The 45,134-nt window shown below is 59.9% G+C and carries 38 protein-coding genes and 1 tRNA gene; 32 read left to right on the top strand and 7 right to left on the bottom strand.

Going from position 1 to position 45,134, the window contains the following annotated elements:
- The coding region (locus ACH2ED_RS19410; protein ID WP_395094363.1) for an RNA-guided endonuclease InsQ/TnpB family protein at positions 1–1,030 on the bottom strand (1,030 nt) is incomplete at its 3' end.
- A 149-nt stretch (positions 1,031–1,179) separates the two neighbouring features.
- On the opposite strand from ACH2ED_RS19410, the gene rsmH reads away from it, so the two are divergent.
- The 15 genes from rsmH (at position 1,180) to ftsZ (ending at position 17,942) form a co-directional block, all read left to right on the top strand.
- The gene (gene rsmH, locus ACH2ED_RS19405) at positions 1,180–2,079 is read left to right on the top strand and encodes a 16S rRNA (cytosine(1402)-N(4))-methyltransferase RsmH (RefSeq protein ID WP_395094362.1); all 900 of its coding nucleotides are present in this window, start codon (positions 1,180–1,182) and stop codon (positions 2,077–2,079) included.
- A 23-nt stretch (positions 2,080–2,102) separates the two neighbouring features.
- A complete protein-coding gene (locus ACH2ED_RS19400) occupies positions 2,103–2,504 on the top strand; it encodes a hypothetical protein (protein ID WP_395094361.1) in 402 nt (133 codons plus the stop codon).
- Position 2,505: 1 nt separating this feature from the next.
- Positions 2,506–4,467, top strand: coding sequence for a peptidoglycan D,D-transpeptidase FtsI family protein (locus ACH2ED_RS19395; RefSeq protein WP_395094360.1), 1,962 nt, complete (start codon positions 2,506–2,508; stop codon positions 4,465–4,467).
- Between the two features lie 42 nt (positions 4,468–4,509).
- Complete coding sequence (locus ACH2ED_RS19390) at positions 4,510–5,985, top strand: UDP-N-acetylmuramoyl-L-alanyl-D-glutamate--2,6-diaminopimelate ligase (RefSeq protein WP_395094359.1); 1,476 nt, start codon at positions 4,510–4,512, stop codon at positions 5,983–5,985.
- Positions 5,986–6,070: 85 nt separating this feature from the next.
- Complete coding sequence (gene murF / locus ACH2ED_RS19385) at positions 6,071–7,465, top strand: UDP-N-acetylmuramoyl-tripeptide--D-alanyl-D-alanine ligase (protein WP_395094358.1); 1,395 nt, start codon at positions 6,071–6,073, stop codon at positions 7,463–7,465.
- Positions 7,462–8,490 (top strand): phospho-N-acetylmuramoyl-pentapeptide-transferase, encoded by a 1,029-nt coding sequence (gene mraY, locus ACH2ED_RS19380; RefSeq protein WP_395094357.1) that lies wholly within the window; start codon positions 7,462–7,464, stop codon positions 8,488–8,490. Before murF ends, mraY begins: the two co-directional genes overlap by 4 nt.
- A complete protein-coding gene (gene murD, locus ACH2ED_RS19375) occupies positions 8,487–9,800 on the top strand; it encodes a UDP-N-acetylmuramoyl-L-alanine--D-glutamate ligase (RefSeq protein WP_395094356.1) in 1,314 nt (437 codons plus the stop codon). Before mraY ends, murD begins: the two co-directional genes overlap by 4 nt.
- Positions 9,797–11,005 carry a putative lipid II flippase FtsW gene (gene ftsW, locus ACH2ED_RS19370; protein ID WP_395094355.1) on the top strand — a complete coding sequence of 403 codons (1,209 nt, stop codon included), beginning with the start codon at positions 9,797–9,799 and terminating at the stop codon, positions 11,003–11,005. Before murD ends, ftsW begins: the two co-directional genes overlap by 4 nt.
- A 2-nt stretch (positions 11,006–11,007) precedes the next feature.
- A complete protein-coding gene (gene murC, locus ACH2ED_RS19365; RefSeq protein WP_395094354.1) occupies positions 11,008–12,348 on the top strand; it encodes a UDP-N-acetylmuramate--L-alanine ligase in 1,341 nt (446 codons plus the stop codon).
- Positions 12,345–13,349, top strand: a complete 1,005-nt coding sequence (locus ACH2ED_RS19360; protein ID WP_395094353.1) for a D-alanine--D-alanine ligase — start codon at positions 12,345–12,347, stop codon at positions 13,347–13,349. The genes murC and ACH2ED_RS19360 overlap by 4 nt, the downstream gene beginning before the upstream one ends.
- Position 13,350: 1 nt before the next feature.
- Entirely contained in the window at positions 13,351–14,178 is an 828-nt protein-coding gene (locus tag ACH2ED_RS19355; protein WP_395094352.1) for a cell division protein FtsQ/DivIB, read from the top strand.
- Positions 14,179–14,219: 41 nt separating this feature from the next.
- Positions 14,220–15,011, top strand: coding sequence for a DUF881 domain-containing protein (locus ACH2ED_RS19350; RefSeq protein ID WP_395094351.1), 792 nt, complete (start codon positions 14,220–14,222; stop codon positions 15,009–15,011).
- Positions 15,008–15,391, top strand: a complete 384-nt coding sequence (locus ACH2ED_RS19345; RefSeq protein ID WP_395094350.1) for a small basic family protein — start codon at positions 15,008–15,010, stop codon at positions 15,389–15,391. The genes ACH2ED_RS19350 and ACH2ED_RS19345 overlap by 4 nt, the downstream gene beginning before the upstream one ends.
- Complete coding sequence (gene ftsA, locus ACH2ED_RS19340) at positions 15,391–16,623, top strand: cell division protein FtsA (RefSeq protein WP_395094349.1); 1,233 nt, start codon at positions 15,391–15,393, stop codon at positions 16,621–16,623. The genes ACH2ED_RS19345 and ftsA overlap by 1 nt, the downstream gene beginning before the upstream one ends.
- A gap of 122 nt (positions 16,624–16,745) precedes the next feature.
- Positions 16,746–17,942 carry a cell division protein FtsZ gene (gene ftsZ, locus ACH2ED_RS19335; protein WP_395094348.1) on the top strand — a complete coding sequence of 399 codons (1,197 nt, stop codon included), beginning with the start codon at positions 16,746–16,748 and terminating at the stop codon, positions 17,940–17,942.
- Positions 17,943–18,073: 131 nt separating this feature from the next.
- On the opposite strand, the gene ACH2ED_RS19330 is transcribed toward ftsZ, so the two are convergent.
- Positions 18,074–20,443, bottom strand: coding sequence for a glycosyl hydrolase (locus tag ACH2ED_RS19330; RefSeq protein ID WP_395094347.1), 2,370 nt, complete (start codon positions 20,441–20,443; stop codon positions 18,074–18,076).
- A 125-nt stretch (positions 20,444–20,568) separates the two neighbouring features.
- On the opposite strand from ACH2ED_RS19330, the gene ACH2ED_RS19325 reads away from it, so the two are divergent.
- From ACH2ED_RS19325 to glgP, 6 genes are all read left to right on the top strand, one after another.
- Positions 20,569–21,654, top strand: a complete 1,086-nt coding sequence (locus tag ACH2ED_RS19325) for a hypothetical protein (RefSeq protein WP_395094346.1) — start codon at positions 20,569–20,571, stop codon at positions 21,652–21,654.
- A gap of 4 nt (positions 21,655–21,658) precedes the next feature.
- Positions 21,659–22,372 carry a TolB family protein gene (locus ACH2ED_RS19320; RefSeq protein WP_395094345.1) on the top strand — a complete coding sequence of 238 codons (714 nt, stop codon included), beginning with the start codon at positions 21,659–21,661 and terminating at the stop codon, positions 22,370–22,372.
- Positions 22,369–22,764: a YraN family protein gene (locus tag ACH2ED_RS19315; protein WP_395094344.1), complete on the top strand. Its 396-nt coding sequence runs from the start codon at positions 22,369–22,371 to the stop codon at positions 22,762–22,764. The genes ACH2ED_RS19320 and ACH2ED_RS19315 overlap by 4 nt, the downstream gene beginning before the upstream one ends.
- Positions 22,765–22,832: 68 nt before the next feature.
- Positions 22,833–22,904 (top strand) — tRNA-Val (locus tag ACH2ED_RS19310).
- Between the two features lie 112 nt (positions 22,905–23,016).
- Entirely contained in the window at positions 23,017–24,051 is a 1,035-nt protein-coding gene (locus ACH2ED_RS19305) for a fatty acid desaturase (protein WP_309690477.1), read from the top strand.
- Positions 24,052–24,126: 75 nt separating this feature from the next.
- Positions 24,127–26,619 (top strand): alpha-glucan family phosphorylase, encoded by a 2,493-nt coding sequence (gene glgP / locus ACH2ED_RS19300; RefSeq protein WP_395094343.1) that lies wholly within the window; start codon positions 24,127–24,129, stop codon positions 26,617–26,619.
- On the opposite strand, the gene ACH2ED_RS19295 is transcribed toward glgP, so the two are convergent.
- Positions 26,603–26,920 carry a DUF5665 domain-containing protein gene (locus ACH2ED_RS19295; RefSeq protein ID WP_395094342.1) on the bottom strand — a complete coding sequence of 106 codons (318 nt, stop codon included), beginning with the start codon at positions 26,918–26,920 and terminating at the stop codon, positions 26,603–26,605. The two genes, glgP and ACH2ED_RS19295, sit on opposite strands and share 17 nt — an antisense overlap.
- 86 nt (positions 26,921–27,006) lie before the next feature.
- Between ACH2ED_RS19295 and ACH2ED_RS19290 the strand changes: the two genes are divergently transcribed.
- From ACH2ED_RS19290 to ACH2ED_RS19275, 4 genes are read left to right on the top strand one after another with little or no spacing between them, the layout of a single operon-like run.
- A complete protein-coding gene (locus ACH2ED_RS19290; protein WP_395094341.1) occupies positions 27,007–28,014 on the top strand; it encodes an NAD(P)H-dependent glycerol-3-phosphate dehydrogenase in 1,008 nt (335 codons plus the stop codon).
- Between the two features lie 21 nt (positions 28,015–28,035).
- Positions 28,036–30,111 carry a polyphosphate kinase 1 gene (gene ppk1, locus ACH2ED_RS19285; RefSeq protein ID WP_395094340.1) on the top strand — a complete coding sequence of 692 codons (2,076 nt, stop codon included), beginning with the start codon at positions 28,036–28,038 and terminating at the stop codon, positions 30,109–30,111.
- 58 nt (positions 30,112–30,169) lie between these two features.
- The gene (locus ACH2ED_RS19280; protein ID WP_395094339.1) at positions 30,170–31,087 is read left to right on the top strand and encodes a hypothetical protein; all 918 of its coding nucleotides are present in this window, start codon (positions 30,170–30,172) and stop codon (positions 31,085–31,087) included.
- 6 nt (positions 31,088–31,093) lie between these two features.
- Positions 31,094–31,801, top strand: a complete 708-nt coding sequence (locus ACH2ED_RS19275) for a hypothetical protein (RefSeq protein ID WP_395094338.1) — start codon at positions 31,094–31,096, stop codon at positions 31,799–31,801.
- A 5-nt stretch (positions 31,802–31,806) separates the two neighbouring features.
- On the opposite strand, the gene ACH2ED_RS19270 is transcribed toward ACH2ED_RS19275, so the two are convergent.
- The gene (locus tag ACH2ED_RS19270) at positions 31,807–32,421 is read right to left on the bottom strand and encodes a hypothetical protein (protein ID WP_395094337.1); all 615 of its coding nucleotides are present in this window, start codon (positions 32,419–32,421) and stop codon (positions 31,807–31,809) included.
- Between the two features lie 186 nt (positions 32,422–32,607).
- Here ACH2ED_RS19270 and ACH2ED_RS19265 point away from each other — a divergent pair, with 186 nt between their 5' ends.
- The 3 genes from ACH2ED_RS19265 to ACH2ED_RS19255 all read left to right on the top strand — a co-directional run bounded on the left by ACH2ED_RS19265 (position 32,608) and on the right by ACH2ED_RS19255 (position 34,733).
- The gene (locus tag ACH2ED_RS19265) at positions 32,608–33,123 is read left to right on the top strand and encodes a hypothetical protein (RefSeq protein ID WP_395094336.1); all 516 of its coding nucleotides are present in this window, start codon (positions 32,608–32,610) and stop codon (positions 33,121–33,123) included.
- 78 nt (positions 33,124–33,201) lie between these two features.
- Positions 33,202–33,912 (top strand): PEP-CTERM sorting domain-containing protein, encoded by a 711-nt coding sequence (locus tag ACH2ED_RS19260; protein WP_395094335.1) that lies wholly within the window; start codon positions 33,202–33,204, stop codon positions 33,910–33,912.
- A 146-nt stretch (positions 33,913–34,058) separates the two neighbouring features.
- Positions 34,059–34,733, top strand: coding sequence for a hypothetical protein (locus ACH2ED_RS19255; RefSeq protein WP_395094334.1), 675 nt, complete (start codon positions 34,059–34,061; stop codon positions 34,731–34,733).
- A gap of 15 nt (positions 34,734–34,748) precedes the next feature.
- On the opposite strand, the gene ACH2ED_RS19250 is transcribed toward ACH2ED_RS19255, so the two are convergent.
- Together ACH2ED_RS19250 and ACH2ED_RS19245 are read right to left on the bottom strand one after the other, a co-directional pair.
- On the bottom strand, positions 34,749–35,489 hold the full coding sequence (locus ACH2ED_RS19250; protein ID WP_395094333.1) for a VanW family protein: 741 nt from the start codon (positions 35,487–35,489) through the stop codon (positions 34,749–34,751).
- The gene (locus ACH2ED_RS19245) at positions 35,486–36,931 is read right to left on the bottom strand and encodes a hypothetical protein (RefSeq protein ID WP_395094332.1); all 1,446 of its coding nucleotides are present in this window, start codon (positions 36,929–36,931) and stop codon (positions 35,486–35,488) included. Before ACH2ED_RS19245 ends, ACH2ED_RS19250 begins: the two co-directional genes overlap by 4 nt.
- A gap of 55 nt (positions 36,932–36,986) precedes the next feature.
- On the opposite strand from ACH2ED_RS19245, the gene ACH2ED_RS19240 reads away from it, so the two are divergent.
- Positions 36,987–39,605, top strand: a complete 2,619-nt coding sequence (locus tag ACH2ED_RS19240; RefSeq protein ID WP_395094331.1) for an alkaline phosphatase family protein — start codon at positions 36,987–36,989, stop codon at positions 39,603–39,605.
- A 13-nt stretch (positions 39,606–39,618) separates the two neighbouring features.
- Here ACH2ED_RS19240 and ACH2ED_RS19235 read toward each other — a convergent pair whose 3' ends face one another.
- Positions 39,619–42,069: a tetratricopeptide repeat protein gene (locus tag ACH2ED_RS19235; protein WP_395094330.1), complete on the bottom strand. Its 2,451-nt coding sequence runs from the start codon at positions 42,067–42,069 to the stop codon at positions 39,619–39,621.
- A 102-nt stretch (positions 42,070–42,171) separates the two neighbouring features.
- On the opposite strand from ACH2ED_RS19235, the gene ACH2ED_RS19230 reads away from it, so the two are divergent.
- The 3 genes from ACH2ED_RS19230 to ACH2ED_RS19220 are packed head-to-tail and all read left to right on the top strand — an operon-like array spanning position 42,172 to position 44,860.
- Complete coding sequence (locus ACH2ED_RS19230) at positions 42,172–43,077, top strand: diacylglycerol/lipid kinase family protein (protein WP_395094329.1); 906 nt, start codon at positions 42,172–42,174, stop codon at positions 43,075–43,077.
- A complete protein-coding gene (locus ACH2ED_RS19225) occupies positions 43,074–43,823 on the top strand; it encodes a molybdenum cofactor guanylyltransferase (protein WP_395094328.1) in 750 nt (249 codons plus the stop codon). Before ACH2ED_RS19230 ends, ACH2ED_RS19225 begins: the two co-directional genes overlap by 4 nt.
- Entirely contained in the window at positions 43,820–44,860 is a 1,041-nt protein-coding gene (locus tag ACH2ED_RS19220) for a phosphatidate cytidylyltransferase (protein ID WP_395094327.1), read from the top strand. Before ACH2ED_RS19225 ends, ACH2ED_RS19220 begins: the two co-directional genes overlap by 4 nt.
- Positions 44,861–45,134 lie beyond the last annotated feature (274 nt).

The raw sequence follows: 45,134 nt of genomic DNA, 5'->3' as shown, positions 1-45,134 counted from the left end.
TCAGAGCTGCATTGCAGTCTGCATTGAGTTCCAGGCCACAGCTTAGACACTGGAATTGAGATTGAGATTTTCGATTATGCTTATCGCAATAACCACAGGTAGAACACGTCCGGGAAGTGTAGGCGGGATCAACCAGCACTACAGGCAAACCCGCACGCCTCGCCTTGTACTCAATCCTCTGAAGCAACTGAAAGAAGCTCCAGTTTCCAAGTTCAAAACGCATTTCTCGGCTAAAACCGTTTCCTCGATCTCTAATACCACTGAGGTTTTCAAGAGCAAGTGCCTTCCCGAGCTTCGCCGCAGATTCGACAAGCCTGCGACTTATATTGTGGTTCACCCATTTGGTGAACCGACTTTGCCTTCGTCCGAGCTTTTGAAGGTGGCGCTTGGCGGATTTAGAACCACACTGCTGAAGTCCTGCACGAAGCCGTCTCATGCGGCGGCGAAGGGTTCGCACTTCAAGCCCGCTGTACTGATTTCCTTCGCTATCCGTAGCAATCTCAACAATGCCAAGGTCTACGCCAAGGAATCCATTGACTTCACGAAGCGGAGGGTCTTCAATGTCGCAGACAGCCATCAGGTAGAACTCCCCATCAACAAGGCAAAGCTCCGATTCTCCTCGTTGTCCTTCAAGAAGCCTTGTTTGATAGTCGCCACAGACAAACGGGATTTTCTCCCGTCCATTGACCGTCCAGATGCTCACCATCTTCTTGTCAAGCATATACCGGAGTATTCTGGAATCGTAAGCGATAGCCCCATGAGGGCGAAAAGATCGCTTCGTGAGCTTGTCGAGTTTGTAGGCATCGGCGACTTTGGCAAAGAGCAGAATAGCGACCTGTGCAGTCAGCCCCGTGTTCCGGCGAATGCTGTCATACCAAAGTTTTTGCAAATCAAAACGCTTGAATACCTTCGAGGCAAACGCACCTTCAGAGACAATGTTAGCCGCTTGATTAGCAGTCTCCAGAGTCTTGTTGAGATATTCGCGTTGCTTCTGCGTGGGCAAGAGCTTGACTTGTGCGACGAGTTTCACTACCTACATACTGTTACTACAGTGACGAAATCGGAAAGGCAAGGCAAAACTAAATTTAAGAGTCAAAGAGGGATACCTCTATGCGGTTCCCAATTCCTCCCCCGGCTAAACGCCCAAAGGGCACCCGGAGCCTCCTTGGAGGTTTCTCTGTGAGTGTCTACCACACACCCGTTTTACTCGCGGAGCTTCTAGAGTGGCTGAACCCACAGCTCGGGAAGTTTTTTCTCGATGGCACTGCGGGCGGCGGCGGTCACACGCGGGCGTTTGCCGAGCGCGGGGCGCACGTGATCGCCGTGGATCAGGATCCAGAGGCGCTCGCCGAGTGCGAGAAGTCTTGTGCCGAGCTGCCGGTAACACTCTGGCGAGGAAATTTTGCGCAGCTAGAGCTTGCTGCAACCGTGCCGCTGGATGCGATCCTGCTAGATCTTGGGGTCTCGTCGCACCAGCTCGACACGCCTGAGCGGGGCTTCGCACTACGCTACTGCGGGCCGCTGGACATGCGCATGGACACGGATTCTGAGCGGGAGACCGCCGCCGAGCTGCTCAACCGCCTGCCTGAGAAAGAGATCGCGCGAATTTTATTTGAGTACGGTGAGGAGAGCCGCTCCCGGCGGATCGCCATCGAGATTGTCAAAGGCCGCCCCCTCCAGACCACCGACGATCTGGTGGCCTGTATCCGCCGCGCCATGCCCTTTCGAACGCGGCCCGGTGAGATCCATCCGGCGACGAAGACCTTTCAGGGCATCCGTATTGCCGTGAATGCGGAGCTAGGCGTGCTGGAGCAAGTGCTCCCGGCCGCGGTTCGCTGCTTGAAACCCGGCGGACGGCTTGCGGTGATCAGCTACCACTCCTTGGAAGATCGGCTTGTCAAAACCGCCTTCAATCAGCTCTCCGGCAAGCGTGAGAACTCCGACCTGCCCCACCCCGGCCCGGAGCCCCCGGTGGTGCTGGAGGTGCTCACCAAGAAACCGATCACGCCAGGCGACGATGAGCTACGGCGCAACCCACGCTCACGGAGCGCAAAGCTTCGTGTGGGTCAGAAAATCTAAGGGAGGAACGAAAGACAGTGGCAGTGAAGCAAAGAGTGCGCGAGCGGCAAAAACGCCGTGTCCGACACCCACAGATAGTTGTCCAGGTGCCCACGGCGGCACTAGGCAGACAACACCCCCAGCACTGGCAGCAGCGCCGTCAGGAGCTTCTGCGCCGTGAGCGTGCGATGGCCGCACTCTTTGGGGTGATCTCTCTGGTGGGAACTCTCGCAATGCTCTACGTCGCTGCCCAGGCCGCTGCAACCGATGAAGGCTACCAGCGCATGGATCTGCGCCGGGCGATTAAAGCTCTTAATGCGGAGAACGTCGGGATTCAGCGTGAGATTCGTGGGCTGGAAAATGGCAATGCCATCGGCCAGCTCGCCGGGCAGCGTAACCTCGTACGCTCACCGGAAGGCATCCACTACTTTGGAGAAAAACACTGAGATGGTTACTCCCACACACACAAAACGTCGCAGTCATCGCGAGACGCACGCGGAGTTCGAGCGCTGTACATCGTCGCGACTAAACAAAGTGGCGCTGGTACTCGCCGCGGCCCATGTTTTTCTTCTGGGGCGACTTGCCTTTATCCAGGTCGGGCGCACGAAAGAGCTCACGGCGGAGTCGCTCACGCGCTGGCGTGCTCCCCGCACCCTCCCCCCCGCGCGCGGGCTAATCTACGATCGCACGGGAGCACTCCTGGTGCAGAATGAGCCCGGCTTCGCGGTCGTGGTGGATCCCAACCGCTGGTTTGTCGGCAATAGTACCAACCCCAAAGCAAAAGACCTTCCCGAAGACCGTCGAGCGCACGCCCTCCGTGTGCTGGGGCGCTTCTTCCCCGCCGAGAAGCTTACCTGGATCAGCCAGCTAGACATGAGTCACCGCGAGCACGGCAAGCGTCTTCCGACGCGCGAGGTGGTTCGCTGGGTCCCGGAAGCGACCATCGAGCAGCTTCGCCAAGTGACTGTGAACCTGGCTCCACCGATACCCGCATCTGAGAAAAAGAGAAAAGGGGCGCTGGCAATGCCACAGGCCGAGCTGCCTGGTGTCAGCTACCCCGCCTCAACCCGGCGGCGCGCACTCAACGGTGAGCTTGCCGCGCATGTATTGGGCTTCACCGAGGAGAGCGGTGAGCATGCCTGGCGCGGTGTCGAGCTAAGCCAGCAGAACACGCTGAAAGGGCAGACGGGGAAAGTCAGCTATGCATTTGACCGGATGGGAATGATTCCGGGCACCGAGAATATCCGTCAAAAACTTATCCCCGGCTCCCATCTCTATCTCACCCTGGATGCGGATCTCCAGCACGATGTCGAGCAGGCACTCGGGGCGGCGGTGCATCAGCACGCGGCGGAGGCGGGTGTCGCTATTGTGCTGGATGTTCACAACGGCGATGTACTGGCGATGGCGAGCGCCCCAAACTACAATATCAATACCGCGCGCACGCCCGATCCCACTCAGAAGGCCGACATAAACACACGCAATAACTGGGCCGTGCAGAGCATCTACGAGCCGGGCTCCACCCTGAAATCACTCACTCTGGCCGCTGCCCTTGAGGAACATGAAGTCACGCTAAACAGCCTGTTCTACTGCAGCGGCTCGCGAAAGATCGCCAAAGACACCATTCACTGTGCCGCCCACAGGGAGTTCCAGCACGGCCATGGCACCCAGAGCCTGATCGGGGTTCTTAGCCACTCCTGCAACCTGGCCACCGCCGAGTGTGGCGCACGGCTCGGCGACAAAAAGCTCCACCAGTACCTGCAAGACTTTGGAATCGGGGAGAAGACAAAAGTGGGCCTGCCCAGTGAGGCGTCTGGAGCGCTCCATGACCCCAACCGTAAGCCCTGGAGTCAAATCTCACTGGCGAACGTCAGTTTCGGGCAAGGCGTCTCCGTGACACCGCTCCAGCTCGCCGCTGCCTACACCGTCTTTGCCGATGGCCGCTATCATGCCCCTCGCCTCGTCCGCGCGGTGCGCGATGCCGAGACCGATGTCATTAAAGAGGCACCTATTCGGCCAACCCGGCGGGTTCTCTCCGAGGAGACAGCCGCTAAAGTGCGGCAGATGCTCGGAAGCGCGGTCGAGGAGGGCACCGGGCAGCCTGCTCAGGTCAATGGCTACACGGCGGGTGGCAAGACAGGCACGGCACAGATGGCAAAAGACGGCTACCGTGGCTACAGCAAGCGCTTTGTGGCCTCGTTTGTGGGCCTGGTGCCGCTCAAAGACCCGCAATTTGTGATCCTCACAATGATCCGTGACCCTAAGAAAGGTGACCACTTCGGTGGCTCCGTGGCGGGGCCGATCTTCAAGGAGATTGCCGAGCGGGCGCTGCTGCTGCGACGAGTCCCGCGAGATAGCCCCCTCACTCCCAAAAATAAGAAACGGGGCAAGGTCAGCACAGCGGAAGGCTAGCGGAGAAGAAAAATAGAGAAGAAAAGTTTAGCTAAGATTGACATGACGACACTAACACAACTGGCGCACGCACGCACTCTCTCAGGCGCACAACGACATGGTGAGGCCACTCTTACGGCACTGGAGTACGACTCACGGGCAGTCGCGCCCGGAGCGCTTTTTGTCGCCGTGGTCGGGGAGCGCTTCGATGCGCACGACTTTCTGCCCGATGTCGCGGCAAGAGGCGCGGCGGCAGTGGTAGTGGAGCGAGCCGATGCCGTCCCGGCGGGGCTACCGTATCTCCTGGTGGAAAACTGCCGTGAGGCGCTCGCGCCACTCGCCTGCGCCTTCTGGGACAACCCCACCCAGATGCTCTGCCTCGCGGGAGTGACGGGAACCAACGGCAAGACCAGCACGATGCGGCTAATAGATGCCATCGCGCGCGCCTCGGGCGAGGTCACGGGCTCGATTGGAACCCTCGGAGCCACGGTGGGCGATGTGGCGCTGCCCCACGACCGAACCACCCCTGAGTCCGCCGATCTCCAGCGCCTCTTTGCCCAGATGCTCGCCGCGGGAGCACGCTCCGCCGCAATGGAGGTGGCCTCGCACGCACTCGTTATGCGCCGCACCGCAGGCTGCGTCTTTGATGTCGCCGTTTTTACCAACCTGACGCAGGACCACCTGGATTTCCATAAGACCATGGAGGCCTACGAAGCCGCCAAAGCACTGCTCTTTACGGAGTATCAGCCCCGTGTCGCCGTGCTGAACACCGACGATGCCGCAGGTGCGCGCTACGCCAATAGCACCACGGCACGCCAGACACTCACCTACTCACCATCGGGAAAGACGTCTGCCGATATGACGCCGGAAGACATTCAGTTGGCCGTTGACTCGCTAAAGTTCACCGCAAAAACCCCGATCGGTGACGTGCAGGTCCGGCTCGGCTTTGGCGGGACGTTTCAGATCGGCAACGTGCTGGCCGCCATTGGCTACGGCGTGGCGCGGGGCTTCTCGCCAGCGACAATCGCCGCCGGGCTCGCCGCCTGCCCGCCCGTGCCGGGGCGTTTTCACCCCGTCCAAGCCGGACAAGACTTCGCGGTTCTCGTGGACTACGCCCATACCCCCGATGGCGTCGAGAATGTGCTCAAAGCCGCGCGGCCTCTAACAACAGGCCGCCTCATCACCGTCTTTGGCTGCGGCGGCGATCGCGATAAGACCAAGCGTCCCCTAATGGGCCAGCTCGCAAAAACCCTCTCGGATATCGCCATCGCCACAAGCGATAATCCACGCACCGAGGACCCAGAAAAGATTCTCGATGATATTCTGGCTCCCCCGTTATCAGGGGTGGGGGGGGAAACCCGTGTCTTTCGGGAAGCAGACCGGCGCAAGGCCATCGCACTTGCTGTGGGCATGGCTAAAAAAGGCGACACGATTGTGATTGCGGGCAAGGGCCACGAAGACTATCAAATCATCGGACGCGAGAAGTTCCCCTTCGCCGACCAGGATGTGGCACGCGAGGAGATCGAAAAATGCCTGTGATGCCCCCCACCCCCCGTCCAACGGGGGAGATACAAGGTTCCCTTCCACATTGTCCCCCCGCCCAGCGGGGGTTAGGGGGTAGGTCATGCCTTTCGCACTAACGCTCCGTGAGGCTGCGGCGGCAGTTGGAGCGGCTCCTCCGTCAGAGGATTTGCCTCTGACGAGCCTCTCCACCGACACGCGAACCCTTCAGCCGGGTGCTCTCTTTGTGGCGCTCAAGGGCGAGAAATTCGATGGCCATGACTACGTGGTGCAGGCCATCGGGGCGGGTGCCGTTGCGATTGTCGCCGACTATAATGTCGCCGCGTTCGTGCCGGTTCTGGTGGCGAAGAACACTACCGCAGCGCTGGGCAATCTGGCGCAGGCGGTGCGCCAGACGTTCAGCGGGCCGGTCATCGGGATCACGGGGAGCATCGGCAAGACAACCACAAAAGAGCTGACAGCGACACTCTTAGAGACGATGTTCTCAGTGACGAAGTCCGGCGCGAACTTTAATAACGAGATCGGAGTACCGCAGACGATATTCGGCGCTTCTGAGACGTCTACGGCGTGGATTTTAGAGATGGGAATGCGCGGCGGCGGGCAGATCGCGGAGCTGGCAAGAATTTCGCAGCCGACGGTGGGAATTATCACGGGCATCGGGCTCTCGCACATCGAGCTTCTCGGGAGCCGCCAGGCAATTGCCAACGCCAAAGCCGAACTTTTTGAGGCGCTACCCAGCGACGGTATCTCGATCTTTCCGGCTGACGACGACTTCGCGCAGACACTGGAAACGAAATCACGTGGACGTGTGCTCAGGGTCGGCTTAGATACCAAAGCGGAGGTACAGGCGACGGATATTAGCCGCCAGGAGAATGGCTGGCGCTTCACGATACACTCGCCGTGGGGCACGCAAAAAGCGTTTTTACCGTCTGCCGGGCGCTTCAATATTCAAAATGCCCTGCTGGGAATCGCGGCAGGCGGAGCGCTGGGCATTCCGCTCGACTCGCTCGCAAAGGCCCTCCTACGCTTCGAGCCGCCCGCGATGCGCCTGGAGACCCTCACGGCTACTTGCGGGGCGACCATTATCGCGGACTGCTACAACGCCGCGCCAGACTCCATGGTGGGTGCGCTCCAGACGCTCTCCGAGACACCGATCAGCGGCACCGGCAAGCGCATCGCCGTGCTGGGTGAGATGAAGGAGCTGGGGCGCTTCGCCGAGGAGGCGCACCGCATGGTTGGCCGCGTCGCCGCCAAGCTCAAGCTCGATCTCTTGGTTCTGGTCGGGGAGCAGACCACGTTTCTCTCCGCCGCAGCCGTCGCCGAGGGCTTTGACCGTAACAATGTCTTTTACTTTGAGAAAACGCAGCAAGCCGCGGAGGCAATCGCCTTTATCGCGCAAAACGGCGATGTGATTCTGGCGAAAGGCTCGCGAGCGCTAGAGCTAGAGCGTGTCGTCAAAGCGCTTCAGCCGGACTGGACGGGGGGAAAGCACGAATGAGCCTGCCTGGAATCCCTTTTCTCATCGCCTTTGTGCTGGTTCTGGCACTAGGGCCGCGCATTATTGCCAGGCTACGCGCCGCTAAGAAAGTCCAGCCGATCAGTGAGGACGCTCCCGAGGCACATAAGCTCAAGCACGGAACCCCGACAATGGGAGGCCTGCTGATTCTCCTTGCCACGGGCGTCGCCACCCTAGGCTGGCTGGTCTGGGAGCGCACCAGCGCCAGCGAGAACGGCTCGGGGCTGCTCACCCCGACGCGGCGCTGGCACTTGATCGCAACCCTGCTGGTCTTTGTGTGCGGCGGCATGATCGGTGTTCTCGATGATGTGGGCAAGGCGCGTAAAAAGCAAAATAAAGCGGGCCTCTCGGAGCGTGCGAAGTTGGTCCTGCAAGCGGCTGTCGCGCTGGGCTTTGCGCTCTATCTCTACTTCGACAAGCACAACACGATGGTACTCGGGGTGAACTTAGGATTTACCTACTACGTGCTCGCGGCACTGTGCATTATTGGCTTTGGCAATGCCGTGAACTTCACCGACGGCCTCGATGGGCTGGCAAGTGGCACGACCCTCATTGCCGCATCCGCACTGGGCTATGTCGCCTTTAACCTTAGCCCCGACCCTGAGATGGCCGTTTTCTACGGGGCGCTGGCCGGGGCGTGTGCAGGTTTTCTGTGCTTCAATGCCTACCCCGCGCGGGTGTTCATGGGCGATACCGGCTCGCTGGCGCTGGGAATGGGCCTCGCGGCGGCGGCAGTTGTTTCTCAGCAGGAGATTCTTCTCTTTGTGGTCGGTGCGCTCTATCTGGCCGAGATCGCCTCGATGATGCTCCAGCGCTATGTCTTTAAGTACCGGCGGATCAAGCACGGGCTGGAGTACGCGCAGAGCCACCGGGTCTTCAGGCGCGCCCCGCTCCACCACCACTTTGAGGAGCTGGGCTGGCACGAGGTACAGGTCGTGGTGCGTTTCTGGATGGTAGCACTGGCGGCGGCGCTGGTCGGGATTCTCTGTGTGGGAGGAATGCGATGAGAGTTGCGGTTCTCGGTCTGGCGGCAACGGGCCTCGCGACGGCGCGTGCGCTGGTGGCGGAGGGTGCGGAGGTGGTTCTCTGTGATGCCAGGCCAGAGGAGCAGCTCTCTTTTGAGCGCGTGGCCGAGGCGCGGGCGCTTCCGGGTGTCACGCTCTGGCTGGGCACCACGGAGCTACCAGACAATCTGGTGCTGGTCGTCCCCTCGCCGGGTGTCCCTCCCACCGCCCTGCCCCTGCTTGCCGCCCAGGCACGTGGCATTGAAATCTCCAGCGAGATCGAGATCGCGTACCGGCTGGCAAGCGCTCCGATTCTAGCGATCACGGGCACTAACGGCAAGACAACAACCGCCGCCATGCTCGGGGCGATCTGTCAGGCGGCGGGAAAGAAGACCTATCTTGCGGGCAATATCGCCGAGGACCACGGCAAGCGCCTGCCCTTGATCGAGGCCGCCACCCAAGCCCCCAAAGATGCCGTGATTATCGCGGAGATTTCGTCGTTTCAGTTGGAGTGGGTAAGCTCGTTTCGTCCCCGGATCGCGGCATGGCTCAACCTCTCCACGGACCACCTGGATCGCTACGCCACGATGTCTGAGTACGGACAGACCAAGGCGCGGATTTTTGCCGCACAGCAGCACAGCGACTTTGCCGTTGTGAATGCCGATGACCGCTATGTTCGCTGCCTGAGTGGTGGGAGCGGCAAGGGCATGCGGCTCCCCTTCCATGGGGAGACTCCCACCCTAGCTCCCGCGCTGCAGCTGTCTCCCGAGGAGCTCCTCGTCCCTGGGAAACACAACCTCGCCAACGCCGTCGCGGCCTCGGCGATGGGGCTTGCTTTTGGCCTGAACCCCCTGAAAATTGCGGAAGGTCTGCGTGGCTTCCGTGGAGTGGCGCATCGAATGGAGCTGGTCGGAGAGAAGCACGGCGTGCGCTTTATCAATAACTCCATGTGCACCAACCCCGCCGCTGTCGCCGCCTCGCTCTCCGCTCTCTCCGGAGGCGTGATTGCCATCGCGGGGGGACGGCACAAAGGCGTAGACCTCCAGCCTATGGTGGAGGCTCTGGCGCACCATGCGCGCCACGTCGTACTGATCGGAGAGCACGGCCCTCTTTTGGGGGATGCGCTCGCGGAAAGTGGTTTTACGAACACGCAGCAGGCGCACTCACTCGCCGATGCTGTACAGCGTGCGGCGGCGCAGGCACGTTCTGGTGAGAGCGTGCTACTAGTGCCTGGCTTTGCAAGCTTTGACATGTTCACCGGGTTTGAGCAGCGTGGTCAGGCCTTTCGAGATGCTGTAGGTGACTTACTATGAATGAGAATCAACGACGGCTCGCACCCGACTGGTGGCTTTTTGCCATTATCTTGCTCCTGCTGATGTTTGGCATCGTAATGGTGTATGATTCGTCGTACTGCATCGCACTGGCCTACGATGACTACAACCACGACCCCTTCTACTTCGCCCGTAAGCAGTTGACCTATGGCTTGCTGGGCCTGGGCGGCCTACTGATCTGCTCCAGGATTCCCTACTGGTGGTGGAAGCGGCTGGCTGTTCCCGGTCTGCTGATCTCCATCGCCTTGCTACTCATCGTCTGGCGCAGTGGACACTCGTCGCTGGGTGCCCGCCGCTGGATTGGCTTTGGTCCGATTGTTATCCAACCCTCTGAAGTTGCCAAGCTTGCCGTAGTTCTCTTTTTGTCCTGGGTATTAACGCAGAAACGGCCCCTGATCCAGACAGGCAGGGGCGTTTTCTGGCTCTCCGTGGCGGTGGGAATTCCGATTGTGCTAACGGAGCGCCAGCCCGACCTAGGAACCGCAGCAACGATCTTTGTGATCTATCTGATTATGCTCACAGCGGCAGGCGTCCAGCGAAAGCACCTCGCCATTCTCCTGGGAGTCAGTGCACTTCTTGCCGTGGGAACCCTCTACTTGCCGAGCAAGAGCCACCCAGATGAGCCTAACTACCGGATGCGCCGGATGCTGACCTTCATCCACCCTGAGGCGGACAAAGAAAAAGATGGCTACCAGGTCTGGCGCGGGCTGGTGGCACTGGGCAGTGGCGGCACCTCGGGAGTGGGTCTGGGCAATAGCCACGAGAAGCGCCCGGGTGGCCTGCCCGCACAGCGCACGGACTTTATCTTCACCGTGATCGGTGAGGAGTTCGGGCTCCTGGGCACCTCGCTCGTCTTATTGGGATTTTTCGGGCTGGCCTGCCGTGGCCTGAGTATCGCGCTACGCACCAAAGACCCGTTCGGGCGTTTTCTGGCAACGGGGCTGACGGTGATGGTCTCTGGGCAAGCGCTGATCAATATGGCGGTCGTGACCGCCTGCGCTCCAACAACCGGCATCCCGCTGCCCCTGATCTCCTACGGTGGCTCATCGCTCATCCCGACGCTTTGCGGCCTGGGAATTCTTCTGAGCATCTCGTGCCGTCCGTTCTTCCGGGACAACCAGGGCAAGAAATCCCCGATCAAGGAGCGCCACAGCGAGCGCTTTTTCCGAAAGGCCGGGATCAAGTAGTGATGCCCATTGCGCGCCCAACCTCGCCCGCCGAGGTCCGTCCACTCCCGGACGGGCCGGTGCATTTTGTGGGCATCGGGGGCGCGGGTCAGAGCGCGATTGCGTTTGTGCTCGCCCAGCGCGGGCGCGTCGTGCGCGGCTCGGATTCCGGCATCTCCGCCACTGCCAAAGCCCGCCTGGAGTCTGTCGGCTGCGAAGTCTCCACGCAGCACGCCGCCGAAAATGTAAAGCCAGACACTGCCGCCGTGATCGCCACGGACGCCGTGAATGAACAAAACCCCGAGATCGCCGAAGCACTCTCTCGAAATCTGCCCGTCTTCCGCCGCCCCGAAGCCCTCGCCAGCTTAGTGAACTCCGCTAAAACGTCTATCTGCGTGGCAGGGACGCACGGAAAAACCACCACGACGGCGATGATCGCCAGCATCTTAATCCACGCGGGCCTCAACCCAACTGTCCTCATCGGCGGCGACCTGCCTCTGATTAACGGAAACTCCCAAAACGGCGACCCGGACTTGGTTATTGCCGAAGCCTGCGAAGCCTACGGCGGCCTCGACTGCCTCTCTCCCACGATCGCCGTCATCACCAACTGCGAACCCGACCACCTAGATTTCCACGGCACCGAAGAGAACTTCTACGCGGCGTTCGAGAGGTTCGTCAACACCACGGAAATGCTCATTGCTTGCAGCGAAGATGAGGGATCATATAAGCTCGGTGAAAAGCGGAAGTTCTCTACTGGAGATCGTTTTGACCAACGTGTTCGATTGTATGGTAACGATAAATCTGCAAGTGTATTTTCAGCAATCAAACTTCAAGTACCAGGCAACCATAATGCCTTAAATGCCGCAGCAGCATTTTGTGTGAGTGACCTTTTATCCATTCCAAAGCATCTTATAAGTTCTGGTCTGGAGTCCTTCACAGGGACGGGACGGAGGTTTGAGCGATTAGGCGAAGTGAAGGATATTGCGGTTGTGGACGACTACGCGCATCATCCGACCGAGATAAAGGCGACACTTCAGGCGGCGCGGCAGGCATTTCCTGAGCGCTGGATTGTCGCGATCTACCAGCCGCATCTGCCAAGCCGCACTCGCGATTTCCTGGAGAACTTCGCCGAGGCTTTAAGCGGCGCCGATGCGATCTATCTCACGGATATTTATCTTGCCCGTGAACCGGAACAGCCGGGGCTGATCGAGACGCTGGCGGAGAAATCCGGCGCGACTCTCGTCAAAGACCGCCACACCCTCCCCGAACATCTACACAGGGAACTAAAACCCGGCGATGTGGCTCTCTTTATGGGCGCGGGCAATATCCGCGAGCAGGCCGAAGAATTTCTAAAAATACTATGACAGATAAGTTAAAAATAGCAGTTTTGATGGGCGGACAGTCCGCCGAACGCGGTGTGTCGCTGGCAACGGGCACGCAGGTTTTGAACGCGCTGGACAGCGAGAAATACGCCCTCTACGCAATTGACACGGCGACGGGCCTCGGGTCTCTGCCTCGCCGAGCGGGGGTTGATGGGGAAGACACTGCGGTCACGGCGCTCACGCAGCTGCCGCAGCTTGAAAAAGCGGGGCGGCCCGATATTGTCTTTATTGCACTGCACGGCCCCGGCGGCGAGGACGGCACCGTTCAGGGTTTTTTAGAGACGCTGCGCATTCCCTACACCGGCAGCGGCGTGCTAGCATCGGCGCTGGCGATGGACAAGGTGCGCTTCAAGATGCTCTGCACCAGCGCGAGTATCCCCACTCCGGCGGGAATCGTGATCAAAAAGAGCGAGTCGGCGCGCCGGCGGCGTGCGGAAATAGAGATCGGGCAGCAGCTTGGGTTTCCGGTGGTCATCAAACCCAACCGTCAGGGCTCCAGCTACGGCACACGACTCGTCAAAGAGCCTGAGGATGTCGCCGAGGCGCTGAAGGACACGTTCCGTTACGACGATACCGCGCTGATTGAGGAGTGCATCCAAGGCACAGAGATCACCGTCGCTGTTTTGGGCAACGACGATTGCGTGGCGCTGCCGCCGGTCGAGATCATCCCCAAGCACGAGTTCTTCGACTTTGAGGACAAGTACAGCCTAGATGGGGCGGAAGAAATTTGCCCCGCGCGGCTCAGCGAGGAAGATACCAAGGAGGCAAAAGAGCTGGCGCTGGAGTGCCACCGCCTGCTCGGCTGTCGCGGAATGAGCCGCACCGATATGTTTGTCACTGAGGACGGCTGCATCGTGCTGGAGACCAATACAATTCCGGGGATGACACCCACCAGTTTGCTGCCCAAGGCGGCGGCGGCGGCGGGGATCTCGTTTGAGAAGCTGCTGGACTTGCTGATTGGCTACGCGCAGGAGAAAAAATAAAATGGTTCGCACCGCCGCTCGCCCTGTACCACACCGCCGCCGGGTAGCCCGTCGCAAGAGTATCAATAAGCGCAAGACCAACTGGCTGCGTCTGTCGCTTTGGGTCGCGGTCGGTGTTCTGGTGGGCGAGTGTGTCGCGGTGGCATTTCTCTCCCCTCGTTTTCGAATCAAGCAAGTGGCACTCCAGGGAACCCGACTCCTCTCTAAGAAGCAAGTGACGGCACAGTTTAGCGTCCCCCCGACTCAGAATCTTTTTCTCGCTCCCGTTCGTGAGTGGGAACGCGCCATTGAGCGTCTTCCCAAAGTGGCGCACGCCTCGATAGTCAGAAAGCTACCAGGTAACCTGCATGTGATAGTGACCGAGCGGCAGCCCTGGGCAAGTGTGCAGACACAAGATGGTCTCTGGCATGTTGTGGATGCAGATTTTGTCCCTTTTCGCACCACAAAGCACCCAGAAGCCGGGCTTTTACAAATCCTCGCATCGGATTTTTCTCCCTGGGAAGCGCTGCCGGGCATCCCTTTGCCCTCCGTGGGCCTGAAAACCGCTCGTGATTGTGCCCACTGGGCAAAAATCTATCAGAAATTTCCTCTCAACCAGATTGAAATTGATATAGATTCGAAGGTATCCTTAAACCAAGTGGGGGGAGTGCGTGTCCAGCTCGGGTCAGGTGAAAAAATCCAGGATAAGCTCACCTCGCTAGAGAAGCTACTTGCGGAAAGATCCGATCTTCTTGACTCAAATCGCATCGCCTACATCAACCTATTTGCAGCCGATGCTCCCGCAATCGGTCTAAAAATACCGACTCTAAAAAACCTTCAAAATCCATGAGTATCGTCATCACACCTTCTAGCCACCACAGACCCTGGTTAATGCAAATCAGTATACTCTCCATGATTATGGGAGGGCTTCTTTCCCTCTCTTTGAAAACGCAGGATCGGATTCGTCGAGATCTTGTAGGAAACACCAGCACCAGTGCAATGGCTGAAGCCTACACAAAACAACGGGATGAAAATGCCGATCTGAGAAAGCAGGTTTCCCAGCTACGAATTCTGAATCAGAATTATGCAGAAGAAATGGCCAAAGAGGGAGGAAATAGTACCAAGGTCATTGCTAGGGAGCTTCAGAAAGTGAATACGCTTGCGGGTCTCACTCCGGTCACCGGGCCTGGTGTAATCGTCACTCTGCGGGACTCGAAAAAGCAGCCCGAGAAGCCAGCTGGCATGAGTGATCCCGCCTGGCAGGAGCTTACGGCAGACTATCTGATTCACGATGCCAATATCCGCGATGTCGTCAATGAGCTCAAGAACGCCGGAGCGGAGGCGATCTCCATCAATGACCAGCGGGTGGTCAGCTCAACCGCGATCCGGTGTGTGGGCAACAATGTCCATGTCAATGCCGTTCCCACGGCGGGCTCACCCGTGATTATCAGAGCTATCGGTGACCCTGATTTGATTCAGTCGGGCTTACTGATGCGTGGCGGTATCAAGGATCATTTTGTGGATCAGGAGATGATCAATGTGGACAAGGCCACCCTCCTGACACTTCCTGCCTTCTCGGGGGCCACCCCCCTGCGCTTTGCCAAACCTGCTCCCGAAAAAGCCGAGCAGACACAGCGCGAGTCCGAAGCGGCGGCGAAAGCCATCCAAGGAGGGACACAGTGACCATTCGAACCGGGATTCTCTTCCCCACCGTCGGCGGTATCGTCGGTTTTGCAGGCGTCTACTTGTCGCAGTACACCATTCCCGCGGGCTTTGCTCCTTATCTTTCCCTGGCTGCACTCGCGGGCCTGGATGCAGTCTGTGGGGGGATTCGCTCGGGCGTCGAGGGCAAGTTCCAGGACAATATCCTGCTGACAGGCTTTGCGATTAACACCGTGCTCGCGGCAGCTCTCGCCTACTTGGGCGATCGGATCGGCGTGAACTTGCATCTGGCCGCCGTGGTGCTTCTGGGGGGGCGTGTCTTTACGAATCTTTCGCTGATCCGGCGCTACTGGCTCAGCCAGCGTCAAGCCCAGCTCCAAATGGAGAAATCAGGAGCCTGATGAGCGAGCTGGTTGTTGCGCTGGACATTGGCACGACTAAAGTGTGCACTCTGGTAGCGGAGGCGCAGACGGGCGGCGTTATTAACCTCCTGGGAGTTGGCAATGTCCCTTGCAGCGGCCTGCGGCGTGGCGCGGTGGTGGACATGGCGCGCACGGTCGAGGCCATTATCGCCTCCGTAGAGATGGCCAGCGCGGCGGCGGGCGTGGAGATCGCTTCGGTTCTGGTGGGGGTCACCGGCGAGCATATCGCCAGTTTGAACGCTCGGGGAGTCGCGGCAGTGCTCAGCCCGGAGCGGGAGGTGCGCCGAGCGGATGTCGAGCGCGTGCTGGAGAGCGCCCGCTTGATTGTGCTACCACCAGATCGCGAGATTGTGCACGTCCTACCGCGCTACTTCACGCTAGACGGCCAAGAGGGCATCAGGAACCCCGTCGGTATGTGCGGAACGCGGCTAGAAGTAGACACGCATATTGTCACGGGCGCGTCGGCGCTGCTGCGCAATATCGCCGTCTGTGTCGAGAAAGCGGGGCTCACTATTGAGGAGCTCATCCTAGAGCCGATGGCCTCAGGCGAGGCGGTGCTCCTGCCCGCCGAGCGTGAGCTGGGGGTTGCGCTTCTGGATATCGGCGGGGGCACAACCGATATCGCGCTCTTTCGACAGGGGGAGATCTGTCACTCCGGCGTGGTACCAATCGGTGGCACTCTGGTCACACGGGATGTGGCGGCATTTCTGCGCACCTCGCTGGAGGAAGCGGAGCGGATCAAGTGCGAGGCGGGGTGCGCGCAGCCGGAGACACTCTCGGGCGAGGCGATGATCCCCTACGCGCTTCTGGGAAGCGAGGGTGTCGGTGAGGGGCGAGCGGCACGCGGTGAGCTGGCGGAGGTAATTGAGGCACGGTGCACCGAGCAGATGCAGCTTGTCCGAAAAGAGCTACTGCGGAGTAATTTATTTGATGCACTGCCCGCGGGCATCGTGCTGTGCGGGGGCGGTGCGCTCCTGCCGGGGCTACCTGCCCTCACCGAGCGGCTCTTGGGAATGCCCGTGCGCCTGGGCTGCGTCCGCGCCGCAAGTGCTCAGGCAGCGGGTCTGACCCCCCCTAGCTTTGCCACAGCATTCGGGCTGATACAATGGGGCGCAAAGCGGGTGATGCCGGGGCAACGGCTCCGTCCGAAAGGGATTCTGGGGCGCTTGCGCTCCTGGCTCCCGCAAGGCAGACTGCTATCTTTTTTTTAATCCTGCAAACAAACGTTTCGCAGGAACATTATCACACGATAAAGAAATTTCAAACGTCAGTTTATTAATGGGTCGTCAAGGAAAATAACGAAGAGGCAATCATGGAAGGACGGAGTAGCGGGATGAGCAGTACAACACTGGATCCGTTTGCGCGTATCAAAGTCATTGGTGTGGGAGGTGGCGGTCAGAACGCTGTCAACCGCATGATCGAGGCGGGGCTCGCAGGTGTCGAGTTCTGGGTAATGAATACCGATATTCAGGTACTCAAGACTACGGCTGCGGAGAACACGATGCAGCTCGGGGTTCGCTTGACCAACGGTCTGGGAGCGGGCGGCGATCCAGAGATCGGACGCGCTAGTGCTGAGGAGAGCAAGTCCGAGATCCAGCGTGCGCTCGATGGGGCCGATATGGTCTTCATTACCGCGGGCATGGGCGGTGGCACGGGTACCGGCGCGGCGTCGGTGATCGCGGAGGTCGCCAAGGACATGGGTATCCTGACAGTCGCGGTGGTGACCAAGCCGTTTCGTTTCGAAGGGCCACGTCGTGCCCGTCTGGCGGAAGAGGGCATTGACCGGCTCAAGAACAATGTAGATACGGTGATCGTGATTCCCAACGACCGGCTGCTCAATGTCGTCGAGAAGCGCGCCACGCTGGTGGATGCCTTCAAAGAGGCCGACGAAGTTTTGCGACAGGGGGTTGCGGGTATCTCCGATATTATCACCATCCCAGGCCTGATCAATGTGGACTTCGCCGATGTCAAAACCGTCATGCGCGATGCGGGCACGGCACTGATGGGAATCGGCTTCGCCGAGGGCGACCACCGTGCGATCGAGGCAGCGCAGGCCGCTGTGAACTCACCGCTCCTGGAGACCGAGATCTCTGGAGCACGCGCCGTCTTGGTCAATATCACTGCGGGTCCCGATCTGACACTCGCCGAGGTCTACGAGGCCGCCGACCTTATCCGCGAGAAGACCGACGCCGAGGATGCGAATATTATCTTTGGTACCGTGGTGGATGCGCGCATGCAGGGAGCGGTGCGGATCACGGTGCTGGCAACGGGTTTCCAGAACAGTGGCAACACCAAAAAAACCACTGTGGCAGCGACGGCAACCAGCACAACCCCGGCACCGAGCGCCGCTCGTGTGGAGACGATCTTCTCGCGTGGCACCGAGCCCGCCAGTAGCCCGACTCCCGCACCGCCGATGGGCATCGCCTCCGATCCAGCAGAAGACAGCGGAGCGGAGCGCCAGAAAGCTCCCGTCGCCACGGCAACACAAACGGACATGTTGGACATTCCAACCTTCCTACGCCGTCGGTAACCGCACTCCGGCACTCCCCCGGCAGGCACTCCCCCGGCAGGCACTCCCCGGCAGGCACTCCCCCGGCGCTTCGCGCCACCCCCTCTCGCTTCATTTCCCACTTCGTGGGGACGAGAGGGGGTTTTCTCTTTTCAGTCCATCAGGTGCGTGAGCGTGACGGGGCCGAGGAGCCCGCAGGGTGTCACGGGCCACTGACTGGCATCGAAGTGCTTGTAGGCCAAGTTCACGAAGTTGATGTCGTAGAAGTTCTGCCAGACAACGCCGCGCCGATCCATATCCCGAATTCGATTTGCCGCCAGGCTCGCCACTTCAACCTCCAACACATTTCCCGTCGGCTTGGAGACACTCAGCTCCAGCGTCAACGGTGCTAGAATCACAGCGCCAACCTCTTCCCCATTGAGCCGCACCCGTGCGCTCTCACAAACCCTTCCCAGATCGAGTATATAGCGCCCGGGCTTCGCCTCAAAGATGGTCGTGTAGCGTGCGGTACCAGAGAACGCCTCGTACTCCGGCCCCTGCTCCGTCCATGAGCCGAGTTTCTCACAGAGGAACGGCGGCGGTAGAGTCGGCCCACCCTCAAGAAAAACCACCTCCCAGGGATTTTTGAGCACTTGCGTCGCCCCCTCTGCCCGGGCGCTGCTCTCGCCGCCATAGCCCGGCAGAATCACGGAACCGTTGGGGGGGAGCATGCGCGAGCCGCTCTTGCCCGTCAAGGGGCTGAGGCACTGACCGAGCGCACCAGGCAGTGTCACGGTTTTCGGGGTGGGATTGACCACGAAGCGCAGTGTGTTTCTTTCCACCATTCGTCGCACCACACTCAGCCCCAGCTCAGCGAGGGTTTCGCGGACGGCTCCAGCCTGGGTGAGCGCGGCTTCGAGCTGTGCACGGGGCGTGGGGCGTAGACCACGCTTGGCGGCTTCCAGTTTGGCGCGGCGCTCGGAAAGCCTTCCGAATCCAGGGACATCGGTGGGGAGTGTGTCCACGAAGAACACGGGGATGCGGAGCCTCTTGAGCCGCGCCAGTGTCTCCGGGGGGAAGTGGGTTGTTGCAGGGACGACCACGGCCTTGTAGCGCGCGGGGAGCTTCTTGGTGAGCATCCGATCCGAGACAAAGTCGAACTGCCAGCCACGGTCAAGGAGCTGTTGTGCCAGCGGGCCGAGAGTCTGTTTTTCCAGCCAGCCGCGCTGGTGCACCGTGAGTTTCTCGATCCGGCCTTTCTGGGAGTGGAGCAGGTCATGGTAGGGCCAGTAGAGCAGCACATCGCTACCCGGCTCGCCCGCCTGCAAAAACGACTGACAGCGCGAAATGTAGTCGTGGAGCGCTTTTGCGTGCCGCCAGATCGGGTTGCGCGGGTTCATTTGGGTGGAGGCGTAGAACACCCACCCCGGCCATGCCGCTTCATCGGGCGAGTAGATCGTCCCGTGCCAGAAGATATGGTTGATCCCCGAGAGAAACATCTCGTCCACCAGCACTTTCAGATTGCCCAACGTCTCGGTGAAGTGCTCCTTGAGCCACGTGCCTGTCTCCGCCGATGCGAGTTTCTTGCCCGTGACATGGGCAGCCGACGACGCGAACTTGCTGACGAGAATGCTCCGGTCATCGTGGAACATCTCAGTCTCGGGAATATCTGCCAGTGCGTAAAGATCCAGTAAATTGCCCGGCGCACCGTGCGCCTCGTAGCGGGAGATCATCCCACGCCGCTTGCCCCACGCGATCCACACGGGCTGCGCTTTCTCGACCATCAAGTCTGAGTGAATCTCCCGGTAGTCGGCCAGAACACGCTCGGCATCCCCTGCATCCCCCCGGCCTCCGCTCGTTCCTCGCTCCAGCCGACCCCCTTCGGCTGATCGGCGTTCCGCCTGCGAAGGGGGTGCAAAAACGTTGAAGTGATCTTGCAGCTTGTAGCCGTGCTTCTTCTCAAACGCCTCCAGTAGCTCGGGAGCCCAGTCATTGTTGTACTCGTAGCTATCTTGGTAGATCGCGCGGGGGAGTGGGCCTTTCCAGCCCGAGAACGCGCGGGTGAAGCGCTCCATGAAGCGTCTGTGCGCCCGCTCCGATGCGGGGTTGAGCATCCAGCCCTCGCCGCCGAGGCCCGCTCGCTTGACTTTCTGCCCGCTTGGCTTGCTGGTGATGCTGCCGTCGGGGCGGATCACGAGACTCTGATTGGCGTCTTCGTCGCGCACATTGGGCCCGCCCAGGCACCAGCCACAGCCCACGGACATGTCAATGCCCAGCCCAAGCCGCTCCGCCTCGGTGAGCGTGTATTTTAAGAGCGCCAGCCAGCGGGGGCTGAGATACGAGACAAAGCGTTTCTCAAAGCCCTTCGCGCCATAGATGGGAATGATGTGCACCCCGCCCATCCCAGCATCTCTGTAGCGCGTCAGCTCGCGGGTGAGGTTCGCCTCGTCCACCGCGCTGCCCATCCACCACCAGTACGCCCAAGGCTTTGTCTCATGGGTAACGGGCGGCCAGAGGCTCGCCTCGTTCTCGGTTGTCGTCATCGGAGTCATGGAGTCTAGGTTCGACGTGCATCAACCGGTTTCCTAAATACGAGGTAACAAGTTGCTCTCGCTTAGGGCGCTTCGCACCGGGCACTCTCCGGGTGCAAAAAGACGTACAATACCCTATGCAGAGGCGCTTGTGGAAAAAAATCGGTTGGAGTATAGGTGCCCTCGCCCTGTTTACGCTCGTCGGCCTGGCAATGGTTCGCCTCATCCCACCGCCGTTCCCTATGGCTGCCGGCGTGACGCAGCGCCTTCCCGAGCTAGACAATCGCCTGATGTGCGGCTGGCTCGGCAACGACCAGGTAGTGACGGGGGTTCGTGACAGATACTCACTCTTTTATTACGAGATGCAAGAGCCCCAGGAAATCTTTGAGCTCCGTGGCCGCACCCGCCGCCTGACTCCAATCTTGCCTAAACTTCCTGAAGAGGAAGAGGGCAGCTATTCCTCTAGGCGAAGCAGCCCCGCCCCCTCGCCCGATGGAAAGTGGCTGCTCTACGACGAATGGGGCTACCACAACCATCAATCCCTGTTCAAACGCTGGCGGCTTGTCCGCTCAGATGGCACGGCTTCTCAGCTTATCCCCTTCCCCGCTGCTGCCGAGGTTCTATTTCCCCACTGGCTCGCCGATAGTGGCGGCTGGATAGGAACAGGCTCATCAACCGGCACTACTTCCAAACCCATCGCCTACCTCAATCGGATCAACGGCACACACATCACCCAGACCCCGCTTGCGCTTTCCGAAACGGTGTGGGGTCTTAAAATCGTGGCGGGAGGTGAGCTCCTCTTTGCTCCTAACTGGCGCATCCAGCCCCAGCAAATCGTCTACAAATCGAGCTTCCTGAACACTCCTGCTCTGGTTCAGAAACACTCCCTTCGTCTTCCCTCAGGGAAACCAGACTTGTCAGAGTATGGCCACTCACCGTTCGACTTCTCCCACGATGGCCGTTTCCTGATCGTCCGCGCCTACATGCCCCGCTCGGACAATTCGTTCCTTGCATGGTTCCAGGGAGCTATTCCTAGTCGAGACTCAGGATATATCTTCTGGCGCATTCCTCGCAACGGCGACTCCCCCGAGCGCCTGCCCCTCCCAGGCGATGTCGTGGATTTTTCACTGTCACCCGATGGGGCCAAGATTCTCTACTGGCGCAATATCCCCGCCTCTGGCGCTCAGGCCTACCTGCTGACGCTCCCCGAGAGGAACCGATAGGCGCATGATTTATCCTCGTCGAAAATCCATCGCATCAAGCGTCGGTATTCTGGCGTTTTGTGTCGCGCTCGCGGCGGCTACCTGGTCAATCCGCCTGCCCTCTGGGCTCAGACCCCTTCCTGAAATCGAGGACTACTGGCAAGTACAGTGGCTGGGCTCCGATGCCCTGCTACTAACTCCCGATCCGTTTGCTGAGCGCCTGAAGGAGGGGAAACTCAAAGTCTGCCCCACACGCTTTGATCTGAAGACAGGAAAGCGCACTCCTCTGACCTTCCTCCCCAACGATGCTATTGGCCCGATTCCCTCTCCCGATGGGCACTGGTTGCTCTACAAAGAGACGCGGGGAGGGGGAACTCTGCAAAATGCCAAACCCTATAAAATCCGCTGGCGGCTGGTAGGTGTCGATGGGAGCAAGGCCCGCCTGTTTCCCTCCGATGGCAGCTTCCGCCCTACCCCTAATGAGATTGGCTACCCCACCGACGGCCACGATGCCTTCGCCATCGTCACCCTCAACAAGACGGGTCTCTCCGCCTGGTATGCCCGCCTGCTCCACCGCCCAGAGAACGACGCAGAGCTATGGCGTTTTCCGCTAGACGGCACACGCCCCACGCGCCTTGCCATCATTCCGCCCAATACCTACTCCCTCGATATCTCCCCCGATGAAAAACGCCTGCTCTTGAAAAGCTATGACGCGCAGGTCTACATGGTGCCGTTATGAGTAGCACCCGCACCGTTGGCACACTGGGAGAAGAGGCGGCTATTGCCTACTTGGAGCGCCGTGGGCTGCGGCTCATAGACAAAAATGTCCAGTTTGGACCCAAATCAGGCATCAAGGGAGAGCTGGACATCATCGCCTGGGATGGGGAGACGCTGGCCTTTATCGAGGTCAAAACCCGGCGAGGGCGACCGGGCCGGGTGGCTCCCTCGGAAAACATTACGCAGGCCAAGCGCCGTCAGCTCGCACGGCTTGCCAGCAGCTACGCCGCACGTCATGGGTTGCTCGACGAAGATATTTCGTTGCGCTTCGATGTGGTGAGTGTGTTTCTCGGCGGCGAGGACGTTGTGCTCGCTGTGCATCACACCAAAGGCGCATTTCTCGCGGGGGACTAATCCGAGCGGTGCATTTTTAATTTTTGTCTTGACGAACACCTACGGGCGCGGTAGAATACCTCCCGCACGGACGGTTGGCGCAGCGGTAGCGCGTCTCCCTGACACGGAGAAGGTCACAGGTTCGATCCCTGTACCGTCCATCCTTTAACTACCATCAATAATTTTGACAGCATGGGACGAAGGTCCTATGCTGTTGTTTATTTTTTATGGCATAATAAGGACAGTCTACACCCTCACTAGAGGTCTGCTCTTTTGTCACTATCACCTACCGTCAATAAATCTAAACGTCCGCCTCTCCCTGCCTGGTACCGCAATCTTTCTGAGTATGAAAAACCGAGCACTTACCGCGCTGTCCGTCAGCTTCTCAACACGCTGATTCCCTACGCAGGGCTCTGGGCGGTGATGGGCTGGATGCTCACCCATGGGATCTCCTATGGCTTCGTCTTCCCCATCGCGCTGCTGGCAGGTTGCCTGCTCATCCGCGTTTTTATCTTCTTCCACGACTGCGGCCACGAGTCGTTCTTTGCGTCGGCGAAGGCCAATAAGTTCTTTGGCTACTTAACCGGGATGCTCGTCTTCACCGCTTTTGAGGACTGGCGACGGCCCCATGCGCGCCACCATGCGACAGCGGGCGACCAGGACCGACGGGGAGTGGGCGATGTGTGGACGATGACCGTGGACGAGTTCAAGGCGACTACGCCCTTCAACCGGTTTCTTTATCAGGTCTACCGCACGCCGATCTTCATGTTCACCTTTGGCCCGTCGTTTATGTTTCTGATTGGCAACCGCTTCCCTCACCGGGGCGTGAGCAAGCGCGAGCAGCTTAGCACGCTCTACACCAACATTGGCCTTGTCGTGATCGGGACACTTTTAAGCCTAGCGATGGGGTTTCAGAACTATCTAATGATCCAGCTCCCCGTGATGATCACCGCTGCCACAATTGGCGTGTGGATGTTCTATGTCCAGCACCAGTTCGAGGGGACATCGTGGGCTCACCACGACGAGTGGAACCCGATTCAGGCAGCGCTCCAAGGCAGCTCCTACTACAAGCTTCCCAAGCTCGTGCAGTGGTTCACCGGCAATATCGGCCTGCATCATATCCACCACCTGCGCCCCCGCATCCCCAACTACAATCTCCAGCGTTGCTACGATGAAGTCCCGGCGATGCAAAATGTCAAGCCGCTGACGTTTTTACACAGCCTCAAGTCGCTGAACATGCACCTCTGGGACGAAGAGAACCAGAAACTCATCAGTTTCTATGAGTACCACCGCCGCGCTAAAAAATAATACAGGTATACTAAGGCCGACCCGACGATGTGTCCGATACTCTAACCTGAATCGCGACCTCGAAAGGACTTATCTGTGCCTCGAACACTTCATACCTACACCGTCACTCCCCGGCTCCCGGAGCGCCTCGCGCCTCTACGGGAGCTTGCCCATAACCTGCGCTGGGCCTGGCACCCCGATACACGTGCTCTCTTTATCGCGCTAGGTGGTGAGGCGCTCTGGAAGGCGTGTGAACACAACCCCGTCAAGCTGATCGGGCGGGTGCCGCAGTCCCAATACGATGCTCTGGCCCAGAGCACCGCGTTTCTAGCGCAGCTGGATGCCGTCTGGGCAGACTTCAGTGCCTATAAAAACGCCCCCGCCGACCCGCGCTGGCAAGGCCTGGGAACCGTCGCCTACTTCTCCGCCGAGTTTGGCCTCACGGAGAGCCTACCGATCTACTCGGGTGGCCTCGGGGTGCTGGCGGGCGATCACTTAAAAGCGGCGTCGGATATTAACTTACCACTCGTGGCTGTGGGCTTTCTCTACCAGAATGGCTACTTTCGTCAGAGCCTGAACGCCGATGGCTGGCAAGTGGAGCACTACCCCACCAACGACTTCTACACGCTGCCTATCGAGCCAACAGGTAAGAAAATCCAGGTCGGCTTTCCGGGCCGGACGGTGCATGTCGCGATCTGGAAAGCGCAAGTGGGCCGCATCCCACTCTATCTGCTGGATACCAACCTCCCCGAGAACGCCGAAGTGGATCGGCACATCGCCGGCAACCTCTACGGTGGCGATCAAGAGACACGTATTCAGCAAGAGCTCGTGCTCGGGGTCGGGGGGATCCAGGCGCTGACGGCGCTGGGTATCACCCCCAATGTCTGTCACATGAACGAGGGACACTCCGCATTTCTTTCACTGGAGCGTGCACGCCAGCTCCAGGAAAAAACGGGGCTAAACTTTGCCGAAGCGACCAACGCCACGGCGGCGGCGCATCTCTTCACGACACACACACCCGTTCCAGCGGGCTTCGATATTTTCTCAAGTGAGCTCCTCTGGAAGTACTTTGGAGAGTTTGCTCCAAAGCTGGGCATCTCTTTTGATGAGCTACTCGACCGGGGCCGTGCACCGCTGATGGAGCCGGGTAAGTTCAACATGGCCGTGCTCGCCTTTCGCCATGCCCGCTACATCAACGGCGTCTCGAAGCTCCACGGGCATGTCTCCCGCGAGATGGCACACCCGGTCTGGCAGGAGTTTCCGCTGGATGAAGTGCCTATCGGGAGCGTGACCAACGGGATTCATACCCCAAGCTTTCTGTCGCGTCAGATGGGCGAGCTTCTGGAGGCACATGACAACGATCCTCTGGCACTTCCGAGCGATGCGCTGTGGAACATTAAAAACGAGCGGCGTGCAACACTGGTTCAGTGGGCACGCACCTACCAGCGCACACACGCCGAGCAGCGCGGGGCGTCTGACAGTGAAGTGGATGAGGCCGATCATATCCTCGATCCCAGTACGCTCACGGTCGGCTTTGCGCGCCGTTTTGCCACCTACAAGCGCGGCGACTTGCTCCTGCGGGAGATAGAGCATGTGAAGCGCCTGCTCAACCATGTGGATCGCCCGGTTCAGTTTGTGTTCGCGGGTAAGGCGCACCCGCGCGATGATGGCGGCAAGGAGCTCATCCGCCGGATTGTCCAGTTCAGCCGCGACCCCGCGGTGAAGGGCAAGATCGTCTTTCTCGAAGACTACGACATGGCGATGGCGCGCCGGCTGGTGCAGGGTGTGGATGTCTGGCTCAACAACCCACGCCGACCCTACGAGGCATCGGGCACCAGCGGCATGAAGGTCGTGATGAACGGCGGCCTCAACTGCTCGATTCTCGATGGCTGGTGGGCCGAAGCCTACGCCGACCATGGAGCGAGTGTGGGCTGGGCAATCGGCCAGGGCGAGGACTACGAGGATCTGGGCTACCAGGATCATGTCGAGGCACAGGCGATCTACCACTTGCTGGAAAACGAAATCGCGCCGCTCTTCTACACCCGCGATGCACAAGGGATTCCCCAGGGCTGGGTCGCTAAAATGAAACAGTCTATGCAGAAGCTTGGCCCCACCTACGACACCCGCCGCATGGTGGCCGAGTACGCGCAGACCTACTACCTTCCCGCTGCCAAGCGCGCCGCCCACCTCGCAGAGAATGACTTCGCCCTCACCCGTGAGCTTGTCGCCTGGAAAGAGAAAGTGCTCCAGCAGTGGCCGCAGGTTCGCCTGGAAGCCGTCACCGCGGAGTCCGATCACTTAGAGGCGGGGCAACAAGCCCTAGTGCGCGCAGCGCTCTGGCTGGGGGAGACGCTCCAGCCAAGCGATGTCCGGGTGGAGCTCTACACGGGGCCGGTGGACACGGATCGCAACTTCCTGAACGCTGCGGGATACCCCCTCACCTGCTCGGGTCGCGATGGTGGCGCGTGGGTCTACATGGGACACCTGCCCACGGAGCACTCCGGCCAGCAAGGCTACTCCGTGCGAGTGCTCCCCTCGCACCCCGAGGCTATCTTGCCCCAGGAACTGGCTCTCATCGCCTGGGAGTAGGCGAAGGAGAGGGCGTCTGCACAAACCGCTGGATCGCGGAGATCATCGGCTTCAGGGGCTCAAAGTAGCCCATGCCATTGAGTGCCCACCCGATTAGCCAGAGAAGCACCGCCAGCCCAACCGTCGCTCCCAGTGCTGTCGCAATTCCGGCTATGAAGCTACGAATCAGTAGCGGGCCGGTGTTGGGATACGCACGTTCAAGTGAGGCAGAGAGCCGGTTCATGGCCACCTCGCTCGGCGGGATATCTGCCATTGGTGGCACGCCCTGCTCCTGTATAGTCTCTCCCCGCGTTGCATCCATGCCTTCCCATATGGCCTTTACTGGTTCCTCGTTCCCTAGAATATAGAGACTTCTCTTCGCTTTACAGAGTGCGGTACACTCTCTGCGTGAATTTTGAGCACTCGGAATCGTTAGAGGTAGCCGTACTGGGGGCGGGCTCGTGGGGAACCGCGCTGGCGCTCTTGCTAGCACAGAACGGGGGATGGGTGCGCCTGTGGGATCGCACACCCGGCCAGATCGCGGCGCTGCTTGACACACGAGAGAACAAGCGCTATCTTCCCGGACATCTCTTACCCGCAAATCTACACCCGATAGTGAGCTTAAACGAGGCGCTTGCGGGAGCGACTTTTGTGGTCGTCGCCGTGCCTTCAGCGGCTGTTGATGACGTGCTAGGGCGGGCCACTTTAGCTCCCGGTGCCGATATTATTCTCGCCTCCAAAGGGATAGACCCCGAGACGCTAGAGCTTCCTGCCGATGTCGCGCTGCGCTGCGCACCGGGTCATCCTGTGATTGCGCTCTCCGGCCCGAACCTCGCGCGGGAAGTGGCTGCCGGAGTGCCCACCGCTGCTGTGGCGGCCAGCGATGATGCCGAGGCGGCGCGGCGGATCGCGGATCGCTTTAATCGGCCCACTTTCCGTACCTATGTCAGCGACGACAGAACGGGAGTTGAAGTGGGCGGTGCGGTGAAGAACGTCCTGGCTATCGCAGGGGGAATCGCGGATGGGCTGGGCTACGGAGATAATACCAAAGCCGCTCTCATGACCCGAGGTCTCAGTGAGATGGCGCGCCTGGGAACGGCGCTGGGGGGCAAGCGAGAGACGTTCTATGGCCTCGCCGGGGTTGGGGATCTCATGGCCACGGCAGCATCCCGGCTCTCGCGCAACTGGCGCGTGGGCTATGGCCTGGGGCAAGGCAAGTGCTTAGAGCAAATTCTTGCGGAGCTAGGTCAAGTCGCGGAGGGTGTCCCAACCGCACAAGCCGTGGAAAAACTCGCCGTCCGCCACGATCTTTTTCTCCCGGTCTGCCTCACGGTTGCCGAGCTGCTCGACGGTCGCCTTACGCCCCACGAAGGAGTCGCCCGTCTCACGGAGAACCGCGCCGCCAAAACGGAATAGCCTGCGGTAAACTAGCGAGATATGTCTGCGGATACAGAAGCAACTATGCTTGCGCCAGCGCGCATGCCCTACATCAACCGGGAGCTCTCCTGGCTTGCCTTTAACTCGCGCGTGCTGGAGGAGGCGTGGGATGAGACCAATCCCCTACTAGAGCGCGTGAAGTTTCTCTCGATTTTTGGCAACAACCTCGATGAGTTCTTTATGATTCGTGTCTCCGGCCTCCAGGCTCAGCGCACGGCAGGCATCGCGGATCTCGTCGCCGATGGCCTGACACCGATAGAGGCACTGGACCAGATCGCCATCGAAGTGGAGAGGCTCTCCGCACTCGCACAGGACTGCTGGAAAGAGCTGCGCCGCCTGCTCAAGCGCCAGCGCGTTGAAGTCGTGGGCTACGAGGAGCTGAGCGACACTGAAAAAATCTACCTGGCTCGCTTCTTTGAGAATGAGGTTTTCCCGACACTCACGCCGCTCGCCGTTGATCATGGGCATCCGTTCCCGCACATCTCCAATCTATCTCTCAACCTTGCTATCGTGGTCAACGACCCCCAGCGGGGCCAGCGCTTCGCACGGATGAAGATCCCCGCGACTTTCCCCCGTCTTGTGCCCACGGGCCAGACGACGCGCTTTGTCTGGATCGAGGAAGTGATCGCGCACCATGTCGGGACACTCTTTCCCGGGCTAGAGGCCGTCGCAGTCTATCCGTTTCGTGTCACTCGCGATGCCGATATCGAGATCCAGGAAGATGAAACCGAGGATCTACTGCGCGCCATCGAGGCCGATATCAACAAGCGCCACTTTGGCTTCGTCACGCGCCTGGAAGTGACCGAGGCGATGCCGGAGTACATTCGCACGCTGCTTATCGGCGGGCTGGAGATGGACCCACGCAACCTCGTGGCGACGGGCGCAAGCCTAGGCGGCGAGCTGGGGTACTCATCGCTGATGGAGCTGATGAAAGTGGATCGCCCGGATCTCAAAGACAAACCCCACGTCCCCCGGCTGCCCGCCGCGCTCTCCGGCGGACAGGATATCTTTGGCGCGATCTCCGCAGGGGATATTCTCCTGCACCACCCCTACGACTCTTTTGCCCCCGTTCTCGCACTGGTCGAGGCCGCCGCGCGCGACCCCCATGTTCTGGCAATCAAGCAAACTCTCTACCGAGTGGGTGCGAACTCGCCACTGATCCCCGCGCTCATTGCCTCCCGTGATGTGGACACGCAGGTGGCGGTTCTGGTGGAGCTCAAGGCCCGTTTCGATGAGCAGAACAATATTGCCTGGGCACGCCAGCTAGAGCAAGCGGGTGTTCACGTGGTCTACGGCCTGATCGGGCTCAAGACCCACTCCAAGTGTCTGCTGATCGTCCGTAAAGAAGCAAGCGGGATCAGGCGCTACGTCCACTTTGGAACGGGCAACTACAACGCCACGACGGCGCGTTTCTACACTGACCTGGGCCTGCTCACCTGTGATCCTGAGCTCGGCGCCGATGTCACGGATCTGTTTAACTATCTTACGGGCTACTCTCGGCAGACCAAGTTCCGTAAGCTCTTAGTCGCTCCTATCAACCTTCGCCAAGAGATCGCGCGGCGCATTCAGCGTGAGGCGGAGCACGCAAGAGCGGGCCGTCCCGCGCATCTGATCTTCCAGATGAACGCGCTGGTAGACCCGGAGATGATTGCGCTTCTCTACGATGCCTCCCGCGCGGGAGTCAAGATAGAGCTGATCATTCGGGGCATCTGTTGCCTGCTGCCCGGCCTGCCCGGCTGGTCGGAGAATATCCGTGTGATCTCTATCGTAGGCCGCTTTTTAGAGCACGCGCGTATTTTCTACTTTGAGAACGGCGGCGGTGGCAACGCGGAGCTCTACGCGGGAAGTGCAGATCTGATGCAGCGCAACTTAGACAGGCGTGTGGAGGTGGTCTTTCCCATTGAGAATCCGAAGATCAAGGCGCATGTGGTCAAGAAAATTCTTGCCACGCTGCTCGCCGACAATGTCCAGACACGCGAGCTCAAGTCCGACGGCAGCTACGAGCGCCTGGGGCCACAAGACAAGAAGCGCCGTGATGCTCAGATACTCTTCCAGCGCACCGGCCAGCGCCGCTGATACAAGCGCACCAACATCTGGTCACGTTTTAGCAAGAAATGCCGTACAATAGAGTGAGATGACACCGCCACGCTACCATCTAATAGATCTTTCCGGGCCGAATCCGAGCGCAAAGTTCGGCCTGCGTGCGCGTCTGGCGATCAACGACGCCGGGACAATTGCCGGGGCGTGCGATGACCGTGCGGCGCTCTGGGAGCGGGGCAAGATTCATTTTCTTGCGGGATCGGGCACTTATGCCTGGGGCATCAATCCCAAGGGCGAGGTGGCTATCGAGGACGGCAAGTCCGGGCTCTTCTGGCGTAAGGGCCAGCTCGAAGCCCTTCCCATTCAGACCCAGCCCGGCGAGCGTGTGGTTCCCCGTGACATCGCCGAGGGGCGTACTGTGGTGGGTACGACCCAGAGCAAGGGCCTTCCGCTCGGGCAGGCGTGGGTTCTCAAAGGCACGATTTTCCGCTGGCTCGCCGATGCAGCCGAGGCGCGTGTGCTCTGCCCCGATGGGCGAGTGGCGGGCTTTGCCCACGTGGCCCACGGGGATGTGCCCGTGGTCTGGCAGAGCAACCAGATCGCCTGGCTTCCGCTACCGACGCGCTGTAAAACGGGCCGCGTCACGGCAGTCAATGCCACGGGTGTTCTGGTGGGCAGCGCGATGCTAACCGACGATGACCAGGAAGAGGGCTTCCCAACACGGGCGCTGCGCTGGAGACCGGGCGCCTCCCCGGAGATTCTCTTCTCTGGTGTCACGACGGCGATCAATGACCGTGGCTGGATCGCAGGCCATCAGACCGACACCTTCGAGGGGGTTGGGGCGGGTGGGGTACTCTGGATCGAGGGGAAGAAACACTTTGCCGATGATCTGATTGAGAGCCGGGGCCACTGGCGTGTCATTGAAGTGCACGACCTGAACAACAAGGGCCAGCTCGTCGGGCAGGCGTTCTACCGTGACGAGCTTCGCGCCGTCTTACTCGATCCGCGCTAACTCTCGATGACGGCACACGCATGGCTTGCTGCCAACCTCCCCGATGCCCGCCCGTTTCCCAAGAGCGACAGCGCCACCAGTGCCTGGCGCACGCCCGCACTCTTTATCAAGTTCTTCCCCTACGCTCTCCAAGAGCGCGCCGCCGTGGAGACAGAGATCGCCTCAGCGGGTCTGCACGAGAACATCATTCCCTCACTCCTGATGTCCGGCGTAGACGACGGCGTGATCCTGATCTACCCTTTCGTCTCCGGCGAGACGCTGGGCAGCACCGCGGCCCGCGATAAATTCTATGCCCTTCCCGAATCGGAGCGCCGCGCCGCGCTCTGCGTCCTCTTCGCCGCACTAGCCGCGATTACCTCCGCAGGCTGGACACTTGTGGACTTCTACGAAGGCAACCTGATCTACGACTACGCGAATAAAAAAGTCTGGCTCTTCGACTGGGACTTGTGCATCAAAGCCGAGAGTTTCACGCTCGCCACCCACCGCAACTGGGGTTCCTCGCGCCTGATGGCCCCTGAGGAGTTTGTCAAAGGCGCTCAAATAGACAGCCAGACCAATGTTTTCAACCTAGCACGCCTCGCCACGCTCGTGCTCGGTGACGATGCCACCGATGCCGAACGCGCTGTTCTTGCCCGTGCCACCAGTTCTGAGAAATCCCGACGACACGCCTCTGTCGCTGCCTTTGTCATGAACCTCGAGCTTGCTGCTGTGTAAGAAATCTACCAGCGCCAGCCGAGGGAGAACGAGGTGTGGCTCATCGGGAAGTGCCAGTGATACGTCTCGCCGACTCCGCTATTGTTGGTTCGGCTCGCGTCAAAATCAGGCAGAACTGTCTCCCGCAGCTCCCAGAAAATGCGCCGCGTCAGCAGGCCGCCGCCCATCAAACAGAGCCCTGGTACAAGACGCCGACGGTTTGGGAAGTTTTTGTCTATGTCGGCTGCGGCACTGACGTCATAGCCCCCCAGCCCGTACCCGAAATAGTTACGAGAACTTCGGGCAAGCGGGCTCCGGACGAGAACCGTGACGAAGTGAGCGGAAATATCGTTGGCATCAAAAAAACTGAGATGCGTCGGGACACTCCAGCTACGCACGCCCCATTCCAGCGCTAGGGCACGCTCCGTCTTGCCCGAGAAAACATATCCTAGAATAAACCCCGTACCGTTCAGTGGCGGTCTATTCTGGAAACCCGCAGTCGCTCCTGAGGCAGTGGTGACAGTGGCACCTGCACGACGCAAATTCAACAAACTTCCACTTAAATATGCCCCCTGCTGGAGCTGCGCCTGAGCACAGACTGGCACGGCGAGGGCTAAAAGAGATAACATCATTGTCTTCATGCCGCAGTATTCCTCCAAAGGCGACGAAAAACCTGCCACCTTTTGCTTGGCTGAGGCATAATGTCTGCATGATCGCCGACCCTAAAACCTATCTTGCTTCTCTCACGGACGAGCTGACCAAGACGTGGCCGAAGAGCTACAGCGCTGGTTTCCTGGTGTCGTAAGGCTATGGGGTATAGTAAGGCTATGATGAGATGCTACACTTTCCTTCTCCCTCTCGCCGCACTCGGCCTGCTGGGCTGCTCTCCCGAGAAGCCCGCCGAACCTGACACAACCGCCTTAGCGCACTCCTCGGTAGCCGCTACGCCAAAATTGGAAACGGCACCGGTCGCACCCGTGGCAGGCGGCCCGACGGCAGATGCTACCGATCCGTTTGCTCCCCTCTCCAAGACCCCGGAGCTCGACAAAAAGATCGCCGATGCCGAAAAATCCGGTGACAAGACGGCACTCGCCAATGCCTACTCGAAACGGGGCATGTTCCGCATGCGCGACGACGACAAGGCCGGACAGCGGGTGAAGTACCGTGGTGCCCTCGCCGACTTCCGCAAGGCACTGAAAACCGATCCCAAGAATGTAGAGGCGCTCGCCGCTAAGAGTGAGATCGAGAGTATCTACACTGGCATGGGCCGCCCCATTCCCTCAGAGGCCGAAGCCGAGGAAGTGAGCCGCACCGGCACCTACAAACCCCCGACAGGCAAGTAGGCACTCTGGCACAGTTCTTGCTCTACTTGTCCCTGTAATATCAAACCCCACATGGGGCACAGGGACAGGTAGACCACTTTGAAATCTCTTATTCGTGTCACGATTGCCGGACTGACTCTCGCCACCACTTTTTCGCTCGCACACGCCCAGACCGTCACCTTTGCGAACTTCCAGCAAGTTGGCGCCGATAAGTCTTTCCAGTTCCTCAATTCAGGAGCGACATCAACCTTCGTCACTAAAGATACCATCACGTCCAATACCACAATCCCAGTGAACTTCACCTTCCTCGTGGACAATGGCAGTGGTTCCATGAACACCCCCCTACCCGCGAACCTGACCATCACCTCGGTGGTGAGTGCCCCAGCGACCTTTGGTGCGACGGTCTCCCAGAAGTTGCAGAGTGTCCAGATGACCTTTGTGGGAACGGGGGCAGTAACGGGAAACCTACTGACAATCTTTGGCTCCACCGGAACCATTGGTGGCGTCCTGGGAGAAGCGACCGCAGGCCTAGAGGAGACGAACAATGGCGGCAGCCAGATCGTCAACTACTCCTCCGCTTACATTGATTTCAGCGGATCGACCCAGCGCAACTACAGTGTTGCTCTCAATAATATTGACGCTCCGGGTCTTGCAAACGGCGGTAATGGCTACCTGGCCTCTTTACAATCGAATGCAACCGGACAGTTTGCAGCAAATGGAATTGTCCCGGAACCTTCCACCGTATTTTTACTAGGGATGGGTGCCCTTGGCCTGTGTACCTGCCGTCGTAAAAAAAATCAGCACTGTTAACGTTACTGGTTTTTTGGTAGTTCCCTTCTCAAAGTATCTTTTACAGGATACAACCCTGATAAGTTAAGTATCAAGGTGGTAAGAGAAGGATGTATTTTAAGTATAAAAAAGGTGTCAGCAGTGCCCTCATACTCGGATTAGCTCTTTTGTCGGGTTCTGCGCAGGCCCAGGCTCCCAGCCTCTTTGCAACATTTAGTCAGTCGTTCCAGACTCCCTCTTTTGTCTTTTCGACAAGCGGTGGAGGCGCGTCTCTGAGTCTGCCCACCCCAATTCCAGTTAGTTTCCAGTATCAGACCGTCAATGGGCTGGGGACAGGTGTCGGTGAGAGTGTCCCCGCAAGCCTGACAATGTCGTCCCTAGACGGCGGCGCAGCCTTCATGGATACCAGCTTCCTGGTGCAGCCTCTGAAAAATATTGAGATGCGCTTCACCTCGCTTGGAGCCCCCACCGACTCCGGCGACCTCCTACGGGTCTACCTGACCACGGGCAACTTGATTGCACGGCCCGGCGGCCAGACGGCACGCCTAACCGGCACCGAAAGTGCCACGGGGAACTCCATTGTTAACTTCGACTCGGACTACCTGGACTTTTCTCAGCCCCTGGTCAACAAAAATTTTGCAGTCTCGTTTACCAGTGTTGCGCCGGATATTTCCGATGGCGGCAATGGCTTCCTCGCTCCGTTCATGGCGACCGCTACGGGGAACTTTGGCTCGGCTCCTCTGCCACCGCCGAAAAACAGGATCCCGGAGCCGGGTACGCTGGTGCTCGCGGTTCTCGGGGGGCTGGCACTGGCACACCGTCGCAAGAGTGTCTCGCCTTAATCAGGGAGCACTTCATCAATCGGGGAGCACTTCATCCAGAGTGGCGTAGGTAGTGTCGGAGAGGCGCTCGCGGTTGCCCCCTATCGTTCGGTAGGTGGCAACCCGGAGTCCTGGCATTCCTGCACGACTCCGCCTGCGCCCCGCCACGCTCCGTCGCCCAGGCTCCTGTACGGAGAGTACATGGGTTTCCAGCGCCACGGGCTGCGAGAGCTGCCACTCCCCCATCACCTCGACACTCAGCCGCTCGCCCACCACTTTTGCCCGCAAGCGCACCGGGAACGGATGGGGGTTTTTCAGCCGTAGATCCACACCCGGCCAGGCCACGGCGGCATCACGACCTGGTGGGACGTACTTCGGGGCGATGGTGTGGGGGTGCCGCTCTACCACACTCAATCCTGCCAGCAACGCCGCATTGTAGAGTGTCGTGGAGGTCTGACAGACACCGCCGCCCAGTGCGGGAACCATTGTCCCCTCCACCGAGACGGGAGCGGGGACGTACCCCGTGTCGTTGTCTTTATCGCTGACGGAGACCACGGCGTTGTAGGAGAATGTCTTTCCCACAGCGATCACCTGCCCATTGAGCGCCCGCGCTGCCAGTGTTGCGTTGCGAATCTGCGCCTTCTTACGCCCCTTCAAGCTCGTCGTGTAGCCCGCCAGTCGCTGCTCGCTCACTTGAGGCGTCACGCGCACATTGGCCCAGATCAGCCCTCCGAGGACAACAGAGGCGCTGAGCCAGAGCACGGTGGGCGCTTTCATGGCTGGCGATGCCTCTGCGCGAGCTGGGTCTGAAAGAGGCTCGGAATGGCGGTGCTCTCCACCACCCAGTTGCGCGCCGTCGGTGGGTTCTGGACAATCCTCTCAGGAGCCGTGGAGTTCCAGATCACCTGGTACGCGCCGGTCCAGCCGTGGCCCGTGCCCAGATTCCCCCGGTTGCGGATATTGATGCCCACCCCTTTAGCCCCCTTAGCAGCCGTGATATGCAGGTTGTCGTAGAGCACCCCACAGCTCCAGCGGTGGTGCGGGCCGCTGTCGGCGTGGCTGTCGGTGGCGGTGCAGTCAGAAAAAACATTGGGGCCGGGCACCGAAGAGTCTAGGGCGAAGTCGTGGCGGCCATTGCGCGCCTTGCAGCGCTGCACTAAGTTGCGCTGCCCGGTTATCTGAAACGGGTAGCGCCTGCCCCCGACAATCTGTGAGATGGGATCGAGGCAGGTGCTGTCTTCGACCGTGATATTGCGTGCGCTCCGGCCAATCGCGACGCAGGCAAAGCCGAAGTGCTCCGCCGTGACGTGACGCACCCAGCCGTTGCGCACCGCACGAAGTCCAATGGCGGTCCAGCCGTGCTTCTCGTCGGTGGGCGAGGCGAACTCACTCACGCAGCGCAGGTTCTCCACCCCGATATTCTCGATGCGCTGAGGGAAACGCAGCTTGCTGAGCGTGTGCGGCCCGAACTCTTTCTCCAGCGAGTTGGTAAGGGGCGCATCCAGCGTGAGGGTGTTGCCTGCGATACGGATAATCTGGCGCTCGAAAGCCAGGTCTTTACTTCCCGGAGCCCACTGCTGAATCTTCTTGCCATCGCTTCGTGGAGGGATCTTATCCATCCCGATAGCCGCGATCCAGCTTGCCGTGCTCGCCCGCCGGACAATCACTTCCTCACCGATCTTGAAGCCACTAGCATCCGCGACCGTGAGTGAGTCCGCGCCGCAGGGAACGTAATCGTCGGTGATTTCCTGGCGCGAGTCTTTTTCCACCTGCGCCTGACCGTCGCCACCGAGAGTGATCAGTGTGTGCTGCTTTTTCTGGGTCGCGATCAGAACCGTGCCGTCGGGCCCCTCGCCCTCGCCGCGCAAGACAACCCCAGGATTGCGCAGCGTAATACTGCCCTGGAGCCGGTACGTCCCGCGCTTGAGAAGCACCGTGCCGCTCTTGGTCTCATCCAGCGCCTTCTGGATCCGCGCATCGGCAAACACATTTTTATCCGCAAGCGGCTCGACCGTTCGTATGACCGGCAGCTCGGGAATCGGCACGTCACCGTCTTTGTAGCCGACGCGGGAGAAATCTGGAAGACGGTTGCCTTTTTCGTCGGCACGATAGATCAGCTTGCCGTCGGCACCGAGCGAGACCCAGGCTTTCTCTTCGAAGGAGGGGAAGGCATGGTTGAGAGCGAGCAAGAGTAGCACAGCGACGGCGCTTCGGTACATGATGCTAGTATACCGCTGGAATATTTTGGTATCCTGTTGGCAAGGGGCAACAAGAATGCGAAAACAGGGTGTGGGACTGGCGCTGGTTATTAGTTTAGGAGCGGTGACACTTGGGCTGACGCAGAGTGGCGGAAGTGAGCAGATTGGCGAGCAGGCCGACGGCTCAACTCTGGTGTCATCGAACCAGCGCGTGACGCCGGTGGGAAAACTTCAGACACTGCGGGCATCGCGGCCCAAGGATGTGGCTGTCTCGCCCGATGGGCTACTTGTGGCGGTGCTGGCGCAGAACCAGGTCGCGCTCTACACGAACAAGGGGGACGTGGTTTCCAGCGTGACGGGGATCGAGGCTGGACCGCTCGGGATTGCCTGGTCGCCCGATAGCCAGAGTGTCTATGCGACCCTGGCAGGTGGGAAAGTCGCGCGGATTGTCAAGACCGAGGCGGGCTGGAAGAAAGACAAAGAGCTCACGATTGACTCCGTCGGGGCGCTAGGCGACCCGGACATCGCGGCGGGAACCCAGGGCAGGGGCCGCGCAACCGGCGATCCACAGCTCACGGGGCTGGCGGTTCGCGAGAACCATCTTCTTGTGGGAATGGGCATTCGCAACGCCGTCGCGATCGTCAATCTGGCGACGGGCAAGACGGAGCATCTCTTGCCGGTGGATGCGGTTCCCTACCACTTGCGCCTCTCGCCGGACGGCAACACGCTGGCGGTCTCTTGCCGGGGCGGGCGCGTGGCAAATAAAGGCGAGGCGAGTGCGGACTCGGCGGGCACGGCGGTGCGCGTGGACGACAAAACCGATGCGGCAAAAAGCGGCAGTGTCATCTTGCTCCCTCTGGAGCTCACCGATACGGAAACTCTGTTGGTGACCCAGATTCGCAAAGTCGAGGCGGGGCGGCAGCCATCGGGCATGGCGTTTACGAAAGACAGTAAGACGCTCTATGTGGCCAGTAGCGACGACGACACGCTACAAGTTCTTGATGTCACGAGGGCAAAAGTCACCCGCGCCTTTGTTCTCTCCCCCGAGCAAGACCCCGGCTTCGGGCAGATTCCCACCGCTGTCGCTCTCAGCGCCGATGAGAAAACGGCCTATGTTGCCTGCGGCGGGGCCAATGCCCTTGCGCATGTCGAAGTTGCCAGCGGAAAAATTCTGGGCTACACGCCCACCGGCTGGTACCCGATTGCCCTTCTCCCGACAACGGGCGCAGGGGAGAATCTAGTGGTGGTGAACAGCAAAGGCTTCGGGAGCCGCACGCCGCGCACCAGCCCCTCACTTGCCTATGGCGTCCATGGCACCCTCGGGCTGGTGCAGTTCACGCCGCCGACTCTGGCGGACCCGAAAGTCATCGCGCAAAACAACCGCTGGGGCATGGCGGAGAAGCCCGCCCGGCGTGGGGTCGCGCCCGTGCCGATTCCCGAGCGCGTTGGGGAGCCGTCGGTGTTTAAGCACGTGGTCTATATCATCAAAGAGAACCAGACCTACGACTATATTTTCGGCGACATGAAAGAGGGCAACGGCGAGCCCAAGCTGTGTGTGTTCCCCGAGGAAGTGACTCCCAATCACCATGCACTTGCCCGGCAGTTTGTGCTACTGGACAACACCTACACCAGCGGCACCAACAGCGCCGATGGCCACCAGTGGACGGTTTCGAGCGTGGGCAACGGCTACATCGAGCAGAACTATGCCGCGCACTCCCGCTCCTACCCCTACGATGGCGGCGACCCGCTGGCCTACTCCCCGACGGGCTTTCTATGGACGGCTGCACTGGCAAAGAAGAAGTCCGTACGGGTCTACGGCGAGTTTGTCAACAAGCCCGTCATCACCGACACCACCACCGGCAAGGCCGTGCGCCCGGGCTGGAAGACACTCTGGGATGACTACAAACAAAATAACGGCAAGCGCTACACGATCAAGCCCGGCACCGACAATGCCGCGCTACGCCCCCTGCTCCATCCCACCTACATCGGCTTCCCCTCCACCGTTTCGGACCAGTGGCGCGCCGATCAGTATATTACTGATATGGATCAGTTCGAGAAAGACGACAAGATGCCCGAGCTCTCGATCCTGCTTCTCCCCAACGACCACACCGCAGGCACACGTGCCGGTGGCCCGACGCCCCGTGCGTGTGTGGCCGACAACGACCGCGCACTGGGCCGAATCGTCGAGCGCATCTCGAAATCTAAGTTCTGGAAAGAGACTCTGATCCTCGTGATTGAGGACGACTCCCAGTTTGGGGTAGACCACGTGGACGGCCACCGAACCGTGGCGCTCTGCATCTCGCCCTACACCCGACGCGGCTCGGTGAATCACACGCTCTTCAACCATACCAGCTTTATCCGAACCATCGGCCTCGCGCTGGGCTTCCCGGCGATGAACCGCTTCGACCGCACCGCGACGCCGCTCACTAGTTGCTTCAACGCCATACCCGATCTTGCGCCTTTCACCTCGCTGCTCAATCGCATCCCACTTGATGAGCTCAACCCCGCCAAGACCACGCTCGCGGGTGAAGCACGTCGGCTCGCCGAAGCCTGCGAGAAGCTCAACTGGGACGATGTAGACCGCGCCGATGCCGAGATAGTCGCACGGGCAATCTGGAGTGCGCAAAAGCCCAAAACGCCCTTCCCCGACACTCTGTACCAGCCACCGACGGGTGGGGACGGGGATGACGAGTAAGGGCCACCTCCCCCTACCCGCCCGCCGCCTTGCGCCGCTTGGCTACCTCACGGTTGTCGGCGGCGGCCTTCATGTCGGGCTTGAGCTCTAGCGCTTTCGTGTAGTCCGCAATAGCATCGTCGAACTTGCTGCGCTGGAAGCTGGCGTTGCCGCGCTTGAAGTAGTTGGTTGCCTCCTTGGGATCGTCGGTGACGGCTCTATCGTAGTCGCTCCAGGCGGCATCGAAGCGCTTGAGCTGGTAGTGCATGTCCCCACGATTGCGCAGATAGCTCCCGTTCTTGGGCCGAATCGAGACTGCTTTGTCGTAGTCAACAAAGGCTTTCTCGTAGTCTTTTATGGTCTCATAGAGAACCCCACGGAAGTTGTAGGCATCGCTGTAGTCCGCCTTGAGCGTGACTGCCTTCGTGCAGTCCGTGATGGCCTCGGCGTACTTTTCCTGGCGGACGAGCACACGGGCGTGGTCTAGGTAATCTTCTTCATCTAGCACATTGGACTTGGCATCGTCGTCGAACTCCGCCAGAATCTGCGTGTCGGTGCGCTTATCGCCGACCAGAAGCCGCTGGAGTCGATCCTCAGCTTTCTTCTGAGCACGCCGTGCCTTGAGGAGTGCGATAGAGCTCTCGGTAACCCGCTTGCTGGAGTCGGCGAGCTTGCTCATGAGCCGCTTGAAGTCATGTCGCGCCGCATCGGCCTTGTCGGCATCGGACAGATTGGCCGCGACGGCGGGCAGGGTTTCATCCTGCTCATGGGCTTTTGTGTAATCGGCGAGTGCCCCGGATTTGTCACCCTTGAGTCGCTTAGCCCGCGCCCGTCCCACCAGAAAATCCGCGTTTTTGGGAGCCAGTACGATAGCCTGGTCGAAGTCCGCAATCGCCTCCGGGTACTGCCTGTTATCCACGTAGGCATCGCCCCGGCTGGAATAGTTTGCTGCCGTAGGCTTAAGCGCAACCACCTGGCTCCAGTCGGCGATCGCCTTGCCCCAGTCCTTCTGTTGCTGGCGCAAGACTGCTCGTTTCCTGAGATAATCCTCGTTCTGAGGCTCGGCCTTGACCACCAGATCGAGCTGCTCCCCCGCTCCCCCAAAATCCCGCGCACCGCTCAGGGCATCGGCAAGCTTCACCCGCGCTTTGGCATCGGTTCGTCCTCGGGCCACAGCCTGCTTGAGCTCTTTGAGCGCCTGTGCCCGGTCGGTATCGGTTGCCGTGAAGCTGCTGGTCAGCGCCAGTGAGTGCTCGTAGAGTGCATCGGGGTTGTTCGGGTCGGCGGCGAGGGCGCGCTCGAAGAACACCATAGCCTCTTTGACAACCCCGATCATTCCTAGATTCTCTAGCCTACCGCGGAGCACCAGCGCCGACGCGTTCTTCGGCTCCGCCGTGATTAGCTCGTCGAGAATCTTCTTTGCCGCAGCGCGGGGCTGGGCGGAGTTAAAGAGCCCTCCCTTCTCGGCCTGCGCCAGATACTGCGCGGCCCGCTCCAGTGGTGGCAGCGTCTCCGACGGCATTGCCGCGAGCTTTTCCCGAGTCGTCTTGAGCCGCTCAACGGCAAGCGCATAGTCGGGCTTCGTCTTGACGGCAAGCTCCAGATCGTTCACGGCCTCGGCGAGCCTCCCCTGGCGCGTGTAGACGTTGGCCCGGTTGGTCAGGTTGCGAGATTGATCCGCAGGATCGTTATCGAGGCCGGACAGCGATATTGCCATCGCATAATCGGCAAGAGCGTCCTCGAATCGATTGGCATTGAAGTGGATATTTCCGCGATTGCCCCACGCATTTCGAACCATCGGGCTTTTTTCGAGAATACTGCCGTAACCCGCGAGCGCCTCGGCATCTTTTCCATCGTTCTGCGCTTTGTACGCCGCGTCGAAAGAAGCGGTAGTGTAGGCGGCTACATCAAGTGGCTTATTTTTGAGAGCGTTCTGTTGCGCTCCTTCAGCGGTGAAGTCTCGCGTCGCCGAGCCTTTGTTGGATCGAACTCTCTCAAGGCAGATATTGGCTTGCTCCAGATTTCCGAGCGCGTACTGAGCGTCGGCGCGGTTGAGCCAAGCGGACGGAAACGTCTCGTCTGCTTTGCACGCGATGATGGCATCCACCAGAGCACGCCGTGCATCATCTTTCCGAAGCCAGTAACTGGCGCGGTTAGCAAACCCGATGGCTTGAAGTCGTGTGTTGGGCGTAGGCGACAGCGCGAGAGCCACCAGCCCACTTGAGACATCGGCGATAGCGCCCGCGTAGTTTTTCTGATTTCCGCGTACATAGCCACGGTTCAACCAGGCGTTCGTCTCTTTAGGATCAAGGGCGATGGCCTGCGTGTAGAGCTTCTCCGAAGCAGCCCAGTCTTTCGCATCGGACAGCACCGAGGCGCGTTTCATCAGCTCAGGGCGGCTCTCTTGCGTGCGGGCAAGCGTGGGGGTATTAACAGTGCCGACAAGTGCGGCGGTGATTGGTAAGGCAAGTACAAATCGTTTCATGGCAAAAACTCCTACTTTGTATCTTACAGCACCAGCGTTACAGTAGCGTAACAGGACTTTCCTCCCATTGCTCAATGGAGCAGGGTACGCTACAATCCGGCAATGGAACATCTAGTCAGCGAGGGCGGTGTGGTGATTTATAACCCGGTCGCCGGACGGGGTCTGGGTGCCAAGCGTAAAGACGAGGCGCAGGCACACCTGGGACCAGCGTTCGAGTGGATTCCGACTCAGCGCCCCGGCCATGCGATGGAGTTGGCACGTGCGGCGGCCAAGACGCACGAGGTCGTGGTGGCTTTTGGCGGTGATGGAACCGTCGGCGATGTCATGCGCGGGATTCTCCAGGCCAAGGCCGACGGCGATGCGCCGCACGAAGCGACTCTGGGGATTATCCCCGTGGGCACGGGCAACGATATGGCCCGCAACTTAAAGCTGGTTCTCGAGACCCGTGAGGCCTGTGCCACCGTTTTGGGGGGAGTTACCAAGCGTATTGATGTAGGAATGATCAACGGCACCCCGTTTATCAACAACGCGGGAACAGGCTTTGATGCCGCCGTGATGCACACGATGAACACGGGCATTAAGTTCGTCAGCGGGCAGCTCGCCTTTCGCCTGGCGATCTTAAAAACGCTGGCCAAGTACAAGCCTTTCGCACTTACCCTTACTGCCGACGATGGGGAGAAGCGCCAGTTAAGAGCGTTTATGGTCTCGGTGCTCAACGGCAAGGTCTACGCCGCGGGGATGGAGGCCGCGCCCCACGCGGAAGTAGACGACGGGCGACTCGATGTGATGATCATTAAGCAGATGTCAAAGTTCAAGCTGCTCCCGGTAATCCAGCTCGTGGCGATGGGCAAGCACCTAGACCACCCCGCCGTGGAGATGCTGCAAGTGCGCAAGCTGGTTGTGGGGACGATTCCACCGCAGCCGCTCAATATTGACGGCGAGGTGCGGGGGCTCACTCCCATGAATATTGAGGTACGCCCTCGCGAGCTGAAAGTGCTCGTGCGGTGATTCCCGCCGTTGTGACCGCAGGAGGGCGGCTGGACGGCACCCTGGCGGAGGTGACCGGGCAGAGTGTGAAGGCACTCATAGAGCTCGATGGCAGCCCGATGATCCAGCGTGTCCTGGAAGCGCTCGCAAGCTCGGGTGTGGTCAGTGAGACGGTCGTAGTGGGGCCCGTCGCGCACCTGGAGCCGCATGTTGCGCATCCAAACAGTCTGCTAGCGGAAGGCGATAGCGGCATCGAGAATCTTTCCCGAGGCCTGCAGGCAGTGGATGCGGGCGAGGGTTTTGCGCTCTTTGCGGCCTCGGATCTGCCGTATCTGTGCGCCGAGTCGGTGCGCTGGCTGGTGGAGAATGCCCCCCAAGACGCCGACATTGTCTTTCCGATTACCGACCGACAGCGCTACGAGGCGCGCTTTCCGGGAACACCAGGCGCTTGGACTCGCCTCCGTGACGGTGAGCTAACGGGCGGCTCGGTCTTTCTGATGCGCCCCGCCGCGATTGCCCGAAACCGCGCCTTGCTTGAGAGAGTTTTTAACGCCCGCAAAAGCCAGTGGCAAATGGCGCAGCTACTCGGCTTAAGCTTTGCACTGAAGTTTGCCACGGGCCGTCTGAGTGTCGCGGATGCTGTGGCGCGTGCCACGATGCTAACGGGTTGTCGTTGCCAAGTGCTCCGGGATGCCCACCCGCACCTGGCCTGCGACCTCGACACCCACGAGGAGTGGCTCTACCTGAAAGGGCTCCAAAATAGATGAACGACCGAATTCGTGAGGCACAGGAACGGCTTCGTCTCGCGCAGGAGCAGATTCGCGTGGCACAGGAGCACACTGCCGCCACCGCCCGTGAGGCAGCGCAGGAGGCTCAGGAGCTCGCCAAGGCAATGCGCGATGCCATGCCGCCGGGCCTACTCACGCGCCTACTCTCGGCATTTGTGGGCATTCCGCTGATTCTGGCGCTAATCTTTGTGGAAGTCTGGCCGGAGCGTTTCCCCGGGCTTGTCTTCACTCTGGCAGTGGCGCTCATTGCCTTAATTAGTGGCAGTGAGTACTTCCGCGCCCTCAAGCACCGTGGGTTTCGCCCCAATGAACAGCTTGCCTATATTGCGGTGGTGGTCTTGCAGTTCGCCGCCTGGAATGTCAGCCGTGGAAAGCTGCTCGCGTTTCTACCGGTGATGCTGGTGGTGCTGATCATTACCACACTCATTAACCAGGTGGTGCGCCGCGAGCAAGAGCCCGTCACCAACCTCGGGGTGACTCTCTTTGGGGTGGTTTATATTGGGTGGCTAGTCTCGTATCTGATTTTTTTGCGCTCGCTCCTGCCCGGCCAGACCATCGCCATTCCGCTTCCCTGGGGCCACGGCCCCAGTGTCAGTTATGGCGCGTGGTTGACACTCTACGTGATTGCGGTCACCTGGATGACCGATACGGGTGCCTACGCCTTTGGAGTGCGCTTCGGGAAGAACAGCCGCAAGCTCGCGCCCTCACTCTCGCCTAACAAGACCGTGATCGGAGCTGTCGGGGGGCTGCTCACGGCGACTCTGACCTCGCTGCTCTGGGGGGCGTGGGCACATATCCCGTGGTACCACTGTCTGATTCTCGGCCCGATTCTGGGCGCACTAGGGCAAGTGGGGGATCTGTGCGAGTCGGCGCTGAAACGGGATCTAGGCATCAAGGACTTCGGAGGGATCATGCCCGGCCACGGCGGCCTGCTAGATCGCTTCGACTCGCTGCTCTTCACCGCGCCTATTGCTTACTACTATCTCGCTCTGATTGTCCCACGTCTCCATTTTTAATGGCGTGCCGCTAGGCAGCTTTTGCCTGCGATTGATCCGTCTCTATCCGCCACCGAGAGAAGCGCTGCTCAGTCCGCACCATCCTGGGGAGAGCAGTGCTCTCCCCAGGTATGCTTGTTGGAAGTTTAAATCGGTCTAGTTTTCGCCGTAGATTACTTTGCTGGTCAGGTCCACGTTGCTGGTCAGGTCCACGTTGCCAGAGCCCGTTCCCCAGATCACTTGATCCGTCCAGGTAGCCGATCCCCAGATTACCTGACTGCCCCAGATCACTTGC

The organism is Armatimonas sp. (genome assembly GCF_043757465.1).
GTDB lineage: Bacteria > Armatimonadota > Armatimonadia > Armatimonadales > Armatimonadaceae > Armatimonas.
The sequence above is the reverse complement of the archived record's forward strand: the minus strand, read 5'-3'. Positions and strand labels throughout refer to the sequence as shown.

What these genes read in the sequence shown, in the direction of transcription:
- ACH2ED_RS19395 (WP_395094360.1), top strand. Translation starts at nt 2,506, where the DNA reads ATGGTTACTCCCACACACACAAAACGTCGCAGTCATCGCGAGACGCAC.
- ACH2ED_RS19390 (WP_395094359.1), top strand. Translation starts at nt 4,510, where the DNA reads ATGACGACACTAACACAACTGGCGCACGCACGCACTCTCTCAGGCGCA.
- murF (WP_395094358.1), top strand. Translation starts at nt 6,071, where the DNA reads ATGCCTTTCGCACTAACGCTCCGTGAGGCTGCGGCGGCAGTTGGAGCG.
- mraY (WP_395094357.1), top strand. Translation starts at nt 7,462, where the DNA reads ATGAGCCTGCCTGGAATCCCTTTTCTCATCGCCTTTGTGCTGGTTCTG.
- murD (WP_395094356.1), top strand. Translation starts at nt 8,487, where the DNA reads ATGAGAGTTGCGGTTCTCGGTCTGGCGGCAACGGGCCTCGCGACGGCG.
- ftsW (WP_395094355.1), top strand. Translation starts at nt 9,797, where the DNA reads ATGAATGAGAATCAACGACGGCTCGCACCCGACTGGTGGCTTTTTGCC.
- murC (WP_395094354.1), top strand. Translation starts at nt 11,008, where the DNA reads ATGCCCATTGCGCGCCCAACCTCGCCCGCCGAGGTCCGTCCACTCCCG.
- ACH2ED_RS19360 (WP_395094353.1), top strand. Translation starts at nt 12,345, where the DNA reads ATGACAGATAAGTTAAAAATAGCAGTTTTGATGGGCGGACAGTCCGCC.
- ACH2ED_RS19355 (WP_395094352.1), top strand. Translation starts at nt 13,351, where the DNA reads ATGGTTCGCACCGCCGCTCGCCCTGTACCACACCGCCGCCGGGTAGCC.
- ACH2ED_RS19350 (WP_395094351.1), top strand. Translation starts at nt 14,220, where the DNA reads ATGCAAATCAGTATACTCTCCATGATTATGGGAGGGCTTCTTTCCCTC.
- ftsA (WP_395094349.1), top strand. Translation starts at nt 15,391, where the DNA reads ATGAGCGAGCTGGTTGTTGCGCTGGACATTGGCACGACTAAAGTGTGC.
- ftsZ (WP_395094348.1), top strand. Translation starts at nt 16,746, where the DNA reads ATGAGCAGTACAACACTGGATCCGTTTGCGCGTATCAAAGTCATTGGT.
- ACH2ED_RS19330 (WP_395094347.1), bottom strand. Translation starts at nt 20,443, where the DNA reads ATGACGACAACCGAGAACGAGGCGAGCCTCTGGCCGCCCGTTACCCAT.
- ACH2ED_RS19325 (WP_395094346.1), top strand. Translation starts at nt 20,569, where the DNA reads ATGCAGAGGCGCTTGTGGAAAAAAATCGGTTGGAGTATAGGTGCCCTC.
- ACH2ED_RS19320 (WP_395094345.1), top strand. Translation starts at nt 21,659, where the DNA reads ATGATTTATCCTCGTCGAAAATCCATCGCATCAAGCGTCGGTATTCTG.
- ACH2ED_RS19315 (WP_395094344.1), top strand. Translation starts at nt 22,369, where the DNA reads ATGAGTAGCACCCGCACCGTTGGCACACTGGGAGAAGAGGCGGCTATT.
- ACH2ED_RS19295 (WP_395094342.1), bottom strand. Translation starts at nt 26,920, where the DNA reads ATGGATGCAACGCGGGGAGAGACTATACAGGAGCAGGGCGTGCCACCA.
- ppk1 (WP_395094340.1), top strand. Translation starts at nt 28,036, where the DNA reads ATGTCTGCGGATACAGAAGCAACTATGCTTGCGCCAGCGCGCATGCCC.
- ACH2ED_RS19280 (WP_395094339.1), top strand. Translation starts at nt 30,170, where the DNA reads ATGACACCGCCACGCTACCATCTAATAGATCTTTCCGGGCCGAATCCG.
- ACH2ED_RS19275 (WP_395094338.1), top strand. Translation starts at nt 31,094, where the DNA reads ATGACGGCACACGCATGGCTTGCTGCCAACCTCCCCGATGCCCGCCCG.
- ACH2ED_RS19270 (WP_395094337.1), bottom strand. Translation starts at nt 32,421, where the DNA reads ATGAAGACAATGATGTTATCTCTTTTAGCCCTCGCCGTGCCAGTCTGT.
- ACH2ED_RS19265 (WP_395094336.1), top strand. Translation starts at nt 32,608, where the DNA reads ATGATGAGATGCTACACTTTCCTTCTCCCTCTCGCCGCACTCGGCCTG.
- ACH2ED_RS19250 (WP_395094333.1), bottom strand. Translation starts at nt 35,489, where the DNA reads ATGAAAGCGCCCACCGTGCTCTGGCTCAGCGCCTCTGTTGTCCTCGGA.
- ACH2ED_RS19245 (WP_395094332.1), bottom strand. Translation starts at nt 36,931, where the DNA reads ATGTACCGAAGCGCCGTCGCTGTGCTACTCTTGCTCGCTCTCAACCAT.
- ACH2ED_RS19240 (WP_395094331.1), top strand. Translation starts at nt 36,987, where the DNA reads ATGCGAAAACAGGGTGTGGGACTGGCGCTGGTTATTAGTTTAGGAGCG.
- ACH2ED_RS19235 (WP_395094330.1), bottom strand. Translation starts at nt 42,069, where the DNA reads ATGAAACGATTTGTACTTGCCTTACCAATCACCGCCGCACTTGTCGGC.
- ACH2ED_RS19230 (WP_395094329.1), top strand. Translation starts at nt 42,172, where the DNA reads ATGGAACATCTAGTCAGCGAGGGCGGTGTGGTGATTTATAACCCGGTC.
- ACH2ED_RS19220 (WP_395094327.1), top strand. Translation starts at nt 43,820, where the DNA reads ATGAACGACCGAATTCGTGAGGCACAGGAACGGCTTCGTCTCGCGCAG.